Genomic DNA, 57,671 nt, shown 5'->3' with positions numbered 1-57,671 from the left:
CAACCCGTCTTCACCAACGATATAGGTTTCACCACTTTCGCCCATACCAACCGATGCATTCATGATGCTGTTGATGCGTGAAATCGGCATCTGGAAGGCAATCACACCAAGTAATTCGCCTGCTTCAGACCGGACTTGATGGGCGATGAAACTGGCCGGGGCATCGGCACTGGGTGCATAGGGGCTGAAATCGGTAAAGGCGATGTCCTTGGGGGAGTTCAGCGCCAATGTATCGCGAAATACCCGGCCCAGATCGGTCTCCGCCCATTCGCCTGTTTTGAGGTTGGTGGCAAAGTCCGCTTCCTTGAAGACAGAATAGACAAGCTCCCCATCGGCGCGGATCAGGAAGATGTCGTAATAGCCTTTGAGTTCAAGAAACTCGCGAAAATGCGGGTGATAGGTCCGGTGGGCCTGGCTCCAGTCCGATCCATCCCCGGCATCGGTCAGCAGATGCTTTTCGCCAAGCGGGTAGCTGTTCTCGGTGATGTAAAGATTTTGCAGGGTGGCCATCGGATTGCCATCCAGCTGTTCCCAGCTTCGGGAAAAAGCGTTTAGCGCATCGCGGGTAAAGCCACTGTCAGCCTCGATGATCAGGTCTTCTTCAATCGATGTCAGGTAGGACTGGATCGACTCTTTGCGCGCATCCGTAAGCGCCAGAAGCTTGTTCTGCACCTCGGTTTTCTGGGTCACCCAAAGTTCAAAGGATAAAATTCCGCCAGCGCTCAGCGCTGTCAGCAGGATCAGGCCTGCAATGATCGTCGGTAGCTTCACCGAAATACGTTTCATGACATTTCCTCTCGCATTGCCGTTGCCCTGTTCCAGAGTTCTGGTCGGCTTGCACCCATGGTTTAAAAGCAACAAAATGTGCCGCGGGTTTCTTTATTCGCTTTTTTGACGACGCGAAAACATCCCCATTTAGGGACAATACTTGCTTCTTGAGTATTTAATCATTAAACGCAAAAGTTGAAGTGTGATTAATTATATTCTCAAAAAAGTTTTAAAACGTCTGAGTCCGAATCTGGCGAGTTTTATCGTGCGGTTCTGCTAAACTGCGCGGCATGGAACAGCTCAATAACGATATTTGCTATCAGGCACTCAAAACCCGCGACCGTCGGTTTGACGGGCGGTTTTATACCGCTGTGCGGACGACCGGGATTTTCTGTCGCCCGATTTGCCCGGCGGTCACGCCCAAGCGCGACAATGTGGAATTCTATCCCAGTGCCGAGGCCGCAATTGCGCATGGTTTTCGCCCATGCCTGCGCTGCCGCCCCGAAGCCGCCCCGGGCAGCCCGGCAAGTACCGGTGTGCATGCCACGGTCGTCCGTGCGGTACGTCTGATTGATCAGGGCGTGCTTGAAAATGGCTCGATCACTGATCTGGCCGACCGGCTTGGTGTCGGGGACCGGCATTTGCGGCGTATTTTCAAGGAACACACCGGTGTCACGCCGCAAGAACACGCCAAGGCACGCCGTCTGTTGCGGGCACGGCAGTTGATTGTCGATAGCAACCTGACCATGACCGAAATCGCCGACATTGCTGGCTTCGGGAGTTTGCGTCGCTTTAACGATGCGATGAAACAGGCCTATGGGCAGGCCCCAACAGCCTTTCGCCGCGGTGTCGAAACTGTGAGCCCGGAAAAACTGGGCTCGGATGATCCGTTTGCTGCGCGCAATGATGATTTGATTTTACGTCTGCGTGCCCGACAACCCTTTGATGCCGAATATCTTCTGAGCTTTTTCCGCGCACGTGCCATTCCGGGCTTGGAAACCGTCCGTGAACGCACCTATGCGCGCGGTTTCAAAATTGATGGCAAGCTCGGCTTGATGATCTGTCATTTCAGCGCCGACCAAGCCGGCGTGGATGTCATCCTCCGTGGTCCGGCCCGGGAGGCGGTGCTTGAAATCGGTGCAAGGGTGCGCAGACTTTTTGATCTTGATGCCGATGTGCCGTCCATCACAGCACAGTTTTCCGACGATGCCTTGCTGGCGCCGTTGGTGCAAAAACGACCCGGTCTGCGCGTGCCTGGATGCTGGGATCGGTTTGAACTCGCCCTTCGGGCCGTTTTGGGCCAACAGGTTTCGGTCGCGGCGGCACGTACCTTGGCCTGGCGACTTGTGGCCCGGTTTGGCGATGTCTTGCCCGATGATCTGATCACTGGGACGGGGATCACGCATGTCTTCCCGTCACCCCAAAGTCTGATCGGGCAGGAACTGATCCCGATTGGTTTGACCACGCGCCGGGCTCAGACCCTTGCCGACGTGATTGATCTGTTTGCCAGACCGGATTGTGATCAGATGTCAGGGCATGAGCTGATTGCCGCCATGACCGCGATCAAGGGCATTGGCCCCTGGACATTGAACTATTTTGGCCTGCGCGGGCTTGGTGACCCGGATGCCTTCCCGGCGGCCGATCTTGGCATCCTGAAGGCATCTGGCATGGGCGGTGGGCCGGACAAGGCCAAGGCACTGGAAAGCATTTCGGAAAACTGGCGGCCATGGCGGGCATATGCCGCGCAATATCTTTGGTCCGCATTGGAAGGAGAATGACGATGTCCACCCAAATCAACGTCGTGCGTTATGCCAGCCCGATCGGGAAACTCTCGCTCGCCTCGATTGATGGCGAACTGGTGCATCTTGATTTCGAAGACAACGATGATCGCCTTAAAACCATTCAGACACGACGGTTCAAGAACCTTGAATGGAAAGAGGGCGGCGCGGTACCAGCACCGATCACTGACTGGCTGGATGGCTATTTCTCCGGATCCGTCGGCGTGCTGCCGATGGATGCGATCAACATGGTCGGGACGGCGTTTCAGAAATCGGTTTGGGATGCCTTGGTCAATATCCCGAGTGGAAAAAGCGTTTCATACGCCGGGCTGGCAGATCAGCTTGGCAACCCCAAGGCTGTTCGGGCGGTGGCACGTGCCAATGCGTTGAACCCAATATCGATCATTGTGCCGTGCCATCGGGTGATCGGATCGAACGGCACATTGACCGGCTATGCCGGTGGGCTTGTGCGCAAGAAATGGCTGCTCGATCATGAGGCCGCGATGCGGGCCAAAGCGGCCTGAACCCAAAAGAAAAGGCTGCCGAATGGCAGCCTTTTTGCAGTCGAAATAGTGCCTTAGTCGATCAGATCGACATAACAATACGGCCATCGATCTTGCCATCGCGCATGCGGTCAAAGATCGAGTTGATGTTTTCCATCGGCTCGGTCGTGAAGTGGGAATGCACCTTACCGTCACCGGCGAAATCAAGGGCTTCCTGAAGGTCGGCACGGGTGCCGACAATCGATCCACGGATGGTCTTGCGTGACAGGACCGTATCGAAAATATCAAGCTCGAACGTTCCGGGCGGCAGGCCGCACAGTGCCATAGTCCCACCACGGCCCAGCATGCCTACACCCTGTTTGAAGGCAGCGCGCGAAACGGCGGTGACAAGCACGCCATTGGCACCGCCCATCTGTTTCTGAACTTCGGAAACAACGTCTGTTTCGGCCGCGTTCATCGTCCAGTCCGCACCAAGGTCTTTGGCGAGTTGAAGTTTCTCGTCGGCAATGTCAACGGCGATAACTTTCATGCCCATCGCCTTGGCGTATTGAACCGCCATATGGCCAAGCCCGCCGACGCCGGAAATCACCACGGTCTCGCCGGGCTTGCATTCGGTTTCCTTAAGCCCCTTATAGACCGTGACACCAGCGCACAGCACCGGGGCTGCATTGCCAAATTCAAGCGGATCGGGCAGGTGGCCAACATAGTTCGGGTCGGCCAGGACATATTCGGCAAAGCCGCCATTCACCGAATAGCCGGTATTGAGCTGTTCGCCGCAAAGTGTTTCCCAACCCGTAACGCAGTGATGGCAATGCCCGCAGGCGGAATGCAGCCACGGGACACCAACACGGTCGCCTTCCTTGACGGATGTCACGCCTTCGCCAACTTCGGCAACGATGCCGACACCCTCGTGGCCCGGAATAAAGGGCGGGTTCGGTTTGACCGGCCAGTCGCCTTCGGCCGCGTGAAGGTCGGTATGGCAGACACCGGATGCTTCGATCTTGACCAGGATTTTTCCCGGCGTGACCTTGGGTACGGTGACTTCTTCAATCGACAGCGGCTTGCCAAACGCCCGAACGACGGCGGCTTTCATGGTGGAGGGCATGGTGACATCTCCTTGCTGATGATAGGGAAAAGAACGTCTTTTCTTCAAATATCGCGAAGGGGAGTGTCGTTGATTTCAGTTTGCACCACCATGAGGTGTATCAATTTTTTGATGAATTCTTACAAGCTGTGCAAAAGCCTTATGCGCCATCACCGTCAATGTCAGGCAATTCAAGGACATAGTCCTGATAATAGTCCGGCGGCATGCCTGCTTCATAGCGCGCTTCGTCATTAAACGGCGGCTTGAGCGGCCCGCGGAAATGCTTGCGCAGCATATCATGCCATGTGGTGTAGTAGGGCAGGTCGCGCTGGTCACAGACATATTCGTAATATTTTCGACCCGCGGCGACATGGGCGATTTCATCATGGGCGATGATTTTAAGGATACGGGCACTTTCCGTATCCCCATGCGCCAGAAGCCGTTCAATGGTTGGCGGCGTGGCATCAAGGCCGCGCGCCTCAAACACCATCGGCACAACCGCCAGACGTGGCAGAATGTCATAGGCCGTATCCATCGATGTCTGCCAAAGACCGTCGTGGGCGGGCAAATCACCATAGGCAGCACCCAGTTCCCCAAGGCGTTTGTTGATCATTTTGAAATGGCGGGCTTCGTCATCGGCGACCTGAACCCAGGCATCGTGAAAATCACGCGGCATGTCGGCCTCGGGAAAGCGCACACACAGATCCCATGCCAGATCAATGGCATTGAGTTCAATGTGGGCCAGCGCATGCAAAAGCCCGATACGTCCCTGAACGCTGCCTTTCTTGCGTTTGGGCATCTTGTTGGGCGGCAGCAATTCCGGCTTTGCCGGGCGACCGGGACGATCGGGCAGGTCGGTTGAACCCACTTCACTGATCTCGCCATTGCGCCACATCGCCGCCATTTCGGCAGTGACATCGGCCTTCTCTGTGGCGTCTTCGGTCAGAAGGGCACGTTTGGCAGCATCAGCAAGGGTCAGTTTGGTCATGATCGTCCGAGGTATGGGATTAAGGTTCACGTGCGCTTTGTCTGCCACTTGGCGGCCATCGGGTCAATCGACAAACAAAAAGGGCGGCCCGCCATCAAGGTTCGGACCGCCCTTTGAAATCGTTTGGCGCTTGCGCAATCAGGTAATGTTAAAGCGCGCCAGTGCCTCTGCCAGATCCTCGCCAAAGGCATTGCCCTTGCGGATGATCGCGGTCCGGCACGGCAGATCCTGAAGCGACGGATGGTTCGGTGCATCCGAGGTCAGAACTGCGGTCGGAATGCCGCGTGTTTTCGGCATCGCCTGCAGGGCATTGGCCAGATCGACACCGGTCAGTTCATCAATGGTCTTGGCGACAATGATGAAATCCGGGCGGGTGCGCACGGCAAGTTCGATCGCCTCGAACGAGGTCTGGGTGACGGAGCTACGATAACCACAAGCGGCCAGTTCGCGTTCCAGAATGGTTGCCAGGGAGCGCTGCGGAATGACCAGCAAGGCTTCGACATTGGCCTGTTTCAGCCATGCCGGGTCAATATCAGGGGTCCGTTTGGACGGCAGTTCGCGCACGAATTCGGCGGTGTCGGTCCCGCCAGCCGTCATGTCACCATCAAGCAGGGACTGAATTTTGTCGACAAAGGCCTGGATATCTTCAATAGCACCTTCGTTCAGTTCCTTGCAGGTCGTGACGTAATCCGCAAGACGATGGCTCGTCAGGTTGATCAGCGGCGCTGATACTGACTTGCCCTTGTATCGCAGATTGAATATTTCGCGCTGGATGGCGGTCAGATGGGCGGGATCTTTTTTGCCGCGTGCGTTTTGCAGATGAACGTCAATCGAATTGATGATGTCATGTGCTTCGTCGCGAAAATCCGCCAGCATTTGATCGTCGAGATCAACAACATTGTTATTCATTTGATTACCCGCTTTGCCGGCATGCCGGTGAGTTTTCATCGAACAGGTGAGAATTAGACCTCACCCATCACTCCCATATCCGAATTGTTAGCCCGACAAACAAGGGATGGCAACAAAATCAGCAAAACGCGATACGGCCAGCCGTCTGAAAGAAAACGATTTTACCGCCAAAAAAACAAAGGCCCGGCAACTGATCGCCGGGCCTTGATACGAGAAAGATCTGAATTCAAAGGGCTTTGACGGCCTCAAGAACCTCGGCAACGTGGCCTTTGACCTTTACCTTGCGCCAGGCATTGCGAATGACGCCGTTGCCATCAATGACAAAGGTCGACCGCTCGATGCCCATGAATTTTTTGCCATACATGCTTTTTTCTTTCCAGACACCGTAGTCCTCGCACGTGGTGCCGTTCTCGTCGGATGCGAGAATGAAGTTCAGGTCATGCTTGGCCTTGAATTTGTCGTGCCGGTCCGCACTGTCCTTGGAAATGCCGATGATCTGCGCATTCACAGCGCTGAAATCAGGTTCGGCATCGCGGAATTCGCAGGACTCGGTCGTGCAACCGGGCGTCATGTCCTTGGGATAGAAATAGATCACCACCGGTTTGCCTGCCAGATCCGACAGTTTCACGCTGCCATTGCCATCGGTTGGCAGTTCGAAATCCGGGGCCTTGTCACCAACATCAACTGTCATGGTCTATCCTTTAATCTTTTGGGACCGCATAGCGGCATGTTGCAACCGTGAAAATACAAAGCCTTATAAGGATGGCAAGGGGGCTTGGATCATTGCGGCGCATCTGTTGGCGCAATCTTTTCCGCGGGGGCTGCAACCACGCGATCATAGATCTCCTTGATGCGGGTTGCCGTCATTTCCATTTTGTCCTGAAGGCTTGCGAAATCGTCACATTTTCCGGCATTTGCCAGCATCTTTTGCAAATCCTCGCTGGCTTTTTCCGGGTCAAACGGCCCCTCGGTCGTCAGGCGTAACATGGCCTGCAACGCCAGCCAGAATGATGCGGAATTGGCCAGAAACTCGGCTTCTTCGCCATCAAGGATACCCACCGTCGCCAGATTTTTGAAAACCTCGCGGGTTGTCGGTGACAGGACTTCCGGGTGGTCGTGGGCGTGGCGCAGTTGCAGGTACTGCGCAATGAATTCCAGATCGACCAACCCGCCACGGCGCATCTTGATCGCCCATGGATGGTTGTCGCCTTTGCCGGCCTCCATCCGGTTGCGCATATCATAGACTTCGCGCACCAGTTTGTCCGGATCGCGTTGCTTGCAAAGCACGTCATTGGTCGTGGCCAATACCTTGTCACACAGTGCCTTTGGGCCATAAACCGCGCGTAATCGCGTTAGCGCCATGTGCTCCCACGTCCAGGCTTCGTTATTCTGATAGGTCTCGAAACTTTTGAAATGCGTCGCAAGCGGCCCCTTGGATCCGCTGGGGCGCAGGCGAAGATCGGTTTCAAACAGAACCCCTTCGGCGGTCGGGGCCGACAGGGCATTGATATAACGCTGGCTTAGCCGGATGAAATAGTGGCCGGGCGACAATGGTTTTTCGCCATCTGATTCTTCGGCGTCTTCGGGCACCTCATAGATAAACACCATATCAAGGTCGGACCCGGGTGAAAGTTCCTGCCCGCCGTGCTTGCCCAGCGCAAATACCGCAAGCCCGCCATCGGCAAACGAGCCATGTTTGGCGGCAAAATCGTCGGCAATTCGCGGGAACAGTGCGCGAATGGCAACGTCGGCAACATCGGCCAAGGCCCGGCCTGCTTCATGCGGGGTGTGGCGGTTCTGGATGGTTTGAACATCAATCTGGAACTTCTGGTCATTGGCCCAGCGCCGCGCGGCATCCAGCCAGTCTTCGACCATATCTTCGCGCGACAGGCGGGCATCAAGCTCCGCCAGCATCGCATCCGCATCGGGCAGTTCTTCGTGGAAGCCCGACATCAAGACGTAATCAAGCACCGCGGCATTACGCCCGATATATTTCGCCATGCGCGGCGCGGTCCCGGCAATCTGGGCGAGTAGTTCAAGCAACTGCGGATGGGCGGTAAACAGCGAAAACAACTGCACCCCGGCCGGCAGACCCTTGAGGAAGTCGTCAAAGGCGCGAAATGCCATGTCCGGGTTGGTTGTTTTACCAAGTGCGGTCAAAAGGGTCGGCATCAGTTCGGTCAGGATTTCACGCGCCCGGCGTGATCGGGTTGCCCGGTAACGACCATGATGCCATCCCCGCACCGTGACCGAGACGTTTTCTGCATTCTCAAAGCCCATCTCGCGCAGATTGACCAGGGTTTCCGGATCGTCTTCGGTGCCTGTGAAGACAAGGTTGCCACTGGCACCGGCAAGGGTCGTGTCGTCTTCAAACAATTCAGCATAGTTGTTTTCGACATTGCGCAGATGAAGCAGCAAGTCCGCCTTGAAGGCGTCAAGCGTTTCGTAGCCAAGGAAGGTTGCCAGTGCCAATAATCCCTGATCGGTATCGGGCAGGGTTTGGGTTTGCTGATCATTGATCATTTGCAGCCGGTGTTCGACCGTGCGCAGGAAATCATAGGCGGCCAGCATTTCATCGCGGACTTCCTCCGACACCTGACCGAACTTGGTCAGGGTGCGCAACGTGTCGCAGGTCGCCTTGCCGCGCAGCGCAATCTCACGCCCGCCCCAAATCAGTTGTTGGGTCTGGGCAAAAAATTCGATCTCGCGGATGCCGCCACGACCAAGCTTGATATTGTGACCGGGGATATTGATCTTGCTGCCGCCCTTGTGGGCATTGATCTGGCGCTTGATCGAATGAATGTCCTGAATGGCAATGAAATCAAGGTGCTTGCGCCAGACAAAGGGGCGCAGGATTTCAAGGAATTCATTGCCCGACACGCGGTCGCCACCAACAATGCGGGCCTTGATCATGGCCGCACGTTCCCAGTTCTGGCCGACGGTCTCATAGTATGTTTCAGCCGCAATCATCGAAAGGATCGGCGGGGTCGATGCCGGGTCCGGACGCAGGCGCAAATCAGTGCGGAAAACATATCCGTCGCCGGTGCGTTCTTCCATGATCCGGGTGATGTCGCGCACCATCCGCACCAGATCCTGATGAATGCGATCGGGGTCGATATAGGTCACCACATCCTGATCATAGAGGAAGATCAGGTCGATATCCGATGAATAGTTCAGCTCCCCGGCGCCGAGTTTTCCCATGCCAATCGCAAAGATCCCGGATCCCTCAAGCGGATTTTCCGGGTTGGGCAGGTCATATTTACGCAGGCGCGCCATGGCGGACAGGCAATGCGCCACGGTGAAATCAAGGGTGTATTCGGCTGTCTTGCTGATCGCCGATGTGACCTGATCAAGTTTCCAGGCCTTGCAGATATCGGCAATCGCGATCACCAGCGCCGCGCGGCGTTTGGCGTGACGGACAGTCGCCATGGTGGTCGTCTGATCAAGATCGCGTGCATGTGCACTGACTTTCACGGGCTCAAGCGCGTTGGCAAATGCCTGATCAAGGCCGCAATCAAACACGTCACAGACCGTATCGGGATCGCGCAGGCACAGATTGGTCAGATAGGGGCTGTTACCAAAAAGCGCTTCAAGAACCGCACGTTTTTGGGGATTGGACGCAATCTCGCCAATTTTGTCTGACAGGCTTTCAAACGCTGGTCGACCCGCCAATGTGTTCCAGCGTTCGAGCGCATTGGTGACACGGTCGGCGTCAAAGGCTTTGGGCAGGTCCTGTGAAATCCAGGAAAGAGACACTTTTTGCGTTCCTTGTATTGCGAAATGGTCACAAACCGCGCTATGCAAAGGATTGAGCCTGATTGCATAATCTCTGCAAGGAGTAGGACGTCCTGATCAACAGGATGACTTATATGTTTCTAGCTTTTCTGTGATCGGACAAAAAGGGGTATAGATCAATAACTGTCTGGTATTTTAGGATCCAATGATCCATCGACAACCATGCCAGACAAGAGAAGTTATTGATATCGCTGCATATGACATCGGGAACACAAGGTAAAATGAGTGCGCCACGTTAAGACCTTTGCCGGATGGCTGGCGCTGACTTTATCAGCCATCGTCCTGTTTGTCGGCGTATTTGCAGCAGTCACGATCTGGCGGCTGTCTCAGGAACCTGTGTCCCTGCATCGTCTGACCCCGTATCTGGTTGATCATCTCAACAAATCGATGGGCAATAACCGTCTGGCAATCGGCGACGTCGTTCTGCGCTGGCGGGGCTGGGACGAAAAGTTTGATGTTGGCTTGCGTGACGTCAGCATTTTTGGCCCCGATGATCAGGAAATGCTTCACGTCCCCGAAGCCGATGTCGTGTTTTCCAGCAAGGCGCTGTTTGAAGGCGTTCTTGCCCTGCGCGAGCTTAACCTGATCGGCCCGCGCATTCGCCTTGAACGGCGTGCCGATGGCACGATTGATGTCGGCTATGTTGCCGAAGAAACCGCCGCAGATGTCGCGAACCCTTCGGAAAACACGCGCAACGATGATGGTGCGGCAACAGGCCAAATTTACGACAAGGGGCGCGGGGCCTCGGTTACGATTGAACTCCCTGATGCACCGGACGTGAATGCCGATCAACTTCCGGCTGAACCTGAAAACGCCGCGGGTGACACCGAAACTGTTGAACGTTCCGGCAATACGGTCCTGCAGGATGTGTTTGCCATTCTTTCGGGCGAACGCACCGATATTCCAGCCGCGGCCTATTTCGAAAGTTTCGGGGTGGTGAATGCCGATCTTGAAGTGCGCGATGATAAAATCGGCATTATCTGGGCGGCACCGCAGGCTGATATTTTGTTGACACGCCGGGCCTTCGGGATCGGCGCGGAAGCCTCGATGCAGGTCAGTGCCGGGGATATATCCACCCAGGTACGTGTCACGGGCGATTACAGTATCGAAACCGATCAGGTCGATCTTGAAGCTGAAATTGGCGAGGTGCAGCTTGCTGATCTTGTCAGCATCTCGGACCTGTTTGAACAATTGCGCGATGCCTATGTCCCGGTTTCGGGAAAGCTGCGCGCAAGCTTTGACGCGAAGGGTGAATTGCTTACGGCGGCCACCGACCTGTCGGTTGGAAGTGGCGTGATCACCTTCCCCGACGAAATACGGGCGACCTATCGGGTTTCGGACGGACAGATTGTCACAAGCTATGTGCCCGGTCGCTTCAGCATTGATGATGTCGTGCTGAATGTTGGTGATGCATCCGCCAAACTTCAGGGGGTCGTGCTTGACCCGTTCGGGCAGTGGCAAGTCAATCTTGATGCGTCCGCCAAGAACGTCGCAACCAACGATCTGGATCGTCTCTGGCCCGAAGGGGTCGGTGTGGATGCGCGGACCTGGGTCGTCACCAACCTGTCCGAGGGGATTGTTCATCAGGCAACCTTGCACACCGAACTGCGCCTGGACGATGCGGGCGAGGTCATTGTTGATGATCTTGGTGGTCAGATGACCACGTCGGGTGTGACCGTGCATTATCTTGGTGAAATGCCGGAAGTGCATAATTCCGCCGGGCGTGCCGAATTTGATGAAACCAGTTTCAGCATCTTTGTAAATACCGGCGAGGCCGATGGCATTCAGGTAACCGATGCCAGCATCATTTTCACCAAACTTGATGAACCGACCCCCTATGCCGATATCGAAATCGTCGCACAGGGCAGTGCGCGCAAGGCACTGGAACTGATTGAGGCAAAACCACTTGGCTTTGCCACCCGGCTTGGCATCGACCCGGCCCAGATCAGTGGTGAACAGGCAACCCGTGTGCGCCTACATTTCCCGTTGCTTCGCGATGTGACGTTTGACGATGTCGATGTCGCGGCAGCCTCGCGGATTGAAAAGGCCGGGATCGTTGGTGCGTTCCGCGGCATGGATGTCACCGCGGGCAGCTTTGAATTGCAGGTTAACACCAAGGGGCTTGAACTTGGCGGCACGGCCACGATTGGCAACGGCAAAACCAACATCAACTGGGTCGAAACCTTTGCGCAAGAGGCTGAGGTCCGAAGCCGCTACAAACTATCGGGCGATCTTGATCTTGCCGTTTTGCCCGATATCGAACTTGATCCCGGCCCGTACCTGAACGGGATGGCGAAGGGGGAGCTGGATATCCGCGTCGGCTCTGATCAGGTCCGTGTGGTCGGTGACCTTGATTTGACCAATTCGGCGATTTCGGTTCCGATCGAAAAAGTGGGATATCGCAAGGAGCCCGGCGCAAATGCTGCGGCGAAGTTTGATGTTGCCGTAATGTTTGATGGCGGTGGGGTGCTTGACAGTTTCTCACTGATTGCACCAGCGCTTGAGGCAACAGGCCGTGGCAACTGGCGCGGTGACAACGCCATGGCCGACAAATGGTTTGTCGAGCTGCAAGACACCCGTTTTCGCGAAAATATTGATCTTGCTGGCACCATTCGCATGGAAGAAGGCAATCGATTGCTGGTCGATCTGCGGGGTGCGCAATTCGATTTGCGTCCGTTCCTTGAGGATGACGCATCCGGTGAAGCGCCTGCGGACGGCGAGCCGGATGAGCAGAGCTATCTTGTGACGCTGGAAGCTGGCGGTTTCCTGCTTAAGGGGGCTGAGCCATTGCTAAATGATGGCAAGATCACCTTGCGTCAGGAAACCGACAAGCGCGAGCTGGAAATCTCGGCGCGTCAATTGATCGCGACCCCATGGATCGTCGATGACGAACAAAGCAATGACGACGCAGGCAAAGCCGCGTCGGAAACGAATACCGGTGGCATTGGCGAGCGTGCCGAGCGAACCGGCGGCACCACCGAAGTGTTCCTGAATATCGAACAGATGGTTATGGCCAACGGTGAACTTCTGGCCGATCTGCGCGGATCGATCCATACGGTCGGGCAGGAATGGGACCGTCTTGTTCTGAACGGTGCATTTGGTGACCGGGCCAATGTGTTTGTGCAAGTCGTCCGCGAAGACTTCCAGACCCGCAAGGTCACAATGACCAGCGAGGATGCGGGGCGTTTCCTGCGTGCGGTTGATATGTATGAAAATCTTCTGGGCGGACGCCTGACGATTGAAGGCACGGTTGATGAACGCGACATTGCCCAACCCTTCACCGGTAAGGTCACGGTCAATGAATTCCGCGTGGTCAATGCGCCGATTGCGGCCCGCGTGCTCAGTGCGGCGTCGCTGACCGGGCTTGGCGATGTGTTGCAAGGCAATGGCATCGCCTTTAGCGAAATGAACGGCGACTTCACCTATGTCAATGATGTGCTGTCGCTGTCAAAGGTGGCGGCAAACGGCGCAGCCGTCGGGGTAACGGCAAATGGCTCGATTGATTTGGCCAAATCGGAAATCCGACTGGCCGGGTCGATCGTGCCGATTTACGCACTGAATTCCGCGCTGGGTGCCATTCCGATCCTGGGCGACATTCTGGTCGGCGAAGAGGGTGGTGGCATATTTGCCCCGACCTACACGGTGGAGGGCGATCTGAGCGACCCCAGCATTACGGTCAATCCGCTATCGACCTTTGTGCCTGGCGTGTTTCGCAACCTGATCACCGGTGCCGAGCCGGGCTAAGTCGGCAACAAGTCACAAAAAAAAGCCCCGCACGATGATCGGCGGGGCTTTTTGATTTGATGCTTGGTCTTCTTTGATCAGACCGGCTTGATCAGGACGTGGCGTTTCTTGCCGGCAGACACCTTGATCACGCCATCTGCATTCACTGCATCGGCGGTGATATTGGCGTTTTCATCGCTGACTTTTTCGTCATTGATCTTGGCACCGCCACCCTTGATCAGACGACGTGCATCACCGCCCGATTTGGCAAGGTCTGCACGGCGAAAAAGATCAAAGGCCGGGATACCGGCCTCAAGATCTGCCTTGGCGACTTCCACGGTCGGAAGATCGTCGGCCAGAACACCTTCTTCAAACGTCTTGCGCGCCGTTTCAGCCGCGGCAAGGGCTGCTTCTTCACCACGGCACAGTTTGACCGCCTCGAATGCCAGAACTTTCTTGGCTTCGTTGATCTGCGATCCTTCAAGCTTGGCGTATTCTTCGATCTGATCGAGCGACATCTCGGTGAACAGACGCATGAACTTGATCACGTCGGCATCTTCGGTGTTCCGCCAGAACTGGTAGTAGTCATAAGACGACAGGCGTTCTTCATTCAGCCAGACAGCACCGGCCGCAGTCTTGCCCATCTTGGCACCCGATGCCGTGGTCATCAGCGGGGTCGTCAGGCCAAACAGCGATTTCTCATCAACGCGGCGACCAAGCTCAACACCATTGACGATGTTGCCCCACTGGTCCGATCCGCCCATCTGAAGCGTGCAGCCATAGTTGCGGTTCAGTTCGACAAAGTCGTAGGCCTGCAGGATCATGTAGTTGAATTCAAGGAAGCTCAGCGACTGTTCACGTTCCAGACGCAGCTTGACCGAGTCAAACGCCAGCATCCGGTTGACCGAGAAGTGGCGACCGAAATCACGCAGGAATTCGATGTAGTTCAGCTTGTCCAGCCAGTCGGCATTGTTGACCATGACCGCATCGGTTGGGCCATCGCCAAACGTCAGGAACTGCTGGAATACCTTTTTGATGCCGGCCATGTTGGCTTCGATGATTTCATCGGTCAGAACCGGACGTGCATCATCGCGGCCGGTCGGGTCCCCAACGCGGGTGGTACCGCCGCCCATCAGGACAATCGGTTTGTGGCCGGTTTTCTGCAGCCAGCGCAACATCATGATCGACACAAGCGATCCGACATGCAGGCTGTCTGCAGTGCAATCATAACCCACATAGCACACCACCGTATTTTCCGATGCATAGGCATCAAGGCCTTCAAGATCAGTACATTGGTGGATGTAACCGCGGTCATTCATGACGCGGAGAAAATCAGACTTCAGTTCAGTCATGGTTTTTGCGCTATGTTGGTTGTGATAGAAAATTTGATCCGCCATTTTGTGCGGAGGCGATGATCTAGCACAGAAAACATCCGCTCGGCAACGCATCGGCGAACAGATCTGCCATACGGGTAACGAATTCGCGATAATTTCCTTTTAGGCTGCTCAAAACCAACAGCGATCGCGCACGGAGCACGACATGAGACACGGCTGGATAACCGCAATCGGCATGATGAGTGGCACCTCTCTTGACGGGGTGGACGCAGCCCTGATTGAAACCGACGGCATCGAAGTGCGCCGCACCGGGCAATCGGTTTTTGTGCCCTATGCGCCGGAGTTGCGCGAACGTATGCGGGCCTGCTTTGGCAATCGCAGTGCGACCAACACCGAACATGTGGTTGCCGATGATCTGACACAGGTGCATGTTGATGCTGTTAACATGCTGATGGATAAATCCGGTATGTCGGCCGCCGACATTGGTGTGATCGGCTTTCATGGCCAGACCGTGTTTCATGAACCGGCATCGGGTCTGACGCGCCAGATCGGAACGCCGCATATGCTGGCGGAAAAAACCGGTATCCCGGTGGTGGCCGATTTCCGGTTGGCTGATGTCGCCGCTGGCGGGGAGGGAGCACCACTTGCGCCTGTTTATCACGCCGCCCTGATCAAAAGTGCCGGTGTTGAGCTGCCCGTGGCAGTTCTGAATATCGGCGGGGTTTCCAATGTTACCTACATCGACGGGGATGACGCATTGCTGGCCTTTGACTGCGGGCCCGGCAATGCGCGGATTGATGACTGGATGTTGCGCCATACCGGCAATCCGGTTGATTTGAAAGGCGCAACGGCGGCATCGGGCACCGGTGACCCGATGGTCGAGGTCAAATTCCTTGAAGACCCGTATTTTGACCGTACCCCGCCGAAATCACTGGACCGCGAAGATATGGCGGCACGGATCGACGGGCTGGTGGTTGAGGCCAAGCTCAATGTGTCCGACGGGGCGGCAACGCTTGCCAATTGCACGGTCGCCGCCATTGTTGCGGGTGTGAACCATCTGCCAGCTGCGCCCAAAGGCTGGTTTGTCTGCGGTGGCGGGCGTCATAACGATTATATCATGGAAACACTCGCAACCCGCCTTGGGGTGCCGGTGCAATCTGTTGACGTGCTTGATTGGGATGGCGACGCGGTCGAGGCTGAATGTTTTGGCTTCCTGGCTGTGCGCCATTTGCGCGACTTGCCGCTCAGCTTCCCGGGGACCACGGGCGTGCCCAAGCCCTGCTGTGGTGGCAAGCTTTACCCCACGAAAAAGGCCGCCTGATCAGGCGGCCTTTTATTTGTGTGGTCAGGCTGCGGGCGGTTTAGGCGCCGCGCTTGTCCAGATAGGCAATCGAGTGTTTGATCACTTCGTCTTGCTGTTTGGCAAAATAGTGATCGGCACCGTCAATCGCGCACATGTCAACTTCAATGCCTTTCTGGGCATTGAGCTTGTCGGCAAGCTTGTTGACCGAGGCGACCGGAATGTTGGTGTCCTGCGTGCCGTGGATCAGAATGCCGGATGACGGGCAGGGGGCAAGGAAGGTGAAGTCATGTTCACTTGCCGGGGCTGCGACCGAAATAAATCCGTCAATTTCCGGACGGCGCATCAAAAGCTGCATGCCGATCCAGGAACCGAACGAATAACCGGCAACCCAGGTTGCACGTGCATTGGCGTTATAGGTCTGCATCCAGTCAAGTGCGGATGCCGCATCAGACAGTTCGCCGATCCCCTGATCGAATACGCCCTGCGAGCGGCCGACGCCACGGAAGTTGAACCGCATGACGGAATAGCCGCGATCCTTGAACATGTTGAACATGTTGAAGCACAACTTGTTATTCATTGTGCCACCCTGTTGCGGGTTCGGATGGAGGATAAGTGCGATGGGCGAATCGTCAGCGCCGTTATGGTGGTAGCGACCTTCAAGGCGACCTTCGGGGCCGTTAAAAATGACCTCAGGCATGGATCAGACTGCTCCTGTCCACGAATGGAAAGATGTGTGTAACAAAAATATCCGAGTGTTTTTGTAAGTTTTTTCGTGTTTGCGCATAAATTGCTTTGGGCAAATACTTGACCAAGTTACTCGGTTATCCTATATTCCGGCTAACCCGATGGTGCCTGTCGAACCCGACAATTGCTTATGTGCAAGGACGGGGCTGGGCGTGGCTGCCGGGAATCGAAGGTACTAATTACACAGTGGACCGCCCCATGTTCAAGCTAATTCGTCAGGAAATTGACGCGATGATCGCCCGTGACCCTGCGGCGCGATCCCGTTGGGAAGTCGTGATCAGCTATCCGGCGTTTCATGCGATCATGGGCTATCGCGGGACACATTGGCTGTGGCAGCGCGGTTTTCGCCTGACGGCACGCTTCCTGTCGCAGATTTTGCGCTGGTTGACCGGGATCGAAATTCACCCGGGTGCGACGATTGGCAAGCGCTTCTTTATTGACCATGGCATGGGTGTCGTGATCGGCGAAACCGCAGAGATCGGCGATGATGTCACACTGTATCAAGGCGTTACCCTTGGCGGGACATCGCCAAGTGTCAATAGCGACGGCCAGCGCGGCCTGAAACGTCACCCGACCCTTGAGGATGGTGTGATTGTCGGGTCCGGCGCGCAAATCCTTGGGCCGTTTACCGTGCGCAAGAATGCACGTGTTGGCGGCAACGCCGTGGTTCTGGGTGAAGTGCCCGAAGGTGCAACCGTGGTCGGCATCCCGGCCAAGATCGTCCGCCGCGAACAGGATGATCGGTTCTGTGCCTATGGTACGCCGCTTGGCGATCTGCCTGATCCGGTTGCCCGTGCGCTTGAAGAACTTGGCCGTGAGGTCGAAACTTTGCGCAACAAGGTGGTCGCCCTTGAGGGTGAAAAAGGTAAATCTGATGTCACACCGGAAAAGCCCCGTATCGTCGCATCATCGGAATAGAATACGCGCCACCGCGCAACATGAATGAAAAGCCCGCTCGGGGTTAACCCCAAAGCAAGGCAGGAGGACGCACCGTGAAGCTGAGTACCAAAGGCCGCTATGCCGTTATGGCGATGGTCGATCTCGCTGAAAGCAGCAAGGACCGACCGGTCGCGCTTGCAGATATTGCGGACCGCCAGGAAATTTCGCTTTCTTATCTTGAACAGCTGTTTGGCAAATTGCGCAAGGGCGGTCTGGTCCGTTCTGTGCGCGGCCCGGGTGGCGGATATTTGCTTGCACGCAATGCCACTGAAACCCGTGTTGCCGATGTCATTCTGGCGGTTGATGAGCCAATCCGTGCAACCCGTTGCAAGTCCGGTTCGCCAAAAGGCTGCAAGACCAACAAGGGCCGTTGTCTGACCCACGAACTGTGGGAAGAACTCGGCAACCAGATTTATCTTTATCTGGCCTCTGTCAGTCTTGCCGATGTGGTGGATCGCAACGTGGCGGGGACGCTTCGGACGTTCCCGGGTAAAACGACCCAGATCGAAGAGCCGTCACAGGTTGCGGCACAGTAGTTGGTCCTCTATATCGAGGGCAGATGCGAATAAGGATGATTTTAAACTGATGACCGACCAGGTTTATCTCGACTACAACGCCAGCGCGCCGCTTTGCGAAGATGCAAAGCAGGCCATGATCGCTGCGATGGATGTTGCAGGTAATCCGTCTTCGGTTCATGCCAGTGGCCGTGCGGCCCGCAAGATCGTTGATCATGCCAGACGCACCATTGCCGATCTGCTGGGCGGTGATTCAGAACGGATCATCTTCACCAGTGGCGGTACTGAGGCCAACAATCTGGCACTGAACGGGTTGGAAGATGTCACCGTATTTACCAGTGCGGTCGAACATCCTTCGGTCATCGAAGCAAGACCGGACGCCAAACGCATCCCGGTGGATGAAAATGGCGTGATTGACCTGAATGCCCTTGAAGCGATGCTCAAAGACGCATCTGACGCCGGGCAAAAGGTTCTGGTTTCGGTCATGCTGGCCAATAACGAAACCGGCGTCATTCAGCCGGTTGCCAAGGTTGGTCTGCTGGCGCGCGAATATGGTGCCAAGGTCCATTGCGACGCTGTTCAGGCGCTGGGCCGGTTGCCGGTCGATATGGGGCGCTTGCTGGTCGATATGGTGTCGATCTCGGCCCACAAGATCGGCGGTCCAAAAGGAATTGGCGCGCTGGCGATTGCGCCGGGCGTGATGCTGGTCCCCCAAATCCGGGGTGGCGGGCAGGAAAAATACCGCCGTGGTGGCACGGAAAACGTTGTCGGGATTGCAGGCTTTGATGCCGCCGCCAAACGTGCCGAGGCCAACATGGCAAGGATGGCGGATATCGCGCAGATGCGTGATCGCCTGGAAACGGAATTGGCATCAGAGGCGCCTGAGCTTCTGATCGCCGGCAAGGGAACGGAGCGACTGGTGAATACGAGTTGCCTGATCCTGCCAGGAATGCCCGGGGAAACCCAGGTCATGGCAATGGATCTGGCAGGTGTTGCCATCAGTTCGGGATCAGCCTGTTCATCAGGCAAGGTACGTGAAAGCCACGTGCTTAGGGAAATGGGTGTTACCGAGCCCGGATCGGCCATTCGGGTCAGTCTGGGGCTGGATAGCACCAACGAAGACATTGATACATTTATCCGCGTTTGGAGCCGGATGAGGGGTAATGCAGCGCGCAAGAAAGCGCGTCACGCTGCCTGAGAAAGAGTGAGTGAGGAAGCCTTTAAAATGAACGAGCTTAAAGCAAAGCCGATCTATCTGGACTATCAGGCGACGACGCCGACCGACCCGCGGGTTGTCGAGGCAATGCTGCCGTACTTCACCGAGAAATTCGGTAACCCGCATTCGCGCAACCACAGCTTTGGCTGGGAAGCCGAGGACGCGGTTGAAGTTGCACGCGGTCAGGTTGCCAAGATCATTGGCGCGTCGGCCAAGGAAATCATCTTTACCTCGGGTGCGACGGAGTCAAACAACCTCGCCCTCAAAGGTGTGATGAAGTTCTATGGCAAGAAAAAGCCGCACCTGATCACGGTTGTCACCGAGCATAAATGCGTGCTCGACAGTGCCCGCCACCTTGAGCAGGAAGGTTACAAAGTGACCTATCTTGGCGTTAAGGAAAACGGCCTGATCGACCTTGAAGAACTCAAGGCTGCCATCACCGATGAAACCGCACTCGTGTCCGTCATGGGTGTGAACAACGAAATCGGTGTCATTCAGCCGCTCAAGGAAATCGGTGAAATCTGTCGCGAACGCAAAGTCTTCTTCCATACCGACTGTGCGCAGGCGGTTGGCAAGATCGACCTTGATGTTGATGACATGAAAATCGACCTGATGTCGATTTCCGGTCACAAGATCTATGGCCCCAAAGGCATCGGTGCGCTGTATGTTCGCCGTCGTCCGCGCGTTCGTGTGATCGCACAGATCACCGGTGGTGGTCAGGAACGCGGCATGCGTTCCGGTACGCTTCCGACCCCGTTGATCGTTGGTCTTGGCAAGGCGTGCGACATTCTTAGCAACGAAATGGCCGAAGAAAACGCACGTATCGAAAAGCTGCGTGACTACACGCTTCAGCGTTTCCGTGACCGTCTCGAAGACATCTATGTCAATGGTGACGAACACGTCCGTGTCAGTGGCAACCTGAACATTTCGTTTGCCTATGTCGAAGGTGAAAGCCTTCTGATGGACATCAAGAACATTGCCGTGTCGTCGGGCTCTGCCTGCACCTCGGCGTCGCTGGAACCGTCTTACGTTCTGCGTGCTCTTGGTGTTGACGAAGAATTGGCCCATACATCCCTTCGTATTGGCATTGGTCGCTACACCACCAAGGAAGAGCTTGATGAAGCCGTTGATGCCATCTGCACCGCAGTTGAGCGTCTGCGCGAAATGAGCCCGCTTTGGGAAATGGCGCAGGAAGGCATCGACATCAAGTCGATCGAATGGGCTGAACACTAAGAACGACAACGACCGAAAACGTACTATCGACACATTCGATATGTATTCTGTCTCGTGAGAGAGACTCAGGACTTTTTAGGAGGATTCCTATCATGGCTTATAGTGAAAAGCTGATCGACCATTACGAAAACCCGCGCAATGTCGGCTCCATGGACAAGAACGAAACCTCTGTCGGGACCGGCCTTGTCGGCGCACCGGCATGTGGTGACGTCATGAAGCTGCAGATCAAGGTGACCCCGGAAGGGATCATTGAAGATGCGAAGTTCAAGACCTTTGGCTGTGGTTCGGCGATTGCTTCAAGCTCGCTGATCACCGAATGGGTCAAGGGCAAGTCGCTTGACGAAGCCGGTTCGATCAAAAACTCGCAGATTGCCGAGGAACTTGCACTTCCGCCGGTCAAGATCCACTGCTCGATCCTGGCTGAAGATGCGATCAAAGCCGCAATCAGCGACTACAAAACCAAAAACGGCGCAGCGGAAGTGGACGCTGCTGAATAAGCAGCGCCCACTCCCCATCGTTTTCGGAATCTTGGGAGAATAAAATGGCTCTACCGTCACCAATTTCTGTCACACCGGTCGCTCTTGATCACATCAAGGCGCTGCTTGATAGCCGCGGGAAACCTTCGCACGGCATTCGGCTTGGTGTGCGCAGCAAAGGGTGCTCGGGCCTGTCCTACACGCTGGAATATGCCGATGGTGCCGATGGCTTCGAAGAAGTTGTCGAACTTGACGACGGCGTGAGAATCCTGATCGACCCCAAAGCCATCATGTTCGTGCTTGGCACAGAGATGGATTACGAGGTCAACACGATGGAGGAAGGCTTTGTTTTCCGGAACCCCAACGAAAAAGGTCGTTGTGGTTGCGGGGAATCCTTCCACGTTTGATCAGGCCGGGCTTTCCCTGCTTTCTGAATGGTTATGGCCCTGGCGAGATCGCCGGGGCCATCGCCTGAAAAGGGTGACGTGACCAGGTGATGGTCACGCATCGCCTTTTGAACTGATTTGTTTTTGTCTTTTAATCCTCGGAAGTGCATCGCGTGAGCAATACCGAACAACCTGCGCACAAGGTTTGCTGGTCCTGCAAGGGGCCGGTCGCCGCAAGCGCAATGTTTTGCGAAACCTGCAACGCCATTCAGGCCCCCGGCCAGCTGGATCATTTTACCCGCTTTGGTCTGGAGCGTTCCTTCGACGTTGATGTCGATGCGATGGAAGCGACCTACCTCAAGCAGCAACAAAAGCTCCATCCCGACCGGTTCGCGTCCAAGTCCGGCCGCGAACAGGCCCTGTCATCGCAACAGGCCGCCAGCCTCAACGAAGCTTTCGAGACGCTGAAAAATCCGGTCGCGCGCGCACATTATATGCTGCGTCAGGCCGGGCACGAGCCAGAAGGCGGCGAAGGCCATACCGTCAATGATCCGGAACTGCTGATGGAAGCGATGGAAATGCGTGAAGCCCTTGACGATGCCAAGGATAAAATCACCATCGATGCCATCATCAAGGACACCCGCAAACAGGCGCGTGCCTGTGAAAATGATCTGGGTGCCGCCTTTGACAGCCAATCCTTTGACGCGGCCAAGAAACTGGCCACCCGTTTAAGATATCTGATGAAAATGACCGAGGAAGCGCGCGCGAAGAAATCGCGCCTTGCCGCTGCCTGATCATAGAAAAAACTGGACGTAAGAATGGCTCTGCTAAAAATCCACGAACCGGGCGAAACACCCCTCCCGCATGAGGACGAACGCCAGATCGCTGTCGGGATCGATCTTGGAACCACCAACTCGGTGGTTGCAATCTCGAACTCGGAAAAGCCTGAAGTTCTCCGCGATAAATCCGGTGGCAATGCGATTGTGCCCTCTGTCGTCTATTACGGCGATGACACGCCGGTTGTCGGCGAAGCCGCCCGTGATCAGATCAATTCGGATGCCAGCCGTGTGGTTTCCTCGGTCAAACGTCTGATGGGCCGTGGTCTGGAGGACGTCAAATCGGTTGCCGGTACGCTGCCGTATCACGTCGAAGTCCCGGAAAAATCCGAAACCGAAAACGGCGAACCGATGATGGTGCGCCTGAATGTCGGTAACCGGGTTTTAACCCCGGTCGAGGTTTCGGCAGATATCCTGCGCGCATTGCGTGCCCGTGCCGAAGAAAGCCTTGATAAACCGGTCGAAAAGGCCGTGATCACGGTGCCTGCCTATTTCGATGACGGGGCGCGCACCGCGACCAAGGATGCCGCCAAACTGGCCGGTCTGGAAGTCCTGCGTCTGGTCAATGAACCGACCGCTGCTGCCCTTGCCTATGGCCTCGATAACGGGGCAGAGGGGCTTTATGCCGTCTATGACCTTGGCGGCGGGACCTTTGATATCTCGCTTCTGAAAATGCAAAAGGGCGTCTTCCAGGTGAAGGCGACCGGTGGTGATGCCGCCCTTGGTGGCGATGATTTCGATCATGCCATTGCCGAACATCTTCTGGCGGAACGCAAGGATGGCGGTGCCACCGATGATCTTGATGCATCGGACGCCAAACGCCTGCTGAAGGCCGCCCGGACGGTCAAGGAAAGCCTGACCGATCGGGACAGTGTCGAAGTCACCGTTGCACTCAATGGCACGGACACCAAACACACCGTAACGCGTGATCAGTTTGATGCGATGATCGCCAAGCTGGTTGCCCGCACGGCCGCCATCACTGAACAGGTGCTTGACGACGCCGATGTCTTGCCCGAAGACGTCAAGGGTGTCGTCTTGGTTGGTGGTTCTACCCGTGTGCCAGCTGTGCGAAAGGCGGTGGCCGATCTGTTTGAACAGGAACCGCTGTCTGACATCGATCCGGACGAAGTTGTCGCCCTTGGTGCCGCCCTTCAGGCAGAGGCTTTGACGGGCGGCTCGGATAACCTTCTTCTCGATGTCACGCCGCTGTCGCTGGGGCTTGAAACCATGGGCGGGATTGTTGAAAAGGTCATTGACCGCAACACGCCGATCCCGGTGACCAAGGCACAGGAATTCACCACCTATCAGGATGGCCAGTCGGCCATGATGATCCATGTGGTGCAGGGCGAACGCGAAATGGTTAATCAATGCCGCTCGCTTGCGCGCTTTGCTCTGACCGGTATTCCCTCAATGGCAGCTGGCGCTGCGCGCATCCGCGTTCAGTTCAATGTCGATGCCGACGGCCTTCTGACCGTCTCGGCCCGCGAAGAAACCACCGGTACCGAACAGGAAGTCGCGGTCAAGCCGACCTATGGCATCAATGAGTCTGATATGGCGACCATGCTGCGCGATAGCATGGTCCATGCCCGCGAAGACATGGAAATGCGTGTCCTGACCGAGGCCCGCGTCGAAGCCCGTCGCAACATCCTGGCGGTCAATGCCGCAATGAATGCTGACCGTGCGCTTCTGACCAAGGAAGACGAGGCCAATATCAAACAGGCGATTGCCAATCTTGAAACGGCCACCGCAGGCGATAACCGCGATGCGATCAATGACGCCGCCGAGGCGCTTGAAAATGCATCCCGCCCGTTTGCCGAGGCCCGTATGGATAGCCGGATCCGCCAGGCACTTGCCGGGCAAAATGTCGATGAAGTTCACTAGGAAGTGAATTAATCGACACCGGTGGAATTGACAAACCGGCGAACTGCGGCGATTGTCCCCGACAACCGCCAAGGTCAGGCCGGATAAGCGACCCGTATCGCGGGGCGCATAAACAGAGATCGAACGAAAAGTATTACCGAGGAGAAAGGCACAAATGCCTAAGATCGTTTTTGTCGAGCCGGATGGCACCGAAAAGGAATTCGAAGTCGCCGACGGCCTGTCTGTTCTGGAAGCTGCCCACAAGAACGGCATTGACCTTGAAGGTGCCTGCGAAGGTTCGCTGGCATGTTCGACCTGCCACGTCATTCTTGAAGATGACTGGTTTGACAAGCTTGATGAACCGTCCGAAGACGAAGAAGACATGCTTGACCTTGCCTTTGGCCTGACCGAGACCTCGCGTCTTGGCTGCCAGATCATCATGAGCGACGAGCTCGACGGTCTGCGTGTCAAACTTCCGTCCGCGACCCGCAACATGATGGTCGACAAGTAAGTTTCACCTTCTGCTGACCGGGCGCATTGCCGCCCGGTGTCAAAGGAGACGGATATGCGTTGGACAGACATTCAGGACATCGCGATCGAGCTTGAGGAAGCCCATCCGGACAAGGATAACCTCAACCTTCGCTTTACCGACCTGCACAAATGGGTCACCGAGCTTGAAGGTTTTGAAGACGATCCTTCGAAGTCGAACGAGAAGATTCTTGAAGCCATCCAGATGGCCTGGATCGACGAGCGCGACGACTGATTTCGATGAGTGTGATGTGCGCCAAACGGCCTGCACCCTGATCACGAAAATGCGGACCAGCCTGCAACACGCGGGCTGGTCCGTTTTTGTTTGAGCCACCATGAATAAACAGGGAAGGGACCAGCATGAGCAAACCCGCCACCTTCACCGACATCATCCCCGTCGACAGTCTGTTTGGCAAATTGCGCACCTGCGCACCCGAAGCCTGGCAAAGCTACGTCTGCCATGACTTCGTCAAACAGCTTGGCAATGGCACATTGCCCGAAGCCGCGTTCAAGCATTACCTCATTCAGGATTACCTGTTCCTGATCCAGTTTGCGCGCGCCTATGCGCTGGCGGCCTATAAGGCCGAAGACCTGCATGCCATGCGCCAGTTTTCCGGCACCGTGCATGCCATCCTTGATATGGAAATGAGCCTGCATCTCGACTTCTGCAAAGGCTGGGGGCTGTCCGAGGCCGATATCGTCGCAGAGGCCGAGGCACGGGCGTGCATTACCTATACCCGCTATGTGATTGATCGTGGTCATCAGGGCGATGTGGTGGACCTGCAGGTGGCCCTGATGCCCTGTATGGTGGGCTATGCCGAAATCGCAAACCGCCTGATGGCAAGTTCTGATACTGTGCTTGACGGCAATCCGTACCGGGCGTGGATTGAAATGTATGCGTCCGACGAATTCCAGGATGTGGCAAAGGCCGAGATCGAGTTGCTTGAACACACAGTTGCCACGCGTGGTGGGCATCGCCGCCTCGAAGGACTGGTGGAAACCTTTACCATGGCAAGCCGCCTTGAAGCCGATTTTTGGCAGATGGGACTTGATCTGGCAAAATAGGCCAAGATCGCCTATATAAGCCCGAACGATATTTTGCGGGTGGCGGCTAAGCCGCCCGTTGCCTTTTTGGATTAACCTCTTGTCGCCGTGGCCTTGACCCACGGATGGGTGAGAAACATGAACTCTCTTGGCTTTGATAAAGCCCCGGAAGATACCCGCGTGGTTGTTGCCATGTCGGGCGGGGTTGATAGCTCTGCCGTTGCAGCCCTTCTGAAATCAGAAGGCTATGACGTGGTGGGCATCACGCTTCAGCTTTATGATATGGGGGCCAATGCGCCCACCCGTGCGAAATCCTGCTGTGCCGGGCGCGATATCTATGATGCGCGCAAAGTGGCCGAGGATATCGACATTCCCTATTACGTGCTCGATTACGAATCACGCTTCCGCGAAGAAGTGATCGATGATTTCGCCGACAGCTACATGCGCGGTGAAACCCCGATCCCGTGCGTGAAATGCAATCAGACCGTCAAGTTCCGCGATCTGCTTGAAACGTCTTATGACCTCGGTGCCGATTGCATGGCGACCGGCCATTACGTGCAGCGGAAACTGGGTGCTAATGGCCGGGCCGAACTGCACCGTGCCGCCGATCCCAACCGCGATCAAAGCTACTTCCTGTTCACCACGACCCAGGAACAGCTTGATTTCCTGCGCTTCCCGTTGGGGCATTTGATGAGCAAGGCGGAAACCCGTGCGCTTGCCGCCAAGTTCGGCCTTGAAGTTGCCGATAAGCCCGACAGTCAGGACATCTGCTTTGTCCCGGATGGCAAATATGCCCGTCTTGTCGAAAAGCTGCGTCCAGAGGCAGGCGAACCCGGCGAGATCGTTGATCTTGATGGCAATGTGCTGGGCGATCACCGCGGCCTGATCCATTACACGGTCGGGCAGCGGCGTGGTCTTAATATCGGGGGTACGGCAGAACCGCTTTATGTCGTCAAACTCTCGCCCGAAAAGCGTCAGGTCATTGTCGGGCCCAAGGCGGCTTTGGCGAAGAAACTGGTCTATGTCCGCGAGCTTAACTGGCTTGATGGCGATCAGATCGATGAAAACGGGGTCGAGGTCGAAGTCAAACTGCGCTCGGCCATGCAGCCGACCACGGCAACTGTCTACCCGGAAGCATCCGGCGAAGCCCGCATTGAACTGCACGATGCCCAGTTCGGCATCGCGCCGGGGCAGGCCGGCGTGTTCTATCAGGGCGAACGCGTGCTTGGCGGTGGCTGGATCACCCGCGAAGAGCTGATCGGCAACACGGCAAGTGCCGCCTGATCGGGATTGCCCGATTAACGAATAGGACGGGCGAGGGCGCATGTTCCTCGCCCGCCAGTTTCACCAGAAGTTTTACTAAGATGTTTTTTGACAAAATCGTCAAAAAGGCGCTTGACGGGGACGGCTCCCTGACTTAAAAACCGCCTCGTTCCAAGCGCACCGGAACACCACAAATTTCCTTGTGGCCGAGTAGCTCAGCTGGTTAGAGCAGCGGAATCATAATCCGCGTGTCGGGGGTTCAAGTCCCTCCTCGGCTACCAATTAAATAAGCCCTGCATCCCTGATGCAGGGCTTATTTCATTTGTATCCTCGGAGAGGGCTTGACCCCCCCAAAAAAAAAACAAGGGTTCGCGAGAAAGCGAAGCACGCAGCTTTCGAGAGACATCGCCCATCGGGCGATGGTCCGCCGGGCCCCGCCCAAGGATAAAAAGCAGCCCAAAGGCTGTTTTTTACAATTCCCTCGGCCGCGTTAATCAGAACGGTCTAACCTAACTCACTCTAGCTTGTGTCTGAAGTGCCCGCCAAATCTTGCCTTGCACCCTACCCATTGCCTGATCCCGCCGTCTTATGGCGAAGACTTCAGTGTGGCGTGGGCGAAAATCTGCGATGTTGAGCGCTACCAGTTCGCCGCTTTTAAGTTCATCCGCGATCATGTGTTCGGGCAGGCCGCCCCAGCCATGGCCATTCATGATGACCGATTTCTTGGTCGCGAAGTCTGAAACGGTCCAGCGCCGTCCACCGGCAAGTACATCGCGCGACTGATCGTAATCCGGGCCACCGGTGCCCGAGACAATGACCTGCACATAGCTTTGCATTTCCATGCGCGATCGCATGCCGCTGCGCCCGGCCACGGGGAAGCTGCGATGGGCGACGGGGCGGATGATTACCGTGCCGACAGGCGTGATTTCGACGTGATCAATATCGACACCCTCCAACCCCGCGATAATCAGATCAGCATCGCCTTTCATCAATCTTGCCAGCGGACCGCCCATCATTTCGGTGGCAACCGCGATGTGGGTATTGGGGAATTTATCGCCGATTTCACCGAGGATTTTAAGGATGGGCTCCAGCGACATGGTTGCGGTCAGTGCAATGCGCACCAGCGGTTCCTGTGTGCTGCGCAGCTCCTGTGCGGTGGCCTGAAGTTGCTGGAATTGATCGAGCACGCGGGTGGCTTCGCGCAGGAAGACCTCGCCCTCTGATGACAGGCGGGGTCGGTAGTCTTCGCGTGAGAAAATGGCAAAGCCCAGCTCGTCTTCAAGTTTGCGCACCTGATGGCTGATGGCCGATTGCGCCTTGTTCAGGCGATCCGCAGCCCCGCGAAAGGTGCCGGTGCTGACAACCGCGTCAACGGCGATGAGTTGTTCGAGGTTCATGTATGCCTCAAGATGATCTGATTTATAGATCATTACTATGAAAAGTCGATATTATCAATTGCTCGTCTGGTTTGGCATTAAGGCATCATTGATCAAACCAAAGGAGCTACGCATGAAACTCTATTACTTGCCCGGTGCATGTTCGCTTGCCAGCCACATCATGTTACATGAAGTGGGGGCCAAGTTTGACATCGAAAGCGTTGATGTTGCGAAAGGGCTGACCGAAACTGGCCGCACATACCGCGAAATCAGCCCGAATGGCTATGTCCCCGCCCTTGAGATCGAAACGGGGGATTACCTCAGCGAAGGTGTCGCGATCTTGCAATACATCGCTGATACCCACCCGGACCGTGCCTTTTCGCCAAAGCCCGGTTCGGTCGCACGCGCGCGCCTGCAACAGTTTCTGAACTTTGCGGCGGCGGAATTGCATAAATCCTGGGGGCCGCTTTTCACCGATGGGGCGAGCGCGGCGGAACAGCTTGCGGCCAAGCAAAAGGTCGGAACCAAGTTCGATTATCTTGAAAGCGTATTGGCAGATGGCCGCGAGTACCTTGTTGAAAACCGGTTCTCCGTTGCTGATGCCTATACCTTTGTTCTGGCGAACTGGTCGAATTTCAAGGAAATCGATCTGGGCAACTGGCCGAACCTTGCGACGTTTGTTGCGCGCATTCAGGCCCGTCCGGCAACGCTGGCTGCGATGAAGGCCGAAGGGCTTGTGTGATGAAATCTTCTGATGAATTGAGGATCGACGCGTTGATGGAGCGCTATTTCGAAGGGCTTTATCACTCTGACAGTGCAATCCTACGCACCGTGTTCCACCCAGAACTTGCCTATGTCAATGCGACGGACGGCAATCACGAGTTCATGGATCTTGAGGCGTACATGACGCGGATCGATAACCGTGAACCCCCGGCCAAACGCGGTGATCCGCGCCGTGAAAGCGTTGACCGGGTATCCCTGACGGGCAGGCAGATGGGCCTGGTCGAAGCCCGCATGACCATGATGGGCCGGGATTATCAGGATCTGCTGACACTGATCCATACCGATGACGGATGGAAGGTGATCACCAAGGTTTTCGCGTATCGCGCAAAGGAGGACTGAGCAATGCCGTACGTCAATATCAAGGTCACCCGCGAAGGCGGGCCGGATGGAACCGGCCCAACGCCAGAGGAAAAAGCCCAACTGATCAAGGGCGTAACTGATCTGCTTCAGAACGTCCTGAACAAGTCACCCGCCACGACCTTTGTCGTAATTGATGAAGTATCACTTGATGATTGGGGTATTTCTGGGCAATCGGTGCGCAGGATCAGGGCTGCCCAAGGATAAACTCTGATCGGCCTCTATCTTCGAAACAAGCCCTGCAACCCTTGGTGTGGGGCTTGTTTGGTCTCAGTGCTTTGTGCTTTGGGTGTTCAAGTCATTTTGACGTCTGACCGGGGCAAGCCTTCCTTGCAATAGCTTCTTGGAGGGCAACCCATCACGCGCTTAAACGCTGTGCTAAAGGCACTCTCGGACTCATATCCCAAACTGAGCGAGATTTGGGATATCGGTTCGCGCGATGAGGTCAGTCTTTCGCCGGCCAGCATCATCCGCCAACGGGTCAAATAGCCCATCGGGCTTTCGCCAACGCGTTCCTTGAACTTGGCGGCGAAGGCGGACCGGGACATGCCGGAGCATTTTGCAAGGCTTTCCACAGTCCAGTTGTGCGCCGGATCGGCATGGATGGCTGATATGGCCTTGCTGATTTGCGGGTCGGCAAGGGCGAAGAACCAGCCAACCCCCTTGGCGTCGTCATTCATGTACATGCGCAACACCTGGATCAGCATCATGTGGGCCAGATGTTGCAAAACCAGTTTGCTGCCCGGATCGGTTTTGCGCATCTCAGTCATGGTGCGTTCGATGCAATGGCGAAGCGCTTCGCTTTCATCGCGATTACGAATGACCACAAGCGGCGGCAACATCGCCAGCAGCAAGTCGGCCTGCGGCCCGTGAAGGCCAAATCGGCTGCTGGCCACCACGCAATCCCCGCCACCATTCAGTGTGCGAATGACGCCATAGCCGCTTGGCTTGAACGTTGTTCCGGCCAGCATCGGTGGCACATCAAGATCGCTTCCCATCAAGAACGCCTTGCCGTGCGGCAACAAGACGCAGTCGCCTGTTTGCAGATGCACGGGGTCCGGTACCCCATCCACCGAGATCCAGCAGTCACCCTCAACCACGGCGGCGGTTTTGATGTTTTGCCCCTGATCGGGGAACTGGATCGCCCAGGGTGCGGCAATGTCAAATCCGGCCGACAGGTAATTGTCGGGGCGGAGCAGGGACAGGATATCGGAAAGCGGATCCATATAGCGGCCTGTTTCTGGACGAATGAAAATATATCATGGACTGATACGTATAGTTCGTCCAGAAGGCAAGCGATATTGTGGCCGCAACGGGCCGCGATGCGGGCAGGTAGTTTTTGCAGATATTGGGATGGAGTAACTATGCGTGTTTTTGTAAAGGGTGCGACGGGCTTTGTCGGATCAGCTGTGGTGAAGGAGCTTCTTGATCATTAGCGTTCGGTGGTAGGGCTGGTCACAGGGGCTGATCCAGAGTCAACGTCGACTGGTAGTGATGGTATGGTAAGCGTTGCTAAAAACGTGAACTCGGGAACTTGGGAGCCAAAGCGGGAAAGGATCAGAAACCTGTTCTATTTGGCGACGTACAAGTCTAAGTCTACACCGGTCAGAAAAGTAACATATAATCTTGCAGATGATCAGTCCGAATAATTCTTGCTCGTAAAAGTCTGTTTTGATCATGCTGATCAATAAGGTAATAGGTGAGAAGCAACAAGCCATCTCCGCTTTGCCTTAGTTTAGCACAGGAAATGGCGTCGATATGTCCTACGAAAGGACTGCAATCTCTTATAGTTTAAACTTCGCCTTGGACAAAACGAGCGGTTTGATTGCTTCAGCATATTGCTTAGACATTCACCAAATTTCAGACGGTCTGTATTCGCCAATCCTCTTTCTGTTACACTAACGCCAATTACCACCAGCCATGTTGCATCCGACGCTAACTCATCTGGATTCACTAGACACGCCGCCTTTTTGGCCTTGGTCACTGGAATCTAAGCGGATGGATTTGCTATTTAAAGGTGTGTCGGGGTAAGCTACATAATTCACATCACTAACGAGAAAATGAACCTTGCGCCAATTCATTTTGACTTGTTTCTGGCTGCTTTTCCTTTCTGGTTGCGAGCCTGCCATCCGAGAAATTGACAAAAGCGGAATTTATGGCAGTGGCAGCTATATTTTGACGTCAGATATTAATGTCGCGTCTGGTGACGGACTCATTTTCACGGAATCTGCGCATCTTGATTTGAATGGGCATGCGATACGCTCTTCAAACAAGGGGAACGAATGGGACTACGGCGTCAAGCTTATGGGGGCTGGCTCCCGCTTATATGACACTAAGAAGACAGGCAAGATATCCGGGTTCAGGGTCGGGGCAAAGCTGGAAGGATCTGGGTCGGTATCCGATGGCGTTAACTACATCAGAAATCGATATATGGGCGTTTGGGCCTCAGCCAACGATATTACGATAAAAGGCGGCGTAATATCAGGTACTTCTGGCGTGTCAGATGAACGCTATGCTTTTGGTGTTCAGATCAATGGGGACGACTGCAAAGTCTCGTCCGTTCTCATAACTGAAATTTATGAACAGTCAGATTTTCCAGACGGAGCAGTAGGTGAGGGCGTTGGTATCAACATTGCCACGCCATCAGAAAGAGGGCGGATCACTGAGACAGTAATCGCCAACTCACATCCAGAGCCAGGCACATACGGGATATTCGGAGGCATGGGTGGTGGACACTACATCAAAGCAGTCTCCGTATTGAACTATTGGCGTGGTATCTCTGTGTCAAAGCGGAAAGAATCGCGAATAAGCATGGGGATTTCTATTACATCAGAAGATTTCGACGGCGGGTACGGCATATCACTGGACGGCATACCCGTTCCGGGTTCGCTCGCCTATGGGTACAGGACCCCAATTCACTTAAAATAATCGGAGATATTCCATGCGGAAGTTAATCGGGATCGCCATCGTGGCGGTCTTTTTTTGTGTTCGATTTAATTCCCCGCATCAGCAGGTTCGGATGGCTGCGGTCAGCAGAAGGTGATCGCTAGCCTGCCGGCGAAGTTTTTCAAGGAACCGCTTGCACCTGGGCTGACCCAGTGCTGTGGATCTGTCTTCCCGAGAACCGGCGGCACTGCCACGCAAACATAGCGCTCGATCTGGTCGTTCCGCGGAATTCCCAAGTTTCACCACATGTTAGCAGCGATCAAGCGGCGCCTTGCGGCTGAGGAGGCTATAACAGCCTTGGGGCAGGTCTACGTGTGAGTGGAGCGGATCCATATAGCGGCCTGTTTCTGGACGAATGAAAATATATCATGGACTGATGCGTATAGTTCGTCCAGATGGCAAGCGATATTGTGGCCGTAACAGGACGCGATGCGGTCCGGTTGTTTTGCAGATATTGGGATGGAGTGACTATGCGTGTTTTTGTAACGGGTGCGACGGGCTTTGTCGGATCAGCTGTGGTGAAGGAGCTTCTTGATCATGGGCATTCGGTGCTCGGCCTGACGCGCAGCGATGCCGGGGCCGAAAAACTGGCTGCCGTCGGCGCGACCGTCTTTCGCGGTGATCTGGATGACCTTGGCAGTCTTCAAGGCGGGGCGGCATCCTGTGATGCGGTGATCCATACCGGCTTTAATCATGATTTCACCCGCTTTGTCGAAAGTTGTGAAAAGGACCGCCATGTCATCGAGGCGATGGGATCGGTTCTGGCCGGATCAAACCGCCCGATGATTGTCACATCTGGCATTGGGCTGTTGCGTGCGGACCGCCCGGTGGTCGAAAGCGATACGGTAACCGCCGATATCCCGCGCAAGGCCACCGAAGAAGCCGTGGCAAACATTGTCGCCAAGGGTGTCAATGCATCGGTGATGCGCTTGCCGCCGTCGGTCCACGGGGCGGGTGATCATGGTTTTGTGCCGCTTCTGATCAATCTGGCGCGCGAAAAGGGCTTTGTTGCCTGTATCGAGGATGGCGATAACCTGTGGCCTGCGGTGCATCGTTTGGATGCAGCACGTGCCTATCGTCTTGCCATCGAAGACCACGCCAGCCAACCGGCCTATCATGCCGTGGGGGAGGAAGGCGTTGCCTTCGCCGACATCGCCCATACGATCAGTGTCGGTCTTGGTCTGCCGTTCAAGTCCTTATCGCGTGAACATGCAAAGGACTATTTTGGCTGGTTCAGCCATTTTGCCGAGCTTGATTGCTGTGCCTCCAGCGGTCGCACGCAGCAGGTGCTTGGTTGGCTGCCGCGTGAGATTGGCCTGATCAAGGATATGCAGACTGCCGAATATTTTGATCACTGATGCATAAAGAAAGGCCGGAAAATTCCGGCCTTTCTTATTTGGTTGGCGTGACGGGCTGAGCTGGCTTGGGGCGAGATAAAATCCGCCCGTCAATAACAAGCAAACCAAACCCGATAACTGCCATTCCGATCATGTGCTGCGCCAAAAGGACCTCGCCAAGGAACCCAACCCCCAGCAAAATCGCACTGACCGGGATTAGGAAGGTAACCAGCAGAAGGTTACTTGCCCCGGCACGTTTGAGGATGGCGAAATAGAGGATATAGGCGAGCGCCGTGCTCAGCGTTGCAAAGCCCAGCACGGCAAGGATGGTGCTGGTGGTCGGAACCGGCAGGTGCCAGGGCTGATCAACGATGATCGAAAGCGGCAGGAGCATCAGGCTGGATGCACTTGTCATGCCGGCCGCCGTCAGGATCGGCGGGGTGGTGGCGAAACGTCTGCCAAACACCCCGGCACAACCATAACTGAATGCGGCAAGCAATACGGCACCCGGCGCAAGCAGGCCCATCGTGTTGCCAGATGTCGGCAGGCCGAAAATCACGATCACGCCGCCAAACCCGATCAGCACACCAATGGTTTTGCGCAAGGTCAGCTTTTCGCTGTCTGTTGCGATATGAGCAATCAGCAGGGTGAAAAGCGGGGTGGTGGCATTCAGGATGGCGGCAAGGCTGCTGGTGATTTGTGTCTGGCTCCAGACAATCAGGCAAAAGGGTATCAAGTTGTTAAGCCCGCCCATCACGGCAACGCCCACCCAGAATTTCGGATCGCGCGGTATCGCGATATCGCGCAACAATACCACCCACCACAGAACCATGGTCGCAATCGACACCCGGCACAGCACAAGCGTCAGGGGCGGCAGATCGACAAGCGCGATTTCGGTGAAGAAAAACGACCCACCCCACAGGATCGATAGCGAGATCAGCATCAACCAACTGATGCGGTCCATCGGCTGGGTGGGCAGTTGTTTGGGTTGTAAGCCACCAGCGGATGAGAGGTTTCTCGGGCCATTAATGCCGCGAAGTTTCGGGCGGCAAGCCAGTTCCATATCAAGCGATATCAAACGTGTGGTGTTTTCATGGGGCAGCATCGCGGGCTCCGTCGATCTGTTGGTGACCAACGAAGGTTAGGCGGATTGGTTTTTGGCTGCTCGCCAGTTTCGGACCTGAAGGTGGGATCAAAAAACGGGGCCCAAGCGGCCCCGTTTTAATCATCAGACAATCAGGTGTCCTATTCCGCCGCGAGGGTTTTATTCCTCATACCAATGAACTTCGGAAGCCGCGCAAAGATCGTGATGTTGCCAAGTAACACCATTGCAAGCCCGGTTGCCCCGATCGGTGTCCAGACATAGCCTTCAAGGAAGGTTGAAACCGTGAGCGCCACAACAGGGAACAGGACGGTGACATAGGCCGCTCGTCCTGCTCCAACCCGGTTGATCAGTGCGAGATAGGCTATGAAGGCCACGACCGAGCCCGGAATGGCGAGATACAGCAAACCACCGATATAGATCGGATCGGTCGGCATGACCGGGGTCTGGCCGCGAAACATGGCAAAGATAAACAGCAACACCGTGCCATAGATCATGCCGCGCGCGACCGCATCGCGGTTGGGAATGCCCATGCGGTTGAGTTTGACCGACACCATGTTGCCGCAGCTAAACACCGCCGTACCGCCAAGCGCAAGCAGCATGCCCGTGATGGCATTGGCGTTGTGCGACAGGGCATAGATCTGATTGGCAAACAGACAGGCGATGCCAGCAAGCCCGAATGCTGCGCCAAAGACAAAACGCAAGCCCGGCCGGTTGCCGTAAAATGCCCAGTTCCCCAGCGCATTGAAAATGGTCGAGGTGGTGAAGATCACCGCAACAATGCCGCTGGCGATATAGCCGGTCGCCGAATACATCAGGATAAAGTTGATGCCAAACAGCCCGCAGCCCAAAAGCACGATCCACGGATGGGCGTGCCATGGCACCGGCCGCCATTTGCGCGTTATCAACAGGAAGCCGCACAAAACGACCGCGGCCAGCGCAAAGCGATAAAAGATCGAAATTTCGACCGGAATCGGTCCGATCTGAAGTTTGATCGCATACCAGGTAAATCCCCAGCAGGCGGTGACGATCACGAATAAAAGGGCTGTCATCATCGGGGCTTTCAAAACAGCACGTGCAAAGGCATTGGTGGCACGAAGGGTGACGGGTGACGCAGAACTGGTCACGCAGGTTGGCAGCGCGCGGGGACCAATCATGGGATTTGCGGATATATGGGGCATATCCGGTAACAACCAATAGGCCACAATCAGCGTCGCGTGGCTTTCACGTTCTTGCGGTGTTTTCGGATTTTGCGAAGGGTTCGACGCATAAAAAAAACGGGCGGATACTGCATTGTATCCGCCCCGCTTTTGAATGTTTGGTCAGGAAGACCGCGTCATTGCCGTTGATCGGTTGGTGGCCTCGGGGATCAGCCCCTTTGGCGCAAATCGCATGACGATCAAAAGGATCGCCCCCATCATCAGGTAACGCATATAGGCCGCACCGGCGACGAGGTGCTGGGCAAGCTCCGATCCTTCGCCAAGCGGGGCGGTGATCGTTGACATGAACCAGTTGCCAAACGGCTCTGCCTCGACCCAGAGGAACCAGATGATAAAGCCGCCGAGGATCGAGCCCCAGTTGTTGCCCGAGCCACCGAGGATCACCATCACCCAGATCAGGAAGGTGTAGCGCAGCGGAATGTAACTGGTTGGCGTTAACTGCCCATCAAGGGTGGTCAGCATCGCACCGGCAATCCCGCACACCGCACAGCCCAGAACAAAGGTCTGCAGGTGGCGACGTTTGACATCCTTGCCCATCGCGGCCGCCGCATCGCGGTTGTCACGAATGGCGCGCATCATGCGGCCCCACGGCGACTTCAGTGCGCGTTCGGCAAACCACATGATGATCGCAAGCACGATGACAAACAGCACCGCATAGCACAGTTTGACAAACAGGCTGGCGGCATCGGAAATCTCGGCAGCACCAAAGAAATTGGCCAGGCTGATGAACCATTCACTTTCGATCAGGTCGACTTCATAGGGCACCGGACGCGGAATGCCGGTGACGTTTTTAACCCCACGCGACAGCCATTCTTCATACTTGATGATCGCAATGATGATCTCGGAAATACCAAGGGTGGCAATCGCCAGATAATCCGCCCGCAGGCCAAGCGCGATCCGCCCAATCAGCCAGCCGCCACCGGCGGCCACCAAACCGGCAAGCGGCCACGCAACAAGAACGGGCAAGCCTGCACCACCAAGATAACCGCTTAGTGCCGGGTCGATTCTTTCAATCGCATCGGTCGCCGGACCAAAGAACACCCCGATCAGGAAGTAGCCCGCCAGCAAAAGAACAAGCGTGACCGGAAGCTTCAATGCCGGGTGAACAAAGCGGCGGGCGTAAATGACTGCAACAATGGTCGCCGCAAGGCTCAGCAAGGAAAGGGCAATATCCCCGCCAGCAGCAGCCCAGGCTTCGCCCACAGGCGGCATTGAGACCAGAACGGCGGTAAGGCCACCAAGGGCGGTAAAGCCCATTACACCTACATTAAACAGGCCGGCATAGCCCCACTGCATATTGACGCCGAGCGCCATCACCGCAGAGATCACACAAAGATTGAAAATGCCAAAGGCGACGTTCCAGCTTTGAAGAAAGCCGATCGCGATCAACACCAGGCACATCAGGCCATATAGGAGCGCAACTCTCTTCGTCATATCACTTTCCCACGAATAATACCGGTTGGCCGGATCAGAAGAACTGCGACCAGAATGATGAAGGAGACTGCAAACTTGTAGTCCGTCGACAGAAGTTGCACGAGCCCGTCCGGCGCCCAATCCGTCGGGCCAAGATAGGTCAGGAACTTCTTGAAGGCATAGGTCACCGTCACCTCGGAGAAGGCAACAATGAACGCGCCCAAAATCGCGCCGACCGGTTGCCCGATGCCGCCCAGAATGGTGGCGGCAAAGATCGGAAGCAGGATCTGCAAGAAGATGAACGGCTTGTAGGTCTTGTCAAGGCCATATAGCGTGCCGGCAATGGCTGCCAGTGCCGCGGCAATAACCCAGCAGATCATCACCACACGTTCCGGGTTGATCCCCGAAAGCAGTGCCAGATCCTCGTCATCGGAATAGGCGCGCATGGCCTTGCCCGATCGGGTTTTCTGCAAGAACCAGAACAGCCAGGCAACGACAATGGCGGTGACAACAACCGTGATCAACTGGCTTTGCTTGATCGCAATACCTTCATCAAGGCCCAAGGCGCGGCGTGAATCAATTGCGCCAATAATAAAGCGTTCGCCATCGGCAAAGCTTTGATCCGCCGGGCCGATGACAATGCGGATAATACCGGCAATCAGGAACATCACGCCGACCGACACAATGGCAAAGACAATCGGGTTTGAGCGCTGCTTGCGATAAAACCGAAACACCATCCGATCCATGACAAGCGCCATGCTGATGGCGGCCAGTACCCCGATCGGCAAAGCCAGAAGGGCGGTCGGGAAGGGGGCGATAGAAATGCCCATATTTTGCAGGAACCAGGTGACCAAAATCGTGATCATGGTGCCAAATGACATCAACTCGCCATGCGCAAAGTTCGCAAAGCGCAGGATGCCGAAAATAAGTGTGACGCCAAGCGCCCCAAGGGCGAGCTGTGCACCATAGGCAGTCGCCGGAACGACCACAAAATTGGTAAACAGCGCGAGTGCGTTAAGAATTTCCATTCAAGTCCCCACTTAGCCGCCCAGGAAGGAGCGGCGAACTTCTTCGTTGGCGAGAAGGGCTTCGCCCGTATCGGTGAACCGGTTGCGTCCCTGCACCAGGACAAAACCGTGATCGGCGATCTCAAGCGCCTGACGGGCATTTTGTTCAACCATCAGAATGGCGACGCCGGTTCTGGCGACTTCGACGATCTTGTCGAACAATTCATCCATCACGATTGGCGAAACACCCGCGGTCGGCTCATCGAGCATAAGCAGCTTTGGCTGGGTCATAAGTGCCCGACCAACCGCGACTTGCTGGCGCTGACCACCGGAAAGCTCGCCTGCGGGCTGATTGCGTTTTTCGCCAAGGATCGGGAACAGATCGAAAATCTGTTGTTTGGTTTCCTCGATCTTGTCGTCCTTGCGGATGAAGGCCCCCATATCGAGGTTTTCCTCGACCGTCATCGAAACGAACACGTTGCGGTTCTGGGGTACAAAGCCCATACCCTCGGGCACGCGTTCCTGCGGGGCAAGGTTGGTAATGTCCTTGCCATCCAGAACCACTGATCCTTGCCGCAGGTTCAGCATGCCAAACACTGCCTTCATCGCGGTGGATTTGCCGGCACCATTGGGGCCGACAACAACGGCGATCTCGCCCTTTTCAACGGTAATCGTGCAGTCATGAAGGATATCACTGCCGCCATAGCCGCCGGTCATGCCGGTTGCGCTTAAGAAACTCATGACGGCACCTTCCGTTCATGCTTGCGACCTGTGCCGAGATAGGCCTCGATGACCTCCTCGTTATTCTTGACCTCTTCGATCGTGCCCTCGGTCAGGACCTTGCCCTCGGCCATGACGATCACGGGATCACACAGGCTGGCAATGAAATCCATGTCATGCTCGATCAGGCAGAAGGTATAGCCGCGCTCTTCATTAAGGCGCTTGATCGAGGTCGCAATGGTGTTAAGCAGCGTACGGTTCACGCCGGCACCAACTTCATCAAGGAAGACGATCTTGGGTTCGACCATCATGGTGCGGCCCAGTTCCAGCAGTTTCTTCTGACCACCGGAAAGATTGCCCGCCAACTCATGCTTGATATGGTCAATCTCAAGGAAATCGATCACCTCAAGCGCACGCTCGTAATTTTGGGCTTCCATTTCTTTGACGCGGGAATAATTAAACCAGCTATGGCGCAATTGTTCGCCTGGCTGGTTGCCCGGAACCACCATCAGATTGTCCAGCACACTCAGTGTCGAGAATTCGTGCGCAATCTGGAAGGTTCGCAAAAGGCCCTTGTGGAAAAGTTCGTGCGGTTCAAGGTGGGTTACGTCTTCGTCATCCAGGAAGATCTTCCCCGAAGACGGCGGAAAGACGCCCGCAATAATGTTGAACAATGTTGTTTTACCGGCACCATTCGGCCCGATCAGGCCGGTGATGGAACCTTTTTCAATGGATAGCGATACGCCATCGACTGCCTGAATGCCGCCGAAATTCTTGGCGATGTTTTCGACCCGTATCATTGGGAGTTTTTGACCCTTGTCATGCGTTCTGTACCAGGGAGATCAACCAAATATTGCGGTGACGACCCGGTAATAGAGGAACTGCCAGAAACCGAAGTCTCTGACAGTTCCAGCGTCGTTAGCGATCAAAGGATGATCGGCTTAGTGGTACATCTCCGTTTCCCACTTGCCGCCCTTGATTTCCGTTTCACGGAAGCTACCAGCGGACTCGCCCGGCTCGATCAGTTCGAGCGCGGTACCACCGACATAGTCGATGTCACCACCATCAGCGAGGATCTGAAGCGCCTTGGCCAGTTCACCCGGATAGATTTTCTCACCCGGTGCATTGGCGACTTTCAGGATGTGGTCTTTGTAGACAGCACTATCGGTCGAACCAGCCGACTGCATGGCCAGCAGAAGCAGGGCAGATGCGTCATACGCTTCCGGGACATAAGGATCATCACCCTTGAAGCCCTTGCCAGAAGCCAGTTCGGCCAGCATGGACGCGCCCGGGCTGTCAGTACCCGGGTTGGTGCCGATCGAGCCATCAAGCATATCACCGAAGTTGTCGGTCAGCGCTTCACCAACCATGCCGTCCGGCAGGACGAATTTGTCGAACGCACCGGTATCAAGCGATGCCTGGATGATGCCTTTGCCGCCTTGGTCAAGGTAACCGGCAACAATCAGAACTTCACCACCGGCAGATGCCAGGGTGCCGATTTCAGCAGAATAGTCGGCTTTGCCGTCTTCATGGGCTGCAACGGCGGTGATTTTGCCGCCTTTTGCTTCGTATGCCGCCTGAATGGCGTCAGCAAGACCTTTGCCATAGTCGTTGTTGGTATAGGTCAGCGCAGCCGATTTGATGCCGCGACGATCAAGGATTTCAGCGATGATCTGGCCCTGACGTGCGTCCGACGGCGCGGTACGGAAGAAGTACCCGTCATCTTCGATTTCGCTCAGCGCCGGCGAGGTTGCCGACGGCGAAATCATGACGATGCCGTTTGCGCGGACAACGTTGTTCAGGATGGCCGTGGTCGCGCCAGAGCAGGTCGCACCGTTAATGCCGTGAACGCCATCAGACGTCACAAGACGATCAGCCGCCGCGGTGGCTGCTGCTGCGTCGATACAGGTACTGTCACCGCGTACCGAAACAACTTCACGCCCGCCAAGCAGCAGGCCGCTGTCGGAAACTTCCTTAATGGCCAATTCGCCGCCAAGTGCCATCGGCTTGACGAGTGATTCCGTCGGGCCGGTGAAGCCTTGCAGCATGCCGATCTTTACCTGTTCCTGTGCAGATGCGCCTGCGACGACAGCCGTCGAAAGTGCTGCCGAGAAGAGGAGGGTAGAGAGTTTTCCCATAGTGTAGCCTTCCCTGTTTTATTGGGCCTTTATATTCGTGGGGCAGTATACAGAAAACACAACGCGTTTCCAGTTTCTTAACTTTAAGTTACAAAAACGCTCTTGCATATGGGGCGGTTGGCGGCAGGTTTCGCGACCAAATGGGTGGACTCATGTGTGGCTGAGTTCACACCTGTGATTGCGTGAGTTTCTTGATGTCACGGCGGGCGACGACCGCTATATATGGGGCGCAACAGGGGGCTATGATGCCCGGGTGATCAGGCAAACACCCGCATGCCGCGTTCGGAAATCTTGCGGAACCCGGCAATGACATGTTCGGCCAATGCCTCCTCGACCGCGCCATGACCATCACGCTTGGCCAGGGTCATGCGGTATTCACCGATTTCCGGCAGGCCGTGCGACGGGCCAAGATGCACAAGATCATCTGAAATCACACTGATCGGAAGCGGCGCAATCGCCAGATCGGCCCGCACGGCGGCAATCTGTGCCTGGCAAAACTCGCTGGTATAGGCGATGCGGTAATTTACCCCCGCATCATCAAGCGCCTTAAGTGCCATGGTCCGCCAGTAACAACCGGGTTCGGCCATCGATACCGGCAGGGGGCGTTTGTCAATCGCGCTGCCATGACGCGCGCCCAGCCAGACCAGCGGTTCGGCGTGGATCGGTGGTTGGCGATCAAGCTCCGCATCAAAACTGAAGACTGCGATATCAAGATCGCCCTTATGGATGGCCTGACGCAGGGTGCGTGTCGGACCCAGATTGACGTCGATATCAACATGCGGGTGGGTTTGCGCAAACCGTTTGAGGATCTCGGGAATGGCAACGATGCCGGTGTCATTCGGGACGCCAAGCCGCACGGTGCCGGCAAATTCCGGGGCATGAAAATGCGACATCGCCTCGTCATTGAGTTTAAGCAAACGCCGCGCATAACCCAGCAAAACCTCGCCATCCTCGGTCATGGTTACCTTGCGGGTTTCGCGTTTGAACAATTCCCGCCCGACCATGGTTTCAAGCTTTTTGACCTGAAGGCTGATCGCCGAGGCACTGCGATGAACCTTCTCGGCCGCGCGTGAAAAATTGCCAGTCTCGCAGATCGCGACAAACGTTCTGGCAAGATCGAGATCAAGATTGTGAACAACGCTTGTCGGGGAATTCATGATCGGCCTCTTGGTAAAAGGAACGCGATGGGTGCGTTTCGCAACAATAGCGCGAAACTTATGCTGTGAGTTTTTCTAATAGATAAGATTAGATCTTCTCGTTTGATTAATCAATGAGGAATCCTCAATCTTGGATAAACACAGATTGGAGATTCTCATCATGAAAGCGATCACATCTTTCGAACATGCCCCGCTGGGCCTTGTCGGTCACCTGCGTGCGGCCATCGAAGCCTGGCAAAATGAACGCGCGATCCGGAAAGCCTCTGCCGCCAAAACTTTGCGTGATGTAGCAACTGCTACCAGCATGTCTCACCTGAGTGCGGCGGAACTGCATGAGGGCCGCCGCACACATGGCACGTACATCACCGAACCGGGGGATGTCCTGTCGGGACTGGTTCTGAATTGGCCATCCCCGTCGCGCAAGGATCATTGATCTTGGAAAATCCGTTGTTCAGACCGTTGGAGCTTCCAAATGGTGTCATCCTCAAGAACCGGATTGCGAAATCGGCAATGTCGGACTCGCTTGGGGATGGCACCGGCCACCCGACCAAGGCCCAGAATCGGCTTTACCGCCGCTGGGCCGAGGGTGGGGTGGGGGTGTCGATCATCGGTGAAGTACAGGCGCAACCGGGATATGCCGAAAAGCCCGGTAATCTTGTGCTCGATGATAATGCGGACCTTGACCGGTTCCGCACGCTTGCCCGGCAGGGCTCGGTAAAGGGCAGTAACCTTTGGCTACAACTTGGTCATGCCGGCGCACTTGCCTATGCCCCGACCAGCACGCCAAAGGGGCCGAGTGCGCTTGATCTTCCGGACCTGAAATGTGCGGCACTGACAGATGATGAAATCCGTAAAATCCCGGCCCAATTTGCAAGAACTGCCAAACTTGCTGAGCATGCCGGGTTTGGCGGGGTGCAAATTCACGCGGCCCATGGCTTCTTGCTTAGTCAGTTTCTTTCACCGCTGTTTAACAAGCGCTGCGACGACTACGGCGGGCCGATTGCCAATCGCATGCGGTTGCTACTTGAAACCATTGGTGCCGTGCGCGCAGCCGTCGGGCCCGGTTTCGTCGTGGCAGTCAAACTGAATGCCACCGATCAGCTTGAAGGTGGCCTAAGCGAAGATGATGCCTTGGCTGTCGTCGCCACGCTTGATCAGACCAAAATCGATCTGATTGATATCAGTGGCAGCACTTATTTTCCGGGGGCAAAGGCGGCCTCTGATGGTGCTGGCGGCGGGCCTTATTTCATGAATTTCGCCAAGCGGGCCCGCAAGGTTACCACCAAGCCCTTGATGTTGACCGGTGGCTTTAAGACCCGCGCACAGGCAGAGTAGGCGCTGAATAGCGGCGTCATCGATATCGTCGGACTGGCGCGCGCACTGGTTATCGAGCCCGCCCTGCCAGATATCTGGCAATGCGATGATTACCATGATCCGGTCTTTCCCCGTTTTGATCATGCGCCGACTGGTGGCATTACGGCATGGTACACCATGCGACTGACGGCGCTGGCAGGGCGGATGGAAATGCCGGAATTTGATGATCTGGATCAGGTCCTTGCCGCCTACGAAGCGCGGGATGCGGACCGGGCGCGGATTTGGTTGCGGCATTTCGGCATTTGATCGTTACGCGGATGGGCGGCGTTTTCACATTCTTGCGCAAAACAGGTCAGGGTTGCATGCGCATTGCTTTGCAAATCCAGATCACAATGCGATGATGTGGTCTTCATGTCAGGAACAGAAAATGGCAGAGACCGCATCATCCTTTCAGCCCAACGGGCGCTATCAGAAGTTTGAAGTCTTCAATCAATTGATTGGGGATGCGAACCTGTTGCGCGCGGGTGATTTCGGCGAAAGCATCTCGGCGGCCCACTGGCGGCGCAAGGCAGATGTCCTGACCCGCTATACCGATCCTGATCACCACACCATCAGTCTCTATGTCAATGGCGGTACGGGCATTCAGCGCAAGATCGGCGCAGACCCGATGAGTGGCGGTGGTCCCGGTCGGTGTTGTTTGATGCCGGCCTATCTGACATCGGACTGGCTGGTGCATGGCGAGGTGGAGCTGTTTCACGTTTATATTCCGCATGCCGCCTGGGAACGCGCCGTGGTCGAGGCCTTTGACATTGAACCCAATGCGGTCGAAGTCCCGGAAAAGACGTTTTTCCTTGATCCGCTGATCGAACAGACTGTGCGGCAGGCAATGTTGCCACTTGATTGGGAGGTGCCCGCCGATCGGATGGCAATGTCGAATGCCGGGCAGCTTTTGATGGGCCATATGCTGCGCAGTTACTCAACGCGCCGTGATCTTGGTTTCAAGGTCCGCGGTGGGTTGTCGCCTGTGATCAAACGCCGGGTGTTTGATTTTGTCGATGCCAACCTTGATCAACCGCTAACCATCGAAGAACTGGCAGACGTTGCTGATTTGTCGGCTTATCACTTTGCCCGCATGTTCCGCAAAACCGTCGGCGAGGCACCGCACCAATTCGTTCTGCGTCGGCGGATCGAACGCGCAATGCATATGTTGCGTGATGGCAACGCCCCGGTTGCCGAAATCGCGCTTGAAACCGGCTTTTCCAGTCAGGCCCATCTGACCACGCGGTTTAGCCGCTTTACCGGGCTGACACCTGCGAAATATCGCAGCATTTCCCAATAACATCTCCCGTCTTTCTATTGGCCGCCTGATCCAACCATCTGATCAGGTGGCTTTTTGCTGTCGCGTCCTCTGACCGAGCTCGCTGAGCAGGGCGTCTGATTGGTGTGCTTTCGGGCGCGTTTGTCTGCGGTGATCATTGTCCGGTCACTGACAAGTTGCCCGGTGGCAAGGGATGATTTTTATTCAAGTTATTGAAAATAAACAAATTTACAGGCTTGAGAAATTCGTTGACAAGATAGAGGCGAGATATCTAGAATTTCAAAGCAACTAAAATATCAATTTTGGTAAAAGCCAATCCATCGGGAGGATGTCTCTAATGAAACTCACTATGAAATCACTCGGACTGTGTGCAGTCGTCGCAGGCGCACTGGCCGCTGTCATGCCGGCAAACGCGGCAACAACCCTTCGGATCGGGACCGTTCTGGCCCCGAATGATCCGATGGGACAGGGACTTGAAAAGTTTAAAACGGATGTGGAAAAGGCAACCAACGGCGATGTGGAGATCGAGATTTTCCACAACTCGCAGCTTGGTGACACCACTGAAATGATCGATCAGGCGCGTGCGGGTGCTGCTGTCGGTACCGTGACCGATGTCGCCCGTTTGTCCAGTTTCGTGCCGTCACTTGCTATCATGTCGGCACCGTTCCTGTTCGATACCTATGAACAGGCTGACAAATTTGCCCTTTCGGATGAATACATTTCCTGGGGTGAAGAATTGCGTGAAAAATCCGGCCTCGTGATGATTGCCTCGAACTGGTATCAGGGCGCGCGCCATGCCCTGACGCAGAAGCCGATTTCAAGCCCGGCCGATCTTTCGGGTGTTCGTATGCGTACCATCGGTGCACCGGTCTGGATTGAAACCATCCGTGCGATGGGTGCAGAACCGACCCCGATTGCCTGGGGCGAAGTCTACAGCGCCCTTCAGCTTGGCACGATTGACGCCGCCGAAGCACAGCCGACCGCGATCTGGAACGCCAAGCTTTATGAAGTGATCAAGAACGTCACCAAAACCGGCCATATCCAGCTTGTCACCGCACTGGTTGTCGGTGCCGAAGCCTGGGACGAAATTTCACCGGAAAACCAGAAAATCGTTCGTGATCTGGCCGTGGAAAATGGTCGTTATGCCTCGGCCCTGACCATCGAGCTCGGTGAAAAGGCGCTTGAAGACGTTGCTGCAAGTGGCGTTGAGGTCAGCGAAGTTGATCTGGCACCGTTCAAGGAAGCCGTCAAACCGGTTTACCAGATGCTCGAACTCGAAGCAGAAGCCGCTGTTGTTAACAAGGTTCTTGGTCGCTAAGACCACGAACCTTCTGGTAGCCTAGCGAAAGTGCGTTGCTTTTATACCGGGCAACGCACTTCAAACTTCACAATGGAAATTGAATAGATGCTCAAGCGGATTGAGTTTGCCTGTGGCGGCATATTGCTTGTCGCTGTGGTCATTCTTGTGGCGGTGGCCTCTGTGGCGCGCGCCATGGGATCGCCGATCATCTGGTCAGTCGAAATGGCGCAACTGATCTTTGCCTGGCTTTGCATGTTGGCTGCCGACATTGCCATGCAGGAAGACCGGCATTTCGGTCTTCAGATATTGCGTGAAATCCTGTCCAAACGGGCAAGCGCATGGGTGGAAATCATCAATATTCTGGTGATTATCGGATTTCTTGCGTTCCTTCTGAACTATGCGTGGACAAACATGATTTTGATGCATCCGCGCCTGGTCGGGGCCGCGCAGATCAATGCTTCTTATATTCATGCTTCGATGGTTGTCGGCATTCTGTTGATGATCCGAACCATGGTTGCCCAACTTATTCGACGCATTCGCAACAGGGAGATCAACTGATGCTGTTGTTGATTGCTGGTTTGTTTACAGTCTTCCTCATCTGCGGGATGCCGGTTGCCTTTGCACTTGGCCTTGCCTCCATTCCGGTCTTTGTTATGACGGGTGCTATGCCGCCGACGGTTGTGATCCAGAAAATGGTCACCGCCACACAAAGCTTCCCGCTTCTGGCGGTGCCGTTCTTTATTCTGGCCGGCAATCTGATGAACGTGACGGGGATCACCCATCGCCTTGTTAAGTTTGCAAGTCTTCTGACCGGCTGGATGGCAGGCGGTCTGGCACAGGTTTCAATTGTGCTGAGTTTCATGATGGGGGGTATTTCGGGATCAGCCGTGGCTGATGCCTCGATGGAGTCCCGCCTGCTGGGCCCCAGCATGATCAAGAAAGGCTATTCCAAGGCCAATACGGCGGCGGTTCTGGCCTTTGGGTCGATCATTACCGCAACCATCCCGCCCAGCATCGGGTTGATCCTGTTTGGCTTTGTCAACGAAGTTTCCATCGGGCGGCTGTTCCTAGCCGGTGTTTTGCCGGGCATTTTCCTGACCATCGTTTTGATGATCACATCCTGGCTTGTTGCGCGCAAAAACGGCTACACGCCGGATTTGCCGGAACTTCCCAAGGCCAAGGAACTGACGGCCAGCTTCTTTGAAAGCATCTGGGCACTGGCCTTTCCGGTTATCCTGATTGTCGGGTTCCGCTTTGGTATCTTTACCGCGACAGAGGCCGGGGCGTTTCTGGTGTTCTATGCGCTGGCCGTCGGGTTGTTCGTCTATCGCGAGCTGAACTTTGCCCGGCTCAAGGAAGCCATCTTTGGGTCGATCTCTGATCTTGGCATGGTGATGTTGCTGATCATCATGGCAGCAGTGCTTGGCTATGCCATGACGATTGAACGCGCGCCGCAACAGATCACCGAATTTGTCACCACGCTGACTGAAAACAGAACCGCAATCCTGATCCTGGTTGTCGGGGTGCTGGTGGTCAGTGGCATGTTCCTTGAAGGTGCGGCCAATATCCTTCTGGTAACCCCGATCGTCATGCCGGTTCTGGTCAGTGCCGGTTATGATCCGGTGCATATGGGCATTCTGATTGTCACCCTGATCAACTTTGGCGGTTTGACGCCGCCAGTCGGCGTGATCATGTTTACGGTCTGCGGCATTTTGGGGGTTAAAACCGGGGAATACACACGTGCATCCATTCCGTTCTTTGTTGCCATGGCGCTGTTCTTCGTTCTGCTGGCAGCAATACCCGCTTTGACATTGCTGTTGCCCAATACATTGATGTAATGACAATTTCAGTCCAACAGGGGCATGTAGGCAAATGCCAGGGAGACACAAAAACATGAACACACCAACGGGCGGACTGATTTCGATGCATGACGGATCGGTGAAAACCAGCATGCATGTTCCGGCATCTGCGCTGGTCTACGAAGAAGTCCGTAACCAGATTGTTTCTCTGTCCCTGCTTCCGGAAACCACGCTTGTCCGGGCGGAATTGGCTGAAAGCTTCAATGTCAGCCAATCCCCCGTACGAGAAGCCATTTTGCGCCTTGAACAAGATGGTCTGGTGGTGTCCTATCCGCAGTCGCGCACCGTGGTAACCAAGATTGATGTTGCCCGCATCCGCGAAGAACATTTTCTTCGGGTTGCTGCGGAGTGCGAGGTCGTCCGCCAATTGGCCGAGGCCAAGGACTCCCCAGCCGTCGTCAAGGCCAAGGGCATTGTCAAAATGCAGGAAGCACTGGTTGGCGATATCGAACAGATCGACCTGTTCAAACAACTTGATGAAACCTTCCACGCGGCCTTGTTTAACGGGGTGAACCAGTCAAACCTGCATTTGCAGATCACGGCACGCAGCGGTCATCTGGCGCGGGTGCGAACCCTTGATCTGCCACGTGCGGGTAAAATGGTCTCGGTGCTTGAAGGTCACAAGGCGATTATTGACGCCGTCCAGTCGGGTGATGGCGCATTGGCAAGCTTGGAAATGCGCAAGCACCTTTCGGGCACCATGGAACGTCTTCCTCAGATCATCGAAGAAAACAAAACACTGTTTTCCTGATCTTTGCGCGGCGGTGAGGAATAGGGCCGTCCGGCAAGTAGGCATAAGATAAACCAAACGGCGCGCAGCATGATTGCAGCGCGCCGTTTGCGTTGTATCAGGCGCGTTTGGCCACGTCCCAGATGCCGGTTTTCGCAGCTTCTTCGACGAAGTTGCGCAGGCTGTTGGGTTGACGGCCAAGAATTTCATATATATCGCTGGTCGGTTGGCTGTTGCGGCCATCAAGGACTTCGGAAAATAGATAGCGGATCAGGCCACGGACTTCGTCGGGCATACCGTCTGCTTCAAGTCCGGCATCCAGTTCATCAACGGTGATGGCCACGAAACTGACCGGGTGGTTGGCAACACTGGAAATCATTTCAGTGACGTCGGCAAAGGTTACGGCACTCGGCCCCGAAAGCTCATAGGTCTTGCCGATATGGACCTGATCAAGCAGGCAAGCAACCGCGCATTCGGCAATGTCATTGGCATCAACAAACGGTTCGGGCGTGTCACCTGCGGGCAGGGCCAGGGTGCCTTGCTGGATGTAAGGCAGGAACAGGTCTTCGTTGAAATTCTGGAAGAACCAGTTGGCACGAAGCACCGTGGCATCCGCCCCGGAATGGCGCAGGGCGTCTTCAGCGCGGTGGGCGGCTTCTTCACCGCGGCCAGATAGCATCACAATGCGTTTTGCGCCGTGCATCAGCGCGCGCTTGGCAAAGCTTGCGATGATGTCATCTGATCCCGGAACGGCAAGATCGGGCTGGAAGGTGACATAGACCGCATCGCGATCACGCAGGACATCATCCCAGGTTGTCGGATCGGTCCAGTCAAAGGCGGGTGTCGTGCTGCGTGAAACAGCACGCACATCATGACCAAGGGCAATGAGTTTTTCGGCAACGCGGCGGCCGGTTTTCGCCGTCGCACCAAGAACAAGAAAGCGGGGATTGGTTGGCATCAAATTGGCTCCTGAGTAAGGTTTTTAAAATGTGAGGAATCCTCACATTTGCCAAATGTGATAAATCCTCATATTTTGATCGTCAAGAGCTTTGGCCCATCACAAGCCTGTGAAACCTGCGCAGCGATGCCGGGATATTTCGAGGATAAAGGATCTAACGCGTTGTCTGATAACGTGAAAAAAATGCGCCGCGCACCGACCCAAAAAAGAAGTCGCGAACGGGTCGACACCATCCTGAAAGTCGCCTGCGAGCTGATTTCAGCCCAAGGCAGTGATGCCATCAAGATGGGGGAGGTCGCGGAAAAGGCGGGGATTTCCATCGGATCGCTCTATCAGTATTTCCCCGATAAGACGTCGATCATTCATGCGCTTGCCGATCGCTATAATGCCGAATCCTTGCATTGCATCGAAGAGGCGCTGGCAGAAGTGAATTCGCCAGATGCCTTGCTCGCCGCCTTTGATCGGTTGATTGATACCTATTACGAGCTGTTTTTGGCCGAACCGGTGATTTGCGATATCTGGACCGGAACGCAAGCCGACAAGACGCTGCGCGATATGGAAATGGAGGTCAGCCGTGCCAATGCGGACCTTCTGGCCAAGGCGATCTTGCGGGTTCGTGGCAATGATGGTGATTTCAAAATAATTGCCGCACGGTGTTTGCTGATCATGTATTCCGGCGAAGCCACCATGCGGCTTGCCATCGCTGTCCCGCGCAGTGAGGGCAAAGAGATCGTGGCAAGCTACAAGCGGATGGTCGGCCGCGAACTGGCGGAAATGGCCCGGGTTTAGGCGTTTCGGGCGTGGTTAGCCTGCCTTGGCAGCAAACGGTGTTGGGGCAGGGCGGCCAAGAAGGAAGCCCTGCACATAGTCAACATCGTGATCACGCAGGAAATCGAGTTCTTCCTGGCGTTCTATGCCTTCGGCGATGACTTCGATATCAAGCTGCTTGGCCAGCGCGATCAGCTTGCTGACAATTGCCTGTTTGAACTTGTCATGATCGACGTGATCGACCAGTTCACGGTCGATCTTGATGATATCGGGACGCAGTTCCGGCAACATGTTCAGCGTCGAATAGCCTGATCCGACATCATCGAGCGCAACCCGGAAACCCGAATCACGATAGGACTGAAGGATGGCGCTCAGATGTGCCGTGCTGCGGACCTTTTCGGTTTCAATCACCTCGAACACAACATTGCTGCGATCAAGATTGCATTCCTCAACGACTTCGATGGTCGAACGCAGGCAAGAATCCGGATCATAGATCGAGCTTGGGGTGAAATTGATAAACAGATTGCCTTTCACGCCTGCCTTGTGGGCATTGCGGACATTGGCCGCACGTGCCGCGCGATCAAGCTGAAACAGCAAGGTCGCGGACTGGGCTGCATCAAAAAGCTGGCCCGGGTTGATTACATCGCCGGTCGCACTTTCGCCGCGGACAAGGCATTCGTGGGCATAGGGTTTACCAAGGTCGTTGATGTCAAAAATCGGCTGAAATACCGAATTCAGCCGGTTGTCGCGCAACAGGTCACCCAGCCATTCTGCCCCGATTGCTGCACGGATCGCGCCAAGGCTTGTGATCTGGGCGATGTCATCGATTTCGGGACGCTGAACGCCTGGCATGATCAGTGCCTTGGTGTCTGACAGTTCTTCGGGAAGGAGACTGTTCGATATGGCATCAATCAGCGCTCGCAGACCCGGACGGGTGTAGTGAATGGAAAGTGTTGCAACAGACGTTGTTTTTTCGACCTCTATGCCGATTGATTTCGCACCGGCCAGGATTTTACCGGTGGTATGGGCAACTGGCGGCCAGAGAAAGAGTGTCCCGTTTGCAGGTGCGATTTCAGGAACCGCATCACATTTTTCACAATAGGTCACCTCAATCTCCCCGTCTGGTCCTTATTCGTGCCGGTGGCTTTTCCTGATCGGCAATTCTTCTGATTAACATACTGTAACATATGGTGCGCAGTGACAATAAATCCTGCATCAATCAATACATTCCTACGGCACTTTATCCTGTACGGCGATGTTTGGCGCAGGCGATCAATCAAGACGCTGCGCGAAAGGATTTATCATTGCGAAAAGCACTGATAAACTTTGCCCGTCATTCTGCGAGACGGAGGATCCGATGCAGTACAGCATGCGGCAATACCGCCCCGAAGCACAAAGCCACAGCCACGGCGATTTCCATCAGATCATCATCTCCGAGCTCGGCAAGCTTGAGATGGAGGTCGAAGGGCGTGGGGGTGAGGTGTGCGGTCGCCAACTGGCCTTTGTCGAGGCGGGCAAAACCCATGCCTATCGTGCGGAGGGGCTAAACCGCTTCCTTGTGCTTGATGTCGACGCCGATCTGGCCCATCGCACCGGTCTTGAGGCACTTTGGCATCGCCATGGCAGTGCTGCGACGTATCTTGAAGTGGGACTGGGGCATCAGAGGGGATTAGTCGCGCTGTTGCAGGCTATTGCACCGCTACACGATCAAGAATCCCAGACAGATATGCTCGATTGCCTGAAAACGCTTTTATTGCGCAGCCGTCAGAGCCGTGGCGGGAATGCCTTTGGCATGGCCGCACTGCCATCACGGCTCGTCCGTGCCATGGCATGGGCGGAGGCCCGGTTGGGCGAAGACATCACGATTAGTGATTTGGCAACCATTGCCGCCCAATCGGAGAGCAGCCTGTTTAGTGCCTTCCAAAAACATGTCGGGACAAGCCCGATGCGTTGGCTAACCGAGCAACGCCTGCAAATGGCCATGGCGCTTTTGCGTGATCCCGAAATTCGCCTTTCGATGTCCGATCTGGCAAATGCGGTCGGGTTTGCCGATCAAAGCGCCTTTTCACGTGCGTTTTCCCGCCGGTTTGGCTGCGCGCCCAGGTCGGTCCGCCGCGATCCGGCGGGCTTTTAGGGCTATACTTCCCACCAGGTCCTTGTCGCAAACTTCCGGAGTTTGGGCAAAGACCGGATCGTCAAACAGGTGCATCTTCCAGTTTGCAAAATCAGCAAACTCGGATGGGCGCGATGAATGAAAAACGTAAGGCAACCTTGATCGGTTCGGTTGCCGTAATTCTTTGGGCCATGCTTGCCCTGTTCACGACCGAAGTGGCCGACATCCCGCCGTTTCAACTGGTCAGTTTGTGCTTTGGTATTGCGAGCATTTTCAGTGCGCTCTGGATCTCGCTCCGCGGTGGTGATGTGGTTCGCGCCTTGCGTCAACCACCTGGTGCCTGGGCGCTTGGTGTGGCGGGGCTGTTTGGCTATCACTTTTTCTATTTTGTCGCGCTGGCAAACGCGCCGGCAGTTGAGGCCAGTCTGATTGCTTATCTGTGGCCGTTGCTGATTGTTTTGTTTTCCGCACTTTTGCCCGGCGAACGCCTGAAATGGCAGCATATCGGGGGTGCCGTTCTGGGGTTGTCCGGGGCGGTTCTTCTGGTGGGTAAAGGGCAAGCCCTCGCCTTTGATCCGGCATTCGCGCTGGGATACGGGGCGGCAATTATCTGTTCACTTCTGTGGTCAGGCTACTCAGTCGTGAACCGGCGCTATCGAAATGTTCCGGTGGGGGCAGTCTGCGGGTTTTGTGCAGGTGCCGCGATTTTCGGCCTTGTTACGCATGCTATGATCGAAGACTGGGTAACGCCGGACGCCAGACAATGGCTTGCTATTCTAGGGCTCGGACTGGGCCCGGTCGGGGCCGCATTTTTCGTCTGGGACCATGGTACCAAACACGGTGATATTCAGATCCTCGGTGTTCTGGCCTATGGCGCGCCATTGCTTAGCACCTGCTTGTTGATTGCGTTCGGCAAGGCGATTGCAACGCCGGCTATTATCGTTGGATGCACCTTGATCGTTGGCGGCGCTGTTCTGGCGTCAGCAAGCTTGAAGTCGCCCAAGGACAAGCACCAACTTCCCGTTGAGTGAGTCGATAGCCAAATCCTGTGTCACATATTGGTCACGTTTACGTGATTTTACGTAAATTCATCAATGTTTGTGCTGTGCACTATCCTGTAAATGACCTATAGTCGCTCTGTACTTGGGGAGGGGGCGTAGAACAACAATTACGCATCCAGGGACAGATGAATGACGCAGTCAAATAAAGACATTGCGCACGAAATGAAGCAGGCAATGTCAGTCGGCCAATTTGACAGGGCGGCCAAAATCGGTGCGCGGCTGTTGCGTTTGCATCCGAAAAGAACTGATATCGAAATCATGACAGCAGTCAGCGAGTTGCAAGGTAGTTATCTTGCGAACGCTGGTAGACGATTGAAGAAACTGTTTAATTCTCTCTCGCTGGATGATCGGTACTGGGGCCCCGTGGCCCAAAATTTTCTTCGATATGCATATCAGGCAAATGACTTTGGCTCATTGGAAGCCGCAGTCAGAAAGCGTATTCATGCTGCGCCGCAGAACGATTTGTTGCCCTATGTGTTGGCCGACGTATTATTCCAAGCAGAGGTTTACAAGAGTCCGGGCCTAAGCGTAGCGCCAAGCTTGTCGGAAGCGATTGAAATTTTGCGTGCTATCACTCCTGAAAACCCCAAGTTTGAAGATAGTCAGACTTTGCTCGCACGCATTTATCTACATCAGGAACAGCATGCACAGGCATTTGATTTGCTTGAAGAGTATGTCGCACGCAACGCCGAAAACATGTTAGTTCGAATGTTGTTGGCATCTTCATATGCCTTGGCGGGTGAGGCTGAAAAGGCTGTTGCGGCCTGCCATCGAATCATTGAATTGGATCCTTCCTTCAGTGCCCAGCCATACCTGATAATCTCCTTTATGCGCCCGCAATCCATGCCCGAAGACGCCAGCGGTGTCCTTGATGCAATGCTTGATAAGGCGGATATCGCAAAAGGGGAGCGTTACAAGGCGGCCTTTGCGCGGGCAAAAATCGAGGAAATGAAAGGCAACATGAAAGAGGCCTTTGATTTCTATCGGTTGGGGCATAGTGCAAACCGGTCGGAGCGGCCGTTTGATATGCCGCGCGAACTCATGGAACTTGCGCGTTTGCGTGATATGGCGGGATCGGTCCCGGTTTTGGAAGATGTCAGCTCAGAAAACGAAGATGGCCCGCGCCCGATCTTTATCGTTGGGATGCCGCGATCCGGAACAACTCTGACCGAGCGAATTCTTGGTGCTCATCCCGATGTGCATGCCGCCGGCGAAATCGGCGACTTTGCCAAAGCGGTGATTGATGTGGTCGGACGTGGCCAGATTTCTGATCAATTGGCACGCATCGATGCCAAGGCAGCGAAGAAAATTCGCCAACAGTATCTTGCGGCACTTAAGGCCTATGCGCACGAAAAGCGGTTTGTCACCAACAAGACACCAGCCAATTTCCTGCGTGTTGAGATGATCCGGCGCGTTTTTCCCGATGCACCGATCATTCACACCCATCGTTATCCACTTGCGACCTGTCTTTCGATCTACACAACACCGTTTTCAATCCCGATGCGGTATTCCGATGATCTCGGCGAATTGTCCGATTACTACCGCGGCTATGTTTGTCTGATGAATGCCAGTTTTGAAGCAGATCAAAATGGCCAGTTGTATGATCTTTCGTACGAAGATCTGGTGTCTGATCCGGAAGCTGTTGCACAGGATTATTTGGCCCATTGCGGACTGGATTGGCATCCGGGATGTCTTGAATTTTATCGTGCCGGCAAAGTTGCTGCGACGGCCAGCATGATCCAGGTTCGTCGCCCGATCAATCAGGACTCCGTTGAGAAATGGCAACGGTTTGAGCCGTTTATCGGGCCGTTGGCATCCTTGGCCGATGATCCGTACGTTCAGCAAAGGAGTGCTGCGCGCAAATCATCGCGCCGTGCGGTTGCTGCGTGACCAAGCGGGTTGGTTTGGGTTAGAAGGTATCGGTATAAGATGATGCCGACAAACCCGGAGCACCGCGATGAACACGACCATTCCAAAGGCAGAACTGCACCTGCATCTTGAAGGGGCGATGACGCCATCGCTTGTCCGCAGCTTTGCCAAGCGCAATGGTCTGACATTGCCGGGTGATATCTATGACGCGCAGGATCGTTATATCTGGCGTGATTTTCCCGAGTTCCTCAACAGTTTTGACAAGGCGAGTGCCGCCATCCGCACCAAGCAGGATTATTCCGATCTGACCCGTTCCTATCTGGTAGAGCAGGCAAAGGTCGGCACGCTTTATGTCGAGATTTTCTGTTCGCCGACCCATGCGGCCAGTTGCGGATTGTCGTTTGATGATCATCTTGAAGCCGTCGTTGATGGTATTGACCGTGCCGAAAAGGAAACCGGGATTATCGGCCGGATTATCATGACTTGCGTGCGCCACGTTGGGCCGGATGTTGCGGTCAAGGTCGCGCGTGAAACGGTTGATTGTCGCCACCCGTACATTGTCGGTTTTGGCATGGGTGGCAATGAAAGCATGTTCACGCAGGAAGATTTTTATCCGGCGTTCAAGATCGCCCGCGATGCCGGTCTTGGCTGCACCACCCATGCAGGCGAGGTCGAAGGACCGCAAAGTGTCTGGGATGCGATTGAAAAACTTCCTGTGACACGGATCGGCCACGGGGTGCGTTCAATCGAAGACCCCAAACTGGTCGAAACACTGGTTAAGCGTGATATCGTTCTGGAAGTTTGTCCGGGATCGAATATCGCGCTGTCGGTTTTCCCGGATTACACATCCCACCCCTTGCGCAAATTCTACGACGCGGGGGTCAAGGTGACCCTTGGCTCTGACGATCCACCGTTTTTCTTTACCTCGCTTGCAGCCGAATATCAGCGTGCCGAGGAGGTGTTCGGTTTTAGCCCCGAAGAGCTGAGTGGTTTGACCCGTACCGCCATCGAAGCTGCCTTTGTTGATGAGGCGATCAAGGCGAAACTTCTGGCAAAGCTCTAGGGGCAAAACTCATTCAAATCACCGCCTAGGTCTCCCGGATTTACTTTTTTGCGTGCGTGCGATGTGCGCATCAAAAATTTGCCAGAACCTGTTTCGATAAATGTCACGTTCCTGAAGAATTTCGTGGCGGGCTTCGGGGATCTCCGCGATGGTGATCGACGGTATTTTGCCAAACAGATCTTCCGTCGTCTGGTTTGAAACAACCTGATCGTTCCCGGCCAGAACAATGGTGATGGGGGGCAGGGACCGTGTGCCGGACTTCATCTGTTCGATCCGGGTGGTCAGCGATGCTTGCGCCTTGAAACAGGCATCAAGCCAGCCGGCAGAAACGCCACCAACCACAAGGTTCGGACTGTTTTGCAAGATGGCAACATTTCGCGCATAGCGGACCGGATCGGAAGTCAGAATGTTTTCAGCCTCAAACCCGGCAAGCGGGCTTAGTTTGCGTTGACCAGGCAGGTACTGTTTGTCAAATCCATATCGACACATACTGTCGGCGACAAATTGCGCCGCCAATGACAACCAGTCAGGGCCGCC

The 57,671-nt window shown here is 55.3% G+C and carries 55 protein-coding genes and 1 tRNA gene (2 of these 56 only partly in view); 35 read left to right on the top strand and 21 right to left on the bottom strand.

Annotated features, from left to right (window positions below; translation table 11 throughout):
• On the bottom strand, positions 1–786 hold the start of the coding sequence (locus tag WBY09_RS13110) for a methyl-accepting chemotaxis protein (RefSeq protein ID WP_286792290.1). It extends 1,353 nt beyond the left edge of the window; the window shows 786 of its 2,139 coding nt (coding positions 1–786); its start codon is at positions 784–786; the stop codon falls past the left edge of the window.
• A gap of 272 nt (positions 787–1,058) precedes the next feature.
• Between WBY09_RS13110 and WBY09_RS13105 the strand changes: the two genes are divergently transcribed.
• Both WBY09_RS13105 and WBY09_RS13100 read left to right on the top strand, forming a co-directional pair.
• Positions 1,059–2,546, top strand: coding sequence for a DNA-3-methyladenine glycosylase 2 family protein (locus WBY09_RS13105; protein ID WP_197147234.1), 1,488 nt, complete (start codon positions 1,059–1,061; stop codon positions 2,544–2,546).
• Positions 2,547–2,548: 2 nt separating this feature from the next.
• Complete coding sequence (locus WBY09_RS13100; protein WP_286792291.1) at positions 2,549–3,070, top strand: methylated-DNA--[protein]-cysteine S-methyltransferase; 522 nt, start codon at positions 2,549–2,551, stop codon at positions 3,068–3,070.
• A 61-nt stretch (positions 3,071–3,131) separates the two neighbouring features.
• On the opposite strand, the gene adhP is transcribed toward WBY09_RS13100, so the two are convergent.
• From adhP to WBY09_RS13075, 5 genes are all read right to left on the bottom strand, one after another.
• Positions 3,132–4,154 carry an alcohol dehydrogenase AdhP gene (gene adhP, locus WBY09_RS13095; RefSeq protein WP_197147236.1) on the bottom strand — a complete coding sequence of 341 codons (1,023 nt, stop codon included), beginning with the start codon at positions 4,152–4,154 and terminating at the stop codon, positions 3,132–3,134.
• A 139-nt stretch (positions 4,155–4,293) separates the two neighbouring features.
• Positions 4,294–5,121: a ferritin-like domain-containing protein gene (locus tag WBY09_RS13090; RefSeq protein WP_287444900.1), complete on the bottom strand. Its 828-nt coding sequence runs from the start codon at positions 5,119–5,121 to the stop codon at positions 4,294–4,296.
• A 138-nt stretch (positions 5,122–5,259) separates the two neighbouring features.
• Positions 5,260–6,030 carry a response regulator gene (locus WBY09_RS13085; protein WP_008890637.1) on the bottom strand — a complete coding sequence of 257 codons (771 nt, stop codon included), beginning with the start codon at positions 6,028–6,030 and terminating at the stop codon, positions 5,260–5,262.
• A 226-nt stretch (positions 6,031–6,256) separates the two neighbouring features.
• Entirely contained in the window at positions 6,257–6,721 is a 465-nt protein-coding gene (bcp, locus tag WBY09_RS13080) for a thioredoxin-dependent thiol peroxidase (RefSeq protein ID WP_063088296.1), read from the bottom strand.
• A gap of 89 nt (positions 6,722–6,810) precedes the next feature.
• A complete protein-coding gene (locus WBY09_RS13075) occupies positions 6,811–9,786 on the bottom strand; it encodes a bifunctional [glutamine synthetase] adenylyltransferase/[glutamine synthetase]-adenylyl-L-tyrosine phosphorylase (protein ID WP_336232949.1) in 2,976 nt (991 codons plus the stop codon).
• Positions 9,787–10,050: 264 nt separating this feature from the next.
• Between WBY09_RS13075 and WBY09_RS13070 the strand changes: the two genes are divergently transcribed.
• A complete protein-coding gene (locus tag WBY09_RS13070; RefSeq protein WP_336232948.1) occupies positions 10,051–13,569 on the top strand; it encodes a YhdP family protein in 3,519 nt (1,172 codons plus the stop codon).
• A 77-nt stretch (positions 13,570–13,646) separates the two neighbouring features.
• On the opposite strand, the gene tyrS is transcribed toward WBY09_RS13070, so the two are convergent.
• Positions 13,647–14,900, bottom strand: coding sequence for a tyrosine--tRNA ligase (tyrS, locus tag WBY09_RS13065; protein ID WP_336232947.1), 1,254 nt, complete (start codon positions 14,898–14,900; stop codon positions 13,647–13,649).
• Between the two features lie 187 nt (positions 14,901–15,087).
• Here tyrS and WBY09_RS13060 point away from each other — a divergent pair, with 187 nt between their 5' ends.
• On the top strand, positions 15,088–16,203 hold the full coding sequence (locus tag WBY09_RS13060) for an anhydro-N-acetylmuramic acid kinase (RefSeq protein WP_336232946.1): 1,116 nt from the start codon (positions 15,088–15,090) through the stop codon (positions 16,201–16,203).
• Positions 16,204–16,243: 40 nt separating this feature from the next.
• Here the strand turns inward: WBY09_RS13060 and WBY09_RS13055 are convergent, their stop codons facing one another.
• The gene (locus WBY09_RS13055) at positions 16,244–16,882 is read right to left on the bottom strand and encodes an alpha/beta hydrolase (RefSeq protein ID WP_008890643.1); all 639 of its coding nucleotides are present in this window, start codon (positions 16,880–16,882) and stop codon (positions 16,244–16,246) included.
• A 245-nt stretch (positions 16,883–17,127) separates the two neighbouring features.
• Here WBY09_RS13055 and cysE point away from each other — a divergent pair, with 245 nt between their 5' ends.
• The 13 genes from cysE (at position 17,128) to WBY09_RS12990 (ending at position 27,506) form a co-directional block, all read left to right on the top strand.
• Positions 17,128–17,847 carry a serine O-acetyltransferase gene (gene cysE, locus WBY09_RS13050; RefSeq protein ID WP_336232945.1) on the top strand — a complete coding sequence of 240 codons (720 nt, stop codon included), beginning with the start codon at positions 17,128–17,130 and terminating at the stop codon, positions 17,845–17,847.
• Positions 17,848–17,921: 74 nt separating this feature from the next.
• Positions 17,922–18,404, top strand: a complete 483-nt coding sequence (locus WBY09_RS13045; protein WP_008890645.1) for an Rrf2 family transcriptional regulator — start codon at positions 17,922–17,924, stop codon at positions 18,402–18,404.
• 49 nt (positions 18,405–18,453) lie between these two features.
• On the top strand, positions 18,454–19,581 hold the full coding sequence (locus WBY09_RS13040) for a cysteine desulfurase family protein (protein WP_008890646.1): 1,128 nt from the start codon (positions 18,454–18,456) through the stop codon (positions 19,579–19,581).
• Positions 19,582–19,608: 27 nt separating this feature from the next.
• Positions 19,609–20,832, top strand: coding sequence for an IscS subfamily cysteine desulfurase (locus WBY09_RS13035; protein WP_063088290.1), 1,224 nt, complete (start codon positions 19,609–19,611; stop codon positions 20,830–20,832).
• A gap of 92 nt (positions 20,833–20,924) precedes the next feature.
• Entirely contained in the window at positions 20,925–21,329 is a 405-nt protein-coding gene (iscU, locus tag WBY09_RS13030; protein ID WP_008890648.1) for a Fe-S cluster assembly scaffold IscU, read from the top strand.
• A gap of 44 nt (positions 21,330–21,373) precedes the next feature.
• Complete coding sequence (locus tag WBY09_RS13025) at positions 21,374–21,715, top strand: HesB/IscA family protein (RefSeq protein ID WP_008890649.1); 342 nt, start codon at positions 21,374–21,376, stop codon at positions 21,713–21,715.
• Between the two features lie 152 nt (positions 21,716–21,867).
• Positions 21,868–22,488: a Fe-S protein assembly co-chaperone HscB gene (gene hscB / locus WBY09_RS13020; protein WP_336232942.1), complete on the top strand. Its 621-nt coding sequence runs from the start codon at positions 21,868–21,870 to the stop codon at positions 22,486–22,488.
• A gap of 24 nt (positions 22,489–22,512) precedes the next feature.
• The gene (gene hscA, locus WBY09_RS13015) at positions 22,513–24,411 is read left to right on the top strand and encodes a Fe-S protein assembly chaperone HscA (protein ID WP_336232940.1); all 1,899 of its coding nucleotides are present in this window, start codon (positions 22,513–22,515) and stop codon (positions 24,409–24,411) included.
• A gap of 154 nt (positions 24,412–24,565) precedes the next feature.
• Entirely contained in the window at positions 24,566–24,901 is a 336-nt protein-coding gene (locus WBY09_RS13010) for a ferredoxin family 2Fe-2S iron-sulfur cluster binding protein (protein ID WP_008890652.1), read from the top strand.
• Between the two features lie 54 nt (positions 24,902–24,955).
• Positions 24,956–25,153, top strand: coding sequence for a Fe-S cluster assembly protein IscX (gene iscX, locus WBY09_RS13005; protein ID WP_008890653.1), 198 nt, complete (start codon positions 24,956–24,958; stop codon positions 25,151–25,153).
• Between the two features lie 125 nt (positions 25,154–25,278).
• The gene (tenA, locus tag WBY09_RS13000; RefSeq protein ID WP_336232939.1) at positions 25,279–25,983 is read left to right on the top strand and encodes a thiaminase II; all 705 of its coding nucleotides are present in this window, start codon (positions 25,279–25,281) and stop codon (positions 25,981–25,983) included.
• Between the two features lie 117 nt (positions 25,984–26,100).
• Positions 26,101–27,246 (top strand): tRNA 2-thiouridine(34) synthase MnmA, encoded by a 1,146-nt coding sequence (gene mnmA, locus WBY09_RS12995; protein ID WP_008890655.1) that lies wholly within the window; start codon positions 26,101–26,103, stop codon positions 27,244–27,246.
• A gap of 183 nt (positions 27,247–27,429) precedes the next feature.
• A tRNA-Met gene (locus tag WBY09_RS12990) sits at positions 27,430–27,506 on the top strand.
• A 228-nt stretch (positions 27,507–27,734) separates the two neighbouring features.
• On the opposite strand, the gene WBY09_RS12985 is transcribed toward WBY09_RS12990, so the two are convergent.
• Entirely contained in the window at positions 27,735–28,622 is an 888-nt protein-coding gene (locus WBY09_RS12985; protein ID WP_286792301.1) for a LysR family transcriptional regulator, read from the bottom strand.
• A gap of 112 nt (positions 28,623–28,734) precedes the next feature.
• Between WBY09_RS12985 and gstA the strand changes: the two genes are divergently transcribed.
• The 3 genes from gstA to WBY09_RS12970 are packed head-to-tail and all read left to right on the top strand — an operon-like array spanning position 28,735 to position 29,948.
• Positions 28,735–29,343: a glutathione transferase GstA gene (gene gstA, locus WBY09_RS12980; RefSeq protein ID WP_286792302.1), complete on the top strand. Its 609-nt coding sequence runs from the start codon at positions 28,735–28,737 to the stop codon at positions 29,341–29,343.
• Entirely contained in the window at positions 29,343–29,723 is a 381-nt protein-coding gene (locus WBY09_RS12975) for a nuclear transport factor 2 family protein (RefSeq protein ID WP_286792303.1), read from the top strand. The genes gstA and WBY09_RS12975 overlap by 1 nt, the downstream gene beginning before the upstream one ends.
• Before the next feature lie 3 nt (positions 29,724–29,726).
• A complete protein-coding gene (locus WBY09_RS12970) occupies positions 29,727–29,948 on the top strand; it encodes a tautomerase family protein (protein WP_286792304.1) in 222 nt (73 codons plus the stop codon).
• Positions 29,949–30,034: 86 nt separating this feature from the next.
• Here WBY09_RS12970 and WBY09_RS12965 read toward each other — a convergent pair whose 3' ends face one another.
• Positions 30,035–30,967, bottom strand: coding sequence for an AraC family transcriptional regulator (locus WBY09_RS12965; protein WP_286792305.1), 933 nt, complete (start codon positions 30,965–30,967; stop codon positions 30,035–30,037).
• 841 nt (positions 30,968–31,808) lie between these two features.
• Here WBY09_RS12965 and WBY09_RS12960 point away from each other — a divergent pair.
• Together WBY09_RS12960 and WBY09_RS12955 are read left to right on the top strand one after the other, a co-directional pair.
• A complete protein-coding gene (locus WBY09_RS12960; protein ID WP_064782409.1) occupies positions 31,809–32,669 on the top strand; it encodes a hypothetical protein in 861 nt (286 codons plus the stop codon).
• Between the two features lie 488 nt (positions 32,670–33,157).
• Positions 33,158–34,045, top strand: coding sequence for an SDR family oxidoreductase (locus WBY09_RS12955; RefSeq protein ID WP_286792306.1), 888 nt, complete (start codon positions 33,158–33,160; stop codon positions 34,043–34,045).
• A 34-nt stretch (positions 34,046–34,079) separates the two neighbouring features.
• On the opposite strand, the gene WBY09_RS12950 is transcribed toward WBY09_RS12955, so the two are convergent.
• From WBY09_RS12950 to WBY09_RS12915, 8 genes are all read right to left on the bottom strand, one after another.
• Positions 34,080–35,129, bottom strand: coding sequence for a DMT family transporter (locus tag WBY09_RS12950; RefSeq protein ID WP_336232937.1), 1,050 nt, complete (start codon positions 35,127–35,129; stop codon positions 34,080–34,082).
• 140 nt (positions 35,130–35,269) lie between these two features.
• Entirely contained in the window at positions 35,270–36,283 is a 1,014-nt protein-coding gene (locus tag WBY09_RS12945) for a DMT family transporter (RefSeq protein WP_336232936.1), read from the bottom strand.
• Between the two features lie 165 nt (positions 36,284–36,448).
• Positions 36,449–37,780 carry a branched-chain amino acid ABC transporter permease gene (locus WBY09_RS12940; protein ID WP_336232935.1) on the bottom strand — a complete coding sequence of 444 codons (1,332 nt, stop codon included), beginning with the start codon at positions 37,778–37,780 and terminating at the stop codon, positions 36,449–36,451.
• Positions 37,777–38,787, bottom strand: coding sequence for a branched-chain amino acid ABC transporter permease (locus tag WBY09_RS12935; protein ID WP_336232934.1), 1,011 nt, complete (start codon positions 38,785–38,787; stop codon positions 37,777–37,779). The genes WBY09_RS12940 and WBY09_RS12935 overlap by 4 nt, the downstream gene beginning before the upstream one ends.
• A 12-nt stretch (positions 38,788–38,799) precedes the next feature.
• Positions 38,800–39,507, bottom strand: coding sequence for an ABC transporter ATP-binding protein (locus WBY09_RS12930; protein WP_286792310.1), 708 nt, complete (start codon positions 39,505–39,507; stop codon positions 38,800–38,802).
• The gene (locus WBY09_RS12925; RefSeq protein ID WP_286792311.1) at positions 39,504–40,286 is read right to left on the bottom strand and encodes an ABC transporter ATP-binding protein; all 783 of its coding nucleotides are present in this window, start codon (positions 40,284–40,286) and stop codon (positions 39,504–39,506) included. Before WBY09_RS12925 ends, WBY09_RS12930 begins: the two co-directional genes overlap by 4 nt.
• A gap of 141 nt (positions 40,287–40,427) precedes the next feature.
• The gene (locus WBY09_RS12920) at positions 40,428–41,624 is read right to left on the bottom strand and encodes an ABC transporter substrate-binding protein (RefSeq protein WP_008890666.1); all 1,197 of its coding nucleotides are present in this window, start codon (positions 41,622–41,624) and stop codon (positions 40,428–40,430) included.
• Between the two features lie 257 nt (positions 41,625–41,881).
• Positions 41,882–42,781: a LysR substrate-binding domain-containing protein gene (locus WBY09_RS12915; RefSeq protein ID WP_063088155.1), complete on the bottom strand. Its 900-nt coding sequence runs from the start codon at positions 42,779–42,781 to the stop codon at positions 41,882–41,884.
• Positions 42,782–42,941: 160 nt separating this feature from the next.
• Between WBY09_RS12915 and WBY09_RS12910 the strand changes: the two genes are divergently transcribed.
• The 8 genes from WBY09_RS12910 (at position 42,942) to WBY09_RS12875 (ending at position 49,323) form a co-directional block, all read left to right on the top strand.
• Positions 42,942–43,214: a hypothetical protein gene (locus tag WBY09_RS12910; protein WP_197147255.1), complete on the top strand. Its 273-nt coding sequence runs from the start codon at positions 42,942–42,944 to the stop codon at positions 43,212–43,214.
• 2 nt (positions 43,215–43,216) lie between these two features.
• On the top strand, positions 43,217–44,116 hold the full coding sequence (locus tag WBY09_RS12905) for an oxidoreductase (protein WP_336232932.1): 900 nt from the start codon (positions 43,217–43,219) through the stop codon (positions 44,114–44,116).
• A 156-nt stretch (positions 44,117–44,272) separates the two neighbouring features.
• Positions 44,273–44,401, top strand: coding sequence for a hypothetical protein (locus tag WBY09_RS12900; protein ID WP_336232930.1), 129 nt, complete (start codon positions 44,273–44,275; stop codon positions 44,399–44,401).
• Positions 44,402–44,522: 121 nt separating this feature from the next.
• A complete protein-coding gene (locus WBY09_RS12895; RefSeq protein WP_197147257.1) occupies positions 44,523–45,434 on the top strand; it encodes an AraC family transcriptional regulator in 912 nt (303 codons plus the stop codon).
• A gap of 316 nt (positions 45,435–45,750) precedes the next feature.
• Positions 45,751–46,731, top strand: a complete 981-nt coding sequence (locus tag WBY09_RS12890; protein WP_063088149.1) for a C4-dicarboxylate TRAP transporter substrate-binding protein — start codon at positions 45,751–45,753, stop codon at positions 46,729–46,731.
• A gap of 87 nt (positions 46,732–46,818) precedes the next feature.
• A complete protein-coding gene (locus WBY09_RS12885; RefSeq protein WP_120226337.1) occupies positions 46,819–47,271 on the top strand; it encodes a TRAP transporter small permease in 453 nt (150 codons plus the stop codon).
• Complete coding sequence (locus WBY09_RS12880) at positions 47,271–48,551, top strand: TRAP transporter large permease (RefSeq protein ID WP_197147258.1); 1,281 nt, start codon at positions 47,271–47,273, stop codon at positions 48,549–48,551. The genes WBY09_RS12885 and WBY09_RS12880 overlap by 1 nt, the downstream gene beginning before the upstream one ends.
• 55 nt (positions 48,552–48,606) lie before the next feature.
• The gene (locus tag WBY09_RS12875; protein ID WP_197147259.1) at positions 48,607–49,323 is read left to right on the top strand and encodes a GntR family transcriptional regulator; all 717 of its coding nucleotides are present in this window, start codon (positions 48,607–48,609) and stop codon (positions 49,321–49,323) included.
• A gap of 97 nt (positions 49,324–49,420) precedes the next feature.
• On the opposite strand, the gene WBY09_RS12870 is transcribed toward WBY09_RS12875, so the two are convergent.
• The gene (locus WBY09_RS12870; protein ID WP_286792312.1) at positions 49,421–50,260 is read right to left on the bottom strand and encodes an NmrA family NAD(P)-binding protein; all 840 of its coding nucleotides are present in this window, start codon (positions 50,258–50,260) and stop codon (positions 49,421–49,423) included.
• A gap of 162 nt (positions 50,261–50,422) precedes the next feature.
• On the opposite strand from WBY09_RS12870, the gene WBY09_RS12865 reads away from it, so the two are divergent.
• On the top strand, positions 50,423–51,049 hold the full coding sequence (locus tag WBY09_RS12865; RefSeq protein ID WP_197147261.1) for a TetR/AcrR family transcriptional regulator: 627 nt from the start codon (positions 50,423–50,425) through the stop codon (positions 51,047–51,049).
• A gap of 15 nt (positions 51,050–51,064) precedes the next feature.
• On the opposite strand, the gene WBY09_RS12860 is transcribed toward WBY09_RS12865, so the two are convergent.
• Positions 51,065–52,135, bottom strand: coding sequence for an EAL domain-containing protein (locus tag WBY09_RS12860; RefSeq protein WP_336232927.1), 1,071 nt, complete (start codon positions 52,133–52,135; stop codon positions 51,065–51,067).
• A gap of 250 nt (positions 52,136–52,385) precedes the next feature.
• Between WBY09_RS12860 and WBY09_RS12855 the strand changes: the two genes are divergently transcribed.
• The 4 genes from WBY09_RS12855 to WBY09_RS12840 all read left to right on the top strand — a co-directional run bounded on the left by WBY09_RS12855 (position 52,386) and on the right by WBY09_RS12840 (position 57,134).
• Positions 52,386–53,162 (top strand): AraC family transcriptional regulator, encoded by a 777-nt coding sequence (locus tag WBY09_RS12855; protein ID WP_252724099.1) that lies wholly within the window; start codon positions 52,386–52,388, stop codon positions 53,160–53,162.
• 113 nt (positions 53,163–53,275) lie between these two features.
• Positions 53,276–54,172 carry an aromatic amino acid exporter YddG gene (gene yddG / locus WBY09_RS12850; RefSeq protein WP_336232926.1) on the top strand — a complete coding sequence of 299 codons (897 nt, stop codon included), beginning with the start codon at positions 53,276–53,278 and terminating at the stop codon, positions 54,170–54,172.
• A gap of 591 nt (positions 54,173–54,763) precedes the next feature.
• Entirely contained in the window at positions 54,764–56,092 is a 1,329-nt protein-coding gene (locus WBY09_RS12845) for a tetratricopeptide repeat-containing sulfotransferase family protein (RefSeq protein WP_336232924.1), read from the top strand.
• A gap of 67 nt (positions 56,093–56,159) precedes the next feature.
• A complete protein-coding gene (locus tag WBY09_RS12840; protein WP_336232923.1) occupies positions 56,160–57,134 on the top strand; it encodes an adenosine deaminase in 975 nt (324 codons plus the stop codon).
• Positions 57,135–57,152: 18 nt separating this feature from the next.
• Here WBY09_RS12840 and WBY09_RS12835 read toward each other — a convergent pair whose 3' ends face one another.
• Positions 57,153–57,671, bottom strand: partial view of an alpha/beta hydrolase gene (locus WBY09_RS12835; RefSeq protein WP_336232921.1) — the 3' portion only. 423 nt of this gene lie beyond the right edge of the window; 519 of the gene's 942 nt are visible here — the last part of the coding sequence; the start codon falls outside the window, past its right edge — the gene reads right to left on this strand; it ends in the stop codon at positions 57,153–57,155.

Source organism: Thalassospira sp. CH_XMU1458 (assembly GCF_037027205.1).
In the GTDB taxonomy this organism is placed as follows: Bacteria; Pseudomonadota; Alphaproteobacteria; order Rhodospirillales; family Thalassospiraceae; genus Thalassospira; species Thalassospira tepidiphila.
This window is presented reverse-complemented; position numbering and strand designations above follow the sequence as displayed.

Coding starts and splice junctions, on each gene's coding strand:
- WBY09_RS12900 (WP_336232930.1), top strand. CDS start 44,273: ATGCGACTGACGGCGCTGGCAGGGCGGATGGAAATGCCGGAATTTGAT.
- tyrS (WP_336232947.1), bottom strand. CDS start 14,900: ATGACTGAACTGAAGTCTGATTTTCTCCGCGTCATGAATGACCGCGGT.
- WBY09_RS12985 (WP_286792301.1), bottom strand. CDS start 28,622: ATGAACCTCGAACAACTCATCGCCGTTGACGCGGTTGTCAGCACCGGC.
- WBY09_RS12945 (WP_336232936.1), bottom strand. CDS start 36,283: ATGATTGGTCCCCGCGCGCTGCCAACCTGCGTGACCAGTTCTGCGTCA.
- tenA (WP_336232939.1), top strand. CDS start 25,279: ATGAGCAAACCCGCCACCTTCACCGACATCATCCCCGTCGACAGTCTG.
- WBY09_RS13100 (WP_286792291.1), top strand. CDS start 2,549: ATGTCCACCCAAATCAACGTCGTGCGTTATGCCAGCCCGATCGGGAAA.
- adhP (WP_197147236.1), bottom strand. CDS start 4,154: ATGCCCTCCACCATGAAAGCCGCCGTCGTTCGGGCGTTTGGCAAGCCG.
- WBY09_RS12890 (WP_063088149.1), top strand. CDS start 45,751: ATGAAACTCACTATGAAATCACTCGGACTGTGTGCAGTCGTCGCAGGC.
- WBY09_RS13040 (WP_008890646.1), top strand. CDS start 18,454: ATGACCGACCAGGTTTATCTCGACTACAACGCCAGCGCGCCGCTTTGC.
- bcp (WP_063088296.1), bottom strand. CDS start 6,721: ATGACAGTTGATGTTGGTGACAAGGCCCCGGATTTCGAACTGCCAACC.
- gstA (WP_286792302.1), top strand. CDS start 28,735: ATGAAACTCTATTACTTGCCCGGTGCATGTTCGCTTGCCAGCCACATC.
- WBY09_RS12965 (WP_286792305.1), bottom strand. CDS start 30,967: ATGGATCCGCTTTCCGATATCCTGTCCCTGCTCCGCCCCGACAATTAC.
- WBY09_RS13090 (WP_287444900.1), bottom strand. CDS start 5,121: ATGACCAAACTGACCCTTGCTGATGCTGCCAAACGTGCCCTTCTGACC.
- WBY09_RS13060 (WP_336232946.1), top strand. CDS start 15,088: ATGAGACACGGCTGGATAACCGCAATCGGCATGATGAGTGGCACCTCT.
- WBY09_RS13055 (WP_008890643.1), bottom strand. CDS start 16,882: ATGCCTGAGGTCATTTTTAACGGCCCCGAAGGTCGCCTTGAAGGTCGC.
- WBY09_RS12970 (WP_286792304.1), top strand. CDS start 29,727: ATGCCGTACGTCAATATCAAGGTCACCCGCGAAGGCGGGCCGGATGGA.
- WBY09_RS12930 (WP_286792310.1), bottom strand. CDS start 39,507: ATGAGTTTCTTAAGCGCAACCGGCATGACCGGCGGCTATGGCGGCAGT.
- WBY09_RS12940 (WP_336232935.1), bottom strand. CDS start 37,780: ATGACGAAGAGAGTTGCGCTCCTATATGGCCTGATGTGCCTGGTGTTG.
- WBY09_RS12920 (WP_008890666.1), bottom strand. CDS start 41,624: ATGGGAAAACTCTCTACCCTCCTCTTCTCGGCAGCACTTTCGACGGCT.
- hscA (WP_336232940.1), top strand. CDS start 22,513: ATGGCTCTGCTAAAAATCCACGAACCGGGCGAAACACCCCTCCCGCAT.
- WBY09_RS12885 (WP_120226337.1), top strand. CDS start 46,819: ATGCTCAAGCGGATTGAGTTTGCCTGTGGCGGCATATTGCTTGTCGCT.
- WBY09_RS13025 (WP_008890649.1), top strand. CDS start 21,374: ATGGCTCTACCGTCACCAATTTCTGTCACACCGGTCGCTCTTGATCAC.
- yddG (WP_336232926.1), top strand. CDS start 53,276: ATGAATGAAAAACGTAAGGCAACCTTGATCGGTTCGGTTGCCGTAATT.
- WBY09_RS12975 (WP_286792303.1), top strand. CDS start 29,343: ATGAAATCTTCTGATGAATTGAGGATCGACGCGTTGATGGAGCGCTAT.
- WBY09_RS12910 (WP_197147255.1), top strand. CDS start 42,942: ATGAAAGCGATCACATCTTTCGAACATGCCCCGCTGGGCCTTGTCGGT.
- WBY09_RS12875 (WP_197147259.1), top strand. CDS start 48,607: ATGAACACACCAACGGGCGGACTGATTTCGATGCATGACGGATCGGTG.
- WBY09_RS12935 (WP_336232934.1), bottom strand. CDS start 38,787: ATGGAAATTCTTAACGCACTCGCGCTGTTTACCAATTTTGTGGTCGTT.
- WBY09_RS12925 (WP_286792311.1), bottom strand. CDS start 40,286: ATGATACGGGTCGAAAACATCGCCAAGAATTTCGGCGGCATTCAGGCA.
- WBY09_RS12950 (WP_336232937.1), bottom strand. CDS start 35,129: ATGCTGCCCCATGAAAACACCACACGTTTGATATCGCTTGATATGGAA.
- WBY09_RS12955 (WP_286792306.1), top strand. CDS start 33,158: ATGCGTGTTTTTGTAACGGGTGCGACGGGCTTTGTCGGATCAGCTGTG.
- WBY09_RS12915 (WP_063088155.1), bottom strand. CDS start 42,781: ATGAATTCCCCGACAAGCGTTGTTCACAATCTTGATCTCGATCTTGCC.
- cysE (WP_336232945.1), top strand. CDS start 17,128: ATGTTCAAGCTAATTCGTCAGGAAATTGACGCGATGATCGCCCGTGAC.
- WBY09_RS12895 (WP_197147257.1), top strand. CDS start 44,523: ATGGCAGAGACCGCATCATCCTTTCAGCCCAACGGGCGCTATCAGAAG.
- WBY09_RS13105 (WP_197147234.1), top strand. CDS start 1,059: ATGGAACAGCTCAATAACGATATTTGCTATCAGGCACTCAAAACCCGC.
- WBY09_RS13010 (WP_008890652.1), top strand. CDS start 24,566: ATGCCTAAGATCGTTTTTGTCGAGCCGGATGGCACCGAAAAGGAATTC.
- WBY09_RS12855 (WP_252724099.1), top strand. CDS start 52,386: ATGCAGTACAGCATGCGGCAATACCGCCCCGAAGCACAAAGCCACAGC.
- WBY09_RS12870 (WP_286792312.1), bottom strand. CDS start 50,260: ATGCCAACCAATCCCCGCTTTCTTGTTCTTGGTGCGACGGCGAAAACC.
- WBY09_RS12880 (WP_197147258.1), top strand. CDS start 47,271: ATGCTGTTGTTGATTGCTGGTTTGTTTACAGTCTTCCTCATCTGCGGG.
- mnmA (WP_008890655.1), top strand. CDS start 26,101: ATGAACTCTCTTGGCTTTGATAAAGCCCCGGAAGATACCCGCGTGGTT.
- WBY09_RS12840 (WP_336232923.1), top strand. CDS start 56,160: ATGAACACGACCATTCCAAAGGCAGAACTGCACCTGCATCTTGAAGGG.
- WBY09_RS13085 (WP_008890637.1), bottom strand. CDS start 6,030: ATGAATAACAATGTTGTTGATCTCGACGATCAAATGCTGGCGGATTTT.
- iscX (WP_008890653.1), top strand. CDS start 24,956: ATGCGTTGGACAGACATTCAGGACATCGCGATCGAGCTTGAGGAAGCC.
- iscU (WP_008890648.1), top strand. CDS start 20,925: ATGGCTTATAGTGAAAAGCTGATCGACCATTACGAAAACCCGCGCAAT.
- WBY09_RS13035 (WP_063088290.1), top strand. CDS start 19,609: ATGAACGAGCTTAAAGCAAAGCCGATCTATCTGGACTATCAGGCGACG.